Consider the following 57,671-nt stretch of genomic DNA (forward strand, 5'->3'; position numbering starts at 1 on the left):
CAGCCCATCCCCATTCATTTCTCGTTTGCCGAGCATGACCACATCGAGGGCAGCATGGGCGCCGACCGCCGCCTGCTGATGCGCGACGTGTTCGACCTGCCCAACCTGGCCGCGATGGACGACGGCATCGCCAACGGCACGCACGAGCCGCCGTTCGGCGAAGCGCAGCCGCTGTCGCTGTTCACGGCGCCGCGCGTCGATTACTCGCTGCAGCGCCTGCGCCACTATACCGGCACTTTGCCCGCCTATTTCCAGAAATTCGTGCTGTTCACGAACTACCAGTTCTACATCGACGAATTCATCAAGCTCGGACACGAGATCATGGGCCGCTCCGCGCAGGGCGACGACGACTACGTGGCCTTTGTCGAGCCGGGCAACCTGGTGCTGCGCCGCGCCGGCGCTCCGTCCGAGCCGGGCGACGAACTGGGATCGCCCTTGCCGCGCCTGCCGCAGATGCCGGGCTACCACCTGGTGCGCAGGGACGGCAGCGGCATCAGCATGGTCAACATCGGCGTCGGCCCGGCCAACGCCAAGACCATCACCGACCATATCGCCGTGCTGCGGCCGCACGCGTGGCTGATGCTGGGCCACTGCGCGGGCCTGCGTAACACGCAGGAGCTGGGCGACTATGTGCTGGCGCACGGCTACGTGCGTGAGGACCACGTGCTGGATGAAGATCTGCCGCTGTGGGTGCCGATCCCGCCGCTGGCCGAGGTGCAGGTGGCCATCGAGGCGGCCGTGGCCGAGGTGACGCAGCTGACCGGGCATGACCTGAAGCGCGTGATGCGCACCGGGACCGTGGCCAGCACCGACAACCGCAATTGGGAACTGTTGCCGCAGCGCACGCCGGAGCGGCGCTTCAGCCAGAGCCGCGCGATCGCGCTGGACATGGAAAGCGCGACGATAGCCGCCAACGGCTTCCGCTTCCGCGTGCCGTACGGGACGCTGCTGTGCGTCAGCGACAAGCCGATGCACGGCGAGATCAAGCTTCCCGGCATGGCGAACGCGTTCTACCGCGAGCGCGTGGACCAGCATTTGCGGATCGGCATACGCGCGGTCGAGCTGCTGCGCGAGCTGGGCGTGGACAAGCTGCACAGCCGCAAGCTGCGCAGCTTCACCGAGGTCGCGTTCCAGTGATGGCGGGTCAGGTGCCTGCCGTCACGAACCCGTAGGGCGGGTTGGCGCGAGGTGCGTAACCCGCCAGCGCACTAGTACAGCTGGTCCTTCAGCAGCGGCTGGATGATGCTGCTGAAGTCCATCGCGCCCGCGCCGGACAGGCTGTGCAAGCCGTACAGGTTGCGCGCCAGCTCGCCCAGCGGCACCGCGCAGCGGGCGGCAATAGCCGCTTCGGCCGCCAGCCCGAGGTCTTTGTGCATCAGGTCCACGCCGAAGCCGCCGGTGTAGCCGCGCGACGCGGGCGCGTTCTCCATCACGCCGGGGTAGGGGTTGTACACCTCCAGCGCCCAGTTGCGGCCCGAGCTTTTGCCCATGATGTCGGACAGCACTTTGGGATCCAGCCCGTGCGCCGCGCCTAGCGCCAGGGCTTCGGCGGTGCCAGCCATCAGTATCCCCAGCAGCATGTTGTTGCAGATTTTGGCCACCTGCCCGGCGCCGCTGCCGCCGGCGTGGAAGATGTTCGTGCCCATCGCCGACAAATAGGGGCGCGCCCGTTCCAGCGTTTCGGCTTCGCCGCCGACTATGAAGGTCAGCGTGCCGGCCGCCGCGCCTGCGGTGCCGCCCGAGACCGGCGCGTCCAGCGTCTGCAATCCCCGCGCGGACAGCGCCGCGGCGACCGCTTGCGCCGTGGCCGCGGAGATGGTGCTGCAATCGATCACCAGCGCACCGTCGGCGATGTGGGGAACGATGCCCTGCTGTCCGAGATAAAGCCCGTGCACATGGGTGCTGGCGGGCAGCATGGAGATCACCACCGAAGCGCCTTCGACCGCTGCGATGGCGGACGGCGCAGGGCGTGCGCCCGCGCCGGCCAAGCCCTGGACTGCGCTGTTGGACAGGTCGAACACGGCCAGCTCGTGGCCGGCCTTGAGCAGATTGTGCGCCATCGGCGCACCCATGTTGCCCAAGCCGATGAATGCGATATGGCTCATGCTGTTTTCCTTTCGAGTTTCAGTGGATGGTCCTGTTCGGTCCAGACCGGAGCGAAGAAGCCCCCACCCCAGGCGTCGCTGATGTCGGCCAGGCTGGCGGGCTGCCAGCGCGGCTGCATGTCCTTGTCGATGATGAGGGCGCGGATGCCTTCGGCGAAGTCGGGCCGCGCCGCGCACACCAGCGAGACGCCCAGTTCAAGGCGGAACACTTCGGCCAGCGACAGATGCTTGGCACGCTGCTGGATGGCGACAGCCAGCCAGGCCGCGCCGGGCGACCCTTTGCGCAGCGATGTCGCCGCCTTCTGCAGCCAGCGGTCTTCGCTCTCCAGCGACGCGATGCGCAGCACGATGTCGCCGAAGCTACCCTCGCACAAATCGTTGATCAAGTCGTAGTGCTCGCGCAGCGGACTGGCGGCAGCGGGCGGCGCGGATTTCTGCAACTTGGCGAGCAGGGCGCCCAGCAGCCGGTGATTGCTTGCGGACGCTTCATCGCCCGCTGCCGTGGTGGAGAGGGCCGTTCCACGCGCAGCCATGCCGCCCGCAGCCTTCCCGTTCAACGCCGCGCTGGCCGTGGCCGCGCCGCCTTCCCGCGCCCACTGCTGCGTTTGCAGCATGTCGAGCAGGCGCGCCTTGTCGCTGTGCGCGATCCGGTAGTCGGCCAGGCGCGCGAACTGCGCGTCGGCGGCGTTGAGCGCGGCGCCGGTGAGCGCCAGGAAGGGGCCGAGACGGCCGGGAGCGCGGTTCAGGAACCAGCTGCCGCCCACGTCGGGATACAGTCCGATGGCCACTTCCGGCATCGCCAGCCGCGAGCCTTCGGTGACGACGCGGTGGCTGGCGCCGGCCATCAGGCCGATGCCGCCGCCCATCACGATGCCGTGGCCCCAAACCAGCACCGGCTTGGCAAAGGTGTGGATGCGGTAGTCCAGCGCGTATTCGCGGCTGAAGAACTCCAGTGCATAGCGGTTGGCCAGGAGCTCGTCCGCCTGCGGCGACGCGTGGTGTTCGCGCATGGACCTGTATAGCTGCTGCAGGTCGCCGCCCGCGCAGAAGGCCTTGTCGCCCGCGCCTTCGAGCATCACCAGAGCGATGGACGGATCGGTTTCCCATGCAGCCAGTTGCGGTTCCAGCAGCGCGATCATGTCCAGCGACAGCGCATTGAGGGTCGCTTCCGAGTTCAGCGTGGCGATGCCGATGTCGCCGCCGCGTCCGCCGAGTCTGCGGAACCGGACGGGAGCGGCCTGGTCGCGCGGCGATGCGTCCTGCGATGCGTCTTGCAATGCATTCCCCGGCGGCCGTCCCGTTTCGGACGCCGTGGTTGGGGCGAGGCCGCTCATGCCGGCCTCCATTGCGGCGCGCGCTTCTCAAGGAATGCCTGCACGCCTTCCTTTTGGTTGGCGCTGCCGAACAGGCCGACGAAAGCTTCGCGCTCGGCGGGCAGCACATGCGCCATCGGTTGACGGCGGGCGCCCTGGATCAGCTGCTTGCAGGCCTGCACGCTGGTCGGGCTTTGTTTCGCCGCCTGCGCCGCCAGGGCCAGCGCGCGCGGCAGTGCGCCGCCGGTCTCCACCACTTCCTCCACCAGGCCGATGCGCAGCGCGGTGGCGGCGTCGATGCGCTCGCCGCACAAGATCATGCGCTTGGCCCAGCCTTCGCCGACCAGCCAGGCCAGGTTCTGCGTGCCGCCCGCGCAGGGCAGCAGGCCGACCGTGGCTTCCGGCAGCGCCATCTGCGCCTGCGTTTCGGCCACGCGCAGGTCGCAAGCCAGCGCGCATTCCAGGCCGCCGCCCATGGCATAGCCGTTGATGGCTGCGATCGAGACGCCCCGGAACGCGGACAGCGCCTCGAAGGCCGCGCCGAACAGGCGCGCCATCTCGCCTGCCACGGCCACGTCGCCGTCTGCGAACAGGCGCAGGTCGGCGCCGGCCGAGAAGAACTTGGCGCCGCTGCCGGTCACCACCAGGCTGTAGACCGCCGGGTTGGCGTTCAGGTCTTCCACCAGGCGGCGCAGGTCGCGCAGGCTGTCGGTAGTCCAGGTGTTGGCTGGCGGGTTGGCCAGCGTGAGCACGGCGGTGTGCTCCATGATCTGCAATTGCAGGTTGGTGTAACTGGTCACAGGTTTTCCTCCGATGGTGCAAGTTGCAATAGATGCCGCGCCACGATGACGCGCATGATTTCGTTCGTGCCCTCCAGAATCTGGTGCACGCGTACGTCGCGCAGGAAGCGCTCGAGCGGGTAATCGCGCAGATAGCCGTAGCCGCCGTGGATCTGCAAGGCCTCGTTGCAGACCGTGAAGCCGGTGTCGGTGGCCAGGCGCTTGGCCATGGCGCAGTAGATGGCGGCGTTGGCGGCGCCGGCATCGAGCTTGGTCGCGGCCAGGCGCACCATCTGGCGCGCGGCCACCAGGCCGGTCTGCATGTCGGCCAGCTTGAACTGCAAGGCCTGGAACTCGCCCAGCACGCGTTTGAACTGCACCCGCTCGCCCATGTGGCGTTGCGCACTGTTCAGCGCGGCCTGCGCCGCGCCTATTGAACAGGTGGCGATGTTGATGCGGCCGCCGTCCAGTCCCCGCATGGCGATCTTGAAGCCGTCGCCTTCGCCCCCCAGCAGGTGCGAGGCTGGCACGCGCACGCCGTCGAAGCTGATGGCGCGCGTGGGCTGGCTGTTCCAGCCCATCTTCTCCTCTTCGCGGCCGTAGGCGATGCCGGCACTGCCGGCCGGCACCAGGAAGGCCGAGATGCCGCCGGCGCCGGCGCCGCCGGTGCGCGCCATGACCACCAGCGCGTCGGTGGCGCCGGCGCCGGAGATGAAGGCTTTGCCGCCGGTGACCACATAATCGCCGCCGTCGCGTACGGCGGTAGTGGTCAGCGAGGCGGCGTCCGAGCCGGCGCCGGGTTCGGTCAGGCAGTAGGAGGCCAGCTTTCGGCCCGTCGCCAGGTCGGCGATCCATTCTTCGCGCACTTCGGGCTGCGCCCATTGCGCGATCATATTGCTGGCCATGTTGTGTATGGTCAGGTAGGCCGTGGTGGAAGGGCAGGCGCGCGCCAGCTCCTCGAACACCACGGTGGCGTCCAGCCGCGACAGGCCCAGCCCTCCCATGGCCTGCGGCACATACAGCCCGCAGAAGCCCAACTCGCCAGCGTGCGCTATCGTTTGCCTTGGGAAGATGCCCTCGGCGTCCCAGCGGGCCGCCTGCGCGGCCATTTCGCGCGCGGCGAACTGGCGCGCGGCGTCCTGGTAGGCACGCTGGTCCTCGTTCAGTTCGAAGTCCATGACGGCCTCCTTACTTGAGCGAGATGGTCGTATTCACTCCGCCGGTCACGGCTGCGTCGTCGAACCAGCGCGCGGTGATGGTCTTGGTCTGGGTGTAGAAGGCCACCACCTGCTTGCCGTACGGGCCCAGGTCGCCCAGCTTGGAGCCGCGCGAGCCGGTGAAGGAGAACAGCGGCACCGGCACCGGGATGGGCACGTTGATGCCGACCTGGCCGGCGTCCACGTCCTCTTCGAAGGTGCGCGCGGCCGCGCCGGACTGCGTGAACAGGGCGGTGCCGTTGCCGTTCGGGTTGGCGTTGATGATGGCGATGGCGTCCTTCAGCGAGTCGGCGTGCATCACGCACAGCACCGGGCCGAAGATCTCTTCCCGGTAGACCGCCATGTCCCGCGTCACGCCGGAGAACACGGTGGGGCCGACGAAATTGCCGCTCTCGTAGCCTGGCACCGTTGGGCCGCGTCCATCCAGCTCCAGCCTGGCTCCTTCTTCGATGCCCTGGCCGATCAGCTGCTGCACGCGGGCCTTGGCCCTGGGCGAGATCAGCGGTCCGATGTCGGTGCCCGGTTCGGCGCCGGCGTTGATCGACAGTGTCTGCGCTTTCTTCACCAGGTCCGGCAGCCATTGCTGCGCCTCGCCGACCAGGATCATCACCGACAGGGCCATGCAGCGCTGGCCCGCCGCGCCGAAGGCGGCGCCGGCCAGGTTGTTCAGGGTCTGCTCGCGGTGCGCGTCCGGCAGCACGATGGCGTGGTTCTTCGCGCCCATCATGCACTGCGCGCGCTTGCCCGCCAGCGTGGCGCGCCGGTACACATGGGTGCCCACCGTGGTCGAGCCGACGAAGGAAACCGCCTTGATGTCCGGATGGTCGCAGATGGCGTTCACCACGTCCGCGCCGCCGTGCACCACGTTCAGCACGCCCGCGGGAACGCCGGCCTGCAGCGCCAGTTCGGCCAGGCGCATGGTCACCATGGGGTCTTGCTCGGACGGCTTGAGGATGAAGGTGTTGCCGCAGGCGATGGCCATCGGGAACATCCACAGCGGGATCATGGCCGGGAAGTTGAACGGAGTGATGCCGGCGCACACGCCCAGCGGCTGTTGCACCGTATAGGTATCCACGCCGCCGGCCACGTTGCTGGCCAGTTCGCCCATCTGGAGCTGGCCGATGTTGGCGGCGTGCTCCACCACCTCCAGTCCCCGGAAGATGTCGCCCTCGGCGTCGGCCAGCGTTTTGCCTTGCTCGGCGGTGAGCAGGGCCGCCAGTTCGGCCATGTGCTCGCGGATCAGCGCCTGGTACTTGAGGAAGATGCGGGCGCGCGCGCCGATGGGCGTTTTGCGCCAGGCCTGGAAGGCGGCCTTGGCGGCGGCCACGGCTTGCGCCATTTCGTCCGGCGTGGCGTGCGGCACGCGGGCGATCACCTGCTGCGTGGCCGGATTGACGACCTCGCTCCAGTGTTCGGTGGCCGATTCGACGAGGGCGCCGCCGATCAGCAATTTGACGGTGGGGACGGCGGGGGGGATGGCGGTAGTGTCGGCGGTAGGGACGGCGGGGGCAAAGACGGCATTGGTCATATGAGCGTTCCTTGATGGGCGGCGCGTGCGCTTTCCCGCGCGTGCTGCGCCGCCAGTCTGCGAAGTAAGCCGGCGGCATGCTGCCGCGCGGCACCCGTTACGCACCTTCCGTACGTAACCAGACCCGGCGCCGCCGTGCAGCGGGCGGCGCTGAAGATCAACAGGCCGGTATCCGGGCTTGCAAGTCTTGCCGCTTCGCCTTCCCAGTCTTGCGGACCAGTGGCATGGATGAAGCGGCCGCACTTGCCTACCGTTGCGGAGGCAGCAGGGGCATGGGGCGCGGTGAGATTCCGACCGCGCCGACCACTTTCCCGTTTAACGCCGGACAAGAATTTGCCCGGCGCACCTGTTGCGTAAAGATTAGCACATCATTTGACGTTTACGTAAACGTAATCTCGATTTGTTACGAAAATTGCTCGAAACGCTCAGCCAGGAAGTCCACGAACGTGCGGATGCGCGCGGAAAGCTGGTGACGCTGCGGGTACACGGCGTAGATGTCCGCGTCCGGCGTGCGGTAGCCGGGCAGCACCTCCACCAGGCGCCCACTGTTGAGGTAGCGCTCAATATCCCACCCGGCCCGCATCAGGATGCCGTGGCCGTCGAGCGCCCAGTTGACGGCGATCTCGCCATCGTTCGTGGTCAGGTTGCCGCGCACCTTGACGGCTTCCGCGCTGTGTTCCGATTCCCTGCCGGTGAACATCCGCCACAGCCCGTACGCCTCGTCGCCTTGGCGGATGCTGATGCAGTTGTGCCGCCGCAGTTCGCCCGGCGTCTTCGGCTCCCCATGCTGGGCCAGGTATCTGGGCGAGGCGCACAGCAGGCGGCGGTTGGGCGCCAGCCGCTTGGCGATCACGCGCGCATCGGCCGGCGCGCCGAAGCGGATGCAGACGTCGAACTGGTCGTCCGTCAGGGCCGGCGGGTCGACCGACAGCTGCAGCTGCACGTCCACTTCGGGATAGCGCAGCACGTACTTCGAAATGGCCGGCGCGATATGCAGGCGGCCGAAGCCCAGCGTCGCGCTGACCCGGAGCTGGCCCTTGGGCGTACCCCTGGACTTGCTCAGCAGCTGGTCCAGGTCGTCGATTTCGCCGAGGATGCGCCGCGCGTGCTCCAGCAGGACGTCGCCCTCGGCGGTCAGGCTCATGCGCCGCGTGGTGCGGTTCACCAGCGGCACGCCGATGCGCGACTCGATGTGCGCCAGCCGTTTGCTGACCGCCGACGTCGTGATGCCCATCTCGCGCGCAGCCGCGCTCAGGCTGCCGCTGCTGGCGAGGGCGACGATAAAGCTCAACTCGACCGGTTGAATGCCGTTGCTCATGATTGTGGAGTTATGGGTTAACAATGGATTGAGTTTAGCCAGCTTATTCATCGTCGTCCACCCCTTACAGTGGCCTCGTTAATCAGCCACAACCCACTCAGGAGACTGTCATGAAGACCTATCACATCGCAACCATTCCAGGCGACGGCATCGGCAAGGAAGTCGTGCCGGCCGGCCGCGAAGTGCTCGCCGCGCTGGCCGCCGGCAGCAAGGACTTCGCTTTCGAGTTCGAGGATTTCGGCTGGGGCGGCGACTACTACCGCCGGCACGGCGCCATGATGCCGGCAGATGGCCTGGAAGCCCTGCGCGGAAAGGACGCCATCCTGTTCGGTTCGGCCGGCGACCCGGACATCGCCGACCACATCACGCTGTGGGGCCTGCGCCTGAAAATCTGCCAGGGCTTCGACCAGTACGCCAACGTCCGTCCGACCCGCATCCTGCCCGGCATCGACGGTCCGCTCAAGCGCTGCAGGCAGGAAGACCTGAACTGGGTCATCGTGCGCGAGAATTCTGAGGGCGAGTATTCCGGCGTGGGCGGGCGCGTGCACCAGGGCCACCCGATCGAAGCCGCCACCGACGTGTCGATGATGACGCGCGTCGGCGTCGAGCGCATCCTGCGCTTTGCCTTCAAGCTGGCGCAGTCGCGTCCGCGCAAGCTGCTGACCGTCATCACGAAGAGCAACGCCCAGCGCCACGCCATGGTGATGTGGGATGAGATCGCGCTGGAAGTGTCGCGCGATTTCCCGGACGTGGCATGGGACAAGGAACTGGTGGACGCCGCCACCGCGCGCATGGTCAACCGCCCGGCCACGCTGGACACCATCGTCGCCACCAATCTGCACGCCGACATCCTGAGCGACCTGGCGGCCGCGCTGGCCGGCAGCCTGGGTATCGCCCCGACCGGCAATATCGACCCCGAGCGCCGCTACCCGTCCATGTTCGAGCCTATCCATGGCTCGGCGTTCGACATCATGGGCAAGGGCCTGGCCAATCCGGTCGGCACTTTCTGGTCGGTCGTCATGCTGCTGGAGCACCTGGGCGAACACGCGGCGGCCGCGCGGGTGATGCAGGCGATTGAAAGCGTCACCGCCACGCCGTCGCTGCATACCCGCGACCTGGGCGGCACGGCGACCACCGCCGACGTCACGCGCGCCGTGTGCGCCCTGCTGGACGAGGGCAGGGCGCGCAAGATGGAAAGCATGAAGGAACTGGGCCGCGTCGGGGCGAGATGAATTGCGTGGGCGCCACCTGTCGGCCATCAAGGGCGGCTGGCTGCAGCCTGCCATCCGGCGCGCGCGGTGACGCTGGGGATCTCCGATGCGCCGGGCGACGATCCGCGCGACATCGCCTCCGGGCCGGCCATGACCAACGTTAAAGACTTCCGGGCCTTGCTGGTATCGTTTCATGGAAATGGCGGGGGATGATGCCAACTAATTGATTTAAATGACGTTTTGTGGAATTATTGTTTCATGAATCGTTTCGCTAATCGTTTCACGGACCAGGCAGCATTGGACCTGTTGTCCGTGCTGAGGCAGGCGCGCACGCTGGGCGCGGCCGACCTGCTGGCCCGCTTGCGACAATTCCGCCCGACGACGAGCCGCGCGACGATGATGCGGATGGTGAAGGCGCTGGGCGATCAGGTGGTTGTCCGGGGAGCGGCACGCAGCACGGCATATGCAGCCAGGCGGCCGATACGCGGCCGGACCGAGCCGATTCCGGTCTATCGTCTCGATCCAGCGGGGCGTGGCGACCAGATCGGGCAGCTCGATCCGCTTTACCCCGAGGGATGCGCCCTGCGCTACGACGTGCCGCTGGAGTGGCCCTTGGCGGACGAGATGCGCGACGGATGGTTTCCGGGCCTGCCATATCCGTTCGAGGATATGCGGCCGCAGGGCTTTCTGGGCCGGAATCTGGCGCATAGCTTGTCCGGCCCACTGCAAGTTCCGGAAGACCCGCGCCGCTGGCATGAGGACGACGTGCTTTATGTGTTGTCGAAGACAGGTTCCGATTGCAGCGGCAACTACATCCTGGGCGACGGGGCCTACCGGCGGCATCTGGAGACGGTTCAGCAGGGCTACCATCTGGTCGGCGACGATGCGCTGGCGCAGGCATACCCTGAGCAGGCGGATCACGCGATGGCGGCTGGCGTGGCGGGATCCTCGGCCGGTGGCGAATTTCCCAAGTTCACGCTGTGCCGCGAGGGCGCAGGGCGGCGTTTTCACGTGCTGGTCAAGTTTTCGGGAAACGACGGCTCGGCGGCCGCGCAGCGCTTGTCGGATTTGCTGGTATGCGAGCATTTGGCGCTGCAGGCGATTGCGGGGCATTTGCAACTGCCTGCGGCGCGCAGCAGCGTTTACCGCTACGCGGGGCGTACTTTTCTCGAGGTGGAGCGCTTCGACCGCCACGGCGAGTTTGGGCGCTCGCCGGTGTGCACGTGGTCTGCGCTGGAAGGGGCGCTGTTCGGCATGGCCGGGGAGTCCTGGCTGACGTACGCTCGCGCCGGTGTACGACATGTTGCCTATGCTGTACGCGCCGTTGCGCGGCGTTGAAATACCGCAGCGCAGCTTCACGCCTGCGCTGCCATTGCCATCCGAGCGTGATGCCTGGCTGCGCGCGGCGAATTGCGCGATGGCTTTTTGGGATGAGGCAGCGGTTGATGAGCGTATCAGCGATGCGTTTCGCAGGGTGTGCGCGGACAACGGCGCTCAAGTGAGGAGGCTGGCCGCGCTGGCCTAGCTTGCCGGCTTACGCACGTCGTACAACAGGGGCGAGGCCCGGCAACCCTCCTACGATCTGGGCGGGAACCAGGAGTCCCAGGTCTCCTTGATGGTGGCCTTGACGATGGCGATGGAGTCCGGATCGCCTTTGAGCATGGCGGACAGGTAGGCGCGCGCCTGCTTGAGCGAGACGTCCGGCGGCAGCGGCGGCACGTTCGGGTCGGTCAGCACTTCGAGCACGCAGGGACGTTCGCAGCGCAGCGCGACGTCCCACGCCGGGCCGATGTCCTCGGGCCTGGCGACCCGGATGCCTTTCAGGCCTATCAATTCCGCGTAGGCGGCGTAAGGGAAGTCGGGCAGACCCTGCGACGGCGCGTAGCGCGGATCGCCGCCGGTGGCGCGCTGTTCCCAGCTTACCAGGTTCAGGTCGCCGTTGTTGAGCACCATGACCACCAGGCGCGGGTCGGCCCACTGGCGCCATAGCCGCGCCACGGTGATCAGGCCGTTGATGCCGTTCATCTGCATGGCGCCGTCGCCGGCCAGCGCGATCACCGGCCGCTCCGGCCAGGCGAATTTGGCGGCGATGGCGTAGGGCACGGCGGGGCCCATCGTTGCCAGTCCGCCGGACAGGCTGGCCATCATGCCGCGCCGCAGCTTCACGTCGCGCGCATACCAGTTGGCCGAGGAGCCGGAATCGACGGTGATGATGGCGCCGTCCGGCAGGCGCGGCGACAGTTCCCAGAACACGCGCTGCGGGTTGACCGGTTCGGCCTCGTTCATCGCGCGCGCTTCCAGCACGTGCCACCAGCGCTGCACGTTTTCCTCGATCTGCTGCTGCCAGCCGCGGTTGGCCTTGCGCTCCAGCAGCGGGATCAGTGCGGCCAGCGTCGTCCTGGCGTCGCCGACCAGGTTGAGTTCCATCGGATAGCGCAAGCTGGTGCGGCGCGCGTCGATGTCGATCTGCACGCCTCGCGCCTGGCCTTCCTTGGGCAGGTATTCGGCGTAGGGAAAGGAGGAGCCGACCATCAGCAGCGTGTCGCAGCCGTTCATCATATCGTGGCTGGGTTTCGTGCCGAGCAGGCCGATGGAACCTGTCACGCAGGGCAGGTCGTCGGGCACGGCGGCCTTGCCCAGCAGGGCTTTGGCGATGCCCGCGCCCAGCAGGTCGGCCACGGCGATCAGTTCGTCCGTGGCGTTGAGCGCGCCGGCGCCGGCCAGGATGGCGACTTTCCCGCCCACGTTCAGGATGCCGGCCGCCCGCTGCAGCGCCTCGGCCGGCGGCTGCAGGCTGGTGCTCAGCGCGCCGATGCCGGTGTGGACCGAGCCATGCTCGCGCGGCGGCCTGGGCACGGCGGGCAGGTCTTGCACGTCGTTCGGGAAGATGACGCAGGTGACGGTGCGCTGCTCGCGCGCGATGCGCATGGCGCGGTCGACCAGGTGCCGCACTTGCGCCGGGTCGGTGGCCATGTGCACGTATTCGTGCGCCACGTCCTTGAACAGCGACAGCAGGTCGACTTCCTGCTGATAGTCGCCGCCCATGGCCATGCGCGCCTGCTGGCCGACGATGGCGACCACCGGCTGGTGGTCCATCTTGGCGTCGTACAGGCCGTTCAGCAGGTGGATGGCGCCGGGGCCGGACGTGGCGAGGCAGACCCCGGTCTCGCCGGTGAATTTGGCGTGGGCGGTGGCCATGAAGGCGGCCATCTCCTCATGGCGCGGCTGGATGAATTCGATCCGCTCCTGCCGCCCGAAGGCACCGACGATGCCATTGATGCCGTCGCCCGGATAGCCGAACACGCGCCGCACGCCCCATTCGCCGAGGCGCTGCAAGAGGAAATCGCCGACAGTCGCTGTCATGGCTGGCCTTCCGCATGGTGAGCTATGCAGCCATGTTAAAGAGCCGGGTGCTGCGGCGGCGCACGCTACCCCTTGGAAACTTGGACCCGGATGGCGAGCAGGTAGAAGCAGAGCGAGAGCAGCGCCACGGCCAGCAGCACCAGCAGCAGCGTGGCGGGCGCGTGCATTTGCACCAGTCCCGCCACGGCCAGCGGCCCTGCCGCGCGCGAGACCAGCGCGGGGCCGGCCAGCGCGCCCGAGATGGCGCCGTAGTTGCGGCGGCCGAACATGGTCTGCGGGATGGTGCCGCGCACGATGGTGAGGATGCCGTTGCTCATGCCGTACATGATGCAGAACAGCGCCGCCGCCCAGGCGTGCGAGCCGAACAGCAGCAGCGCGAGCAGGGCGGCGGGCAGGGCGCCGAAGGTGATCTTGCCGACGGTGCGCGGCAGGGCGTTGCGGCCCATCGTCATTTCGCCGATGCGGCCGGCCACCTGCATCGGGCCGACCAGCGCGGCCAGCCACACGGCCAGCGCGGCGGTGTGGCCGTATTGCTGCAGCAGCGGTATCAGGTGCACCGACATCGCGGAGAAGATGAAGCTGTTGGCGGAAAAGGCGAAGGCGAGCTTCCAGAAAGCGGGGTGGCGGATGGCCTCGGCCAGCGAATGTTCATGGGGCGCTTCCGGCGCGGGCTGCGCGGTGCTGGCCTGCGCCATGCCCTGTACGGCCGGCGCGGACGGCGGGCTTGCCATTGCCTGTAAAGCGGGGGGCGCCGCCATGACCGCTTCGCCGTGCGCAGGTCTGGTAGTGGATGCGGACGCTGGCGCGTGCGCGGCGGCGTCCGGCGTGCGCGGCGGCAGGCGCTTGCCGGCGGGGAGCAGCAGGTGCAGCGGCAGGCAGATGGCCAGATGCGCTGCGGCGTAGATCAAACAGGTGTCGCGCCAGCCGACCATGCTGTCCAGGTACTGGGTCAGCGGCCACGAGACGGTGCTGGCGAAGCCGCCGAACAGCGTCAGCGTGGAGATGGCCTGGCGGCTGCGCGTGCCGAATTCGCGGTTGATGGTGGCGAACGCCGCCTCGTACATCGTCATCGACATCGCCAGTCCCAGCACGGTCCAGGCCAGGAAGTAGCCGGGCAGCGTGTGCACCTGGCTCAGGGTCGCGAAGCCGACGCCGCACAGCAGCGAGCCGGCGCCCATCACCGAGCGCCCGCCATGCCGGTCCAGCTGCACACCGACCGGCGTGGCGGCCAGCCCGGACACCAGCAGGCTCCACGAAAACGCGCCCACCACCGCCGCGCCGGACCAGCCCAGCTCACGCTGGATCTCGGGCGCCAGGATGGCGATCGCGTAATACAAGGCGCCCCACGACATGATTTGCGTGCAGGCGAGGATGGCGAGGGTCTTCCAGCCGGTCGATATGCGCACTGGGTCCCTATGGCTCGATGATGCCGCGCCGGATGGCGATCGTGACCGCGTGGGTGCGGTCCCTGGCGCCCAGCTTGGCCAGCACGCCGCTCATGTGCGCCTTCACCGTCTCCTCGGCGATGCCCAGCCCCTGCGCGGCGCTCTTGTTCGAGTTGCCCAGCGCGACCAGGCGCAGCACGTCGATTTCGCGCGCGGTGAGCGCGTCGGATCCGAAATAGGCCGCCATCTCGGCCGCGATCTCGGGCGGAATGTGCTGCTGGCCCGCGTGCACCTTGCGTATGGTGTCCAGCAGTTCGGTGCGCAGCATGCTTTTCAGCAGATAGCCCGCCGCGCCCGCTTTCAGCGCGCGCAGCACCTGCACGTCGCCTTTATAAGTGGTCAGGACGATGATGCGCGCAGCAGGGTCGCCGGCGCGGATGGCGGTGATGGCTTCCAGGCCGCTCATGACCGGCATCTGCAAGTCCATCAGCGTCACGTCCGGCTGGTGGCGCGCGTACTGCATGACCGCTTGCGCGCCGTCGCCGGCTTCGGCCACCAGTTCCACGTCCGGACAATGTTCGAGCACCGCCGCCAGCCCCTCGCGCAGCAGAGGATGATCGTCGACAACAAGAATGCGGATGGGCGGAGGCTGATTCACGAGCGATAATTGTGTTAAAGGAAAATATTTTACACGAAACAAGCAATTTTCATTGTCCGTATACCCCGAACGGGGGTAGGTCATTGTGCAGTGCCGCGTTAGGCTTCCCCCCATGGACACATTGCGGGAACACGATACTGGCCGAATTGCCTTCGGCCGCCACACGCTGCTGCCGGAGCGGGGCGAACTGCAGGCGCACGACAGTGCGCCTGTTTCGCTGGGGCCGCGTGCGACGGCGGTGCTGATGGCGCTGATCGGCGCGCGCGGCAGTGTCATCAGCCAGGACTATCTGCTGAAACATGCCTGGCCCGGCCAGGACATCCACGCCAGCAACCTGAGGGTGCAAATTGCTGCGCTGCGCAAAGCGCTCGGCGAAGACCGCGATCTGATCGGTACGGTGGCCGGGCGGGGCTATGTCTTCGCGGGCCGGCTGTCGTCGGCGAGCGGCTGCGCGGCTGCGTTCTCCGCCGCTGGCGAGTCCGCGCGGCCCAAGGTACGCCCGTTGCCGCTGCCGATGGCCGAGATGATAGGCCGCGAGGCGCTGCTGCAGAACGCGCTGAAGCGGCTGGACGGCTGCCGCGTGCTTACGCTCGCCGGCACCGGCGGCATCGGCAAGACCTCGCTGGCAATGGCGATGGCGCACCGCGTCGCGGACGCAGCGGATGGCGTGAGGGACGGCATGAAAGACGGCGTGGCGTGGGCCGAACTGGCCGACCTCTGCGCGGCTGACGGCGTCGCCGGCGCCGTGGCTGGTGCGCTCGGCATGGAAGTGGATACCAGTCATGGGCCGAACACGCTGGCGGCGCTGGCAGAATGCATCGGGCAGCGGCCGCTGTTGCTGGTGCTGGACAACTGCGAGCACCTGGCGGACGCGGTGGCGCGGCTGGTGGAAATGCTGCTGCAGCGCTGTCCACGGCTGCGCATGCTGGCCACCAGCCGCCAGCCCTTGCTGGCGGCCGGCGAGACCGTGCTGCGCGTGCCGGCGCTGATGGTGCCGGACGAGACGGAGCCGGAGGGCGCGCATCTGCTGCAATACAGCGCGGTGCAGCTGTTCGTGACCCGTGTGCGCGCCGCCGACGGCGACTTCCATCCCTCGCCGCGCATGGCCGGGCTGATCGCCGCCATCTGCCGCCGCCTGGAAGGACTGCCGCTGGCGATAGAACTGGCGGCGGCATGCGTGCCCGCGCTGGGCGTGGAGCAGACTGCGGCCGGGCTGGGCGAGATGCTGCAATTGCTGCGCCGTGGCCGCCGCACCGCCCCGGCCCGGCACCAGACCATGCGCGCGGCGCTGGACTGGAGCTACGCTTTGCTGACCGATCCCATGCGCGGCGCCCTGCGGCATCTGGCGCAGTTGCCCGATGGCTTCACGATAGACGCGGCGGTGGCCGCGCTGGCGCCGCAGGGCTACACGGCGTTCGACGCGATCGACGCGCTGGCGGGCCTGGTGAGCCATTCGCTGGCGCTGGTGGACCATGCCGGCACGCCGGCGCGCTACCGCTTGCCGGCCACCACGCGGGCTTACGCACTGGAGCTGCGCGGCGACGTGGAACTGGCGACGCGAACCCCCGACGCTATGGCAACGGTGTGACGGCGGTCTATCTTGCGCTGCAGCTTGGCAGGTTGATGCCGTGACGGTCTGCGCTGGCCCGCCACTGCGGATCGCAGGGCAGGACGGCGAGCGCCGCGTTCAGCCTGGCCAGCAGCGCGGCGCGGTGCGGGCCGACAAACAGCCGCCGCGCGAACGGCGGCGCCCCCGGCTCCGGGACCGCGGCCAGCTTGCCGGCAAATTCGGGTTCGCCCATGATGGCGCCGTAGAGCAGGCGGTTCATCTGCGTGAAGTCGACCCGTCCGAGCGCCACCTTGCGCAGGTTCAGGCGCTCGGCGTTGGTGTCCTGGCGGCGCAGGCGCCCGGCGGCCAGCAACTGCTCCAGATAGAGATAGCGGTAGCCGATGATGGCGCCGAAACGCAGTCCCGCCAAGTCCGCCGCCGACGACAGGCGCGGCGCGTTGGGGCCGGCGAACACCAGCACGTTGTAGTCGTAGAACACCGGCTCGCTCCACAGGAAGCGCGGCTGGCGGTCCTCCTTGACGAAGGCGGGCGACAGCAGCAGCCCGACCCCTTCGAAGCTGGCCGGGTCGCGCATCCCCGCCAGCATCAGGCGCTGGCGCGGTATGTGGCGTAGCCGCAGGCGGTACTGGCCGGTCAGGTGCGCATTCAGCCGCTCGACCAGTTCGGCCGCGAGGCCGCCGCCGTCCGGCATCAGGAAGGGCGGGGAGAGATAGGTGTTGTAGGCGTCCACTTGCTGTTCGGCGGCGTGGGCGGGGCGTGCCGGGTTCGGCGTCAACGCCATCGCAAACATTGCGGCTAATATCACGGCCCACATCGGCAGGCGGACCTGCGCCAGGATAGGGACGGGGCCAGGCTCCGGGACGAACGCGGGTGCGAACGCGGGTGCGAACGCGGCCGCCAGCGCGGGAGCAATCGCGGATGCGAACGCAGGGACTGGCGGCGGGGCCAAGGGCAGCAGCGGAGTCTGCACCGGTCTTCCTTTCGCGTAAACGGCGGGGAAGCGCCAAGTATAGCTTGGCTGGCTAGTGGCCGGCGCAGGGTGCTAGCGCGATGCCGTGCCGGCCGGCGGTGGCGCGCCATCGCCGGTCGCAGGGCAGGGCGGCGAGCGCTTCGTTCAGCTTGGCCATCCATTCGGGATGGTGGGGGCCGACGAATATACGCCGGGAAAACGGCGGCATGCCCGGTTCGCTGATGGCCACCAGCTTGCCGGCGAACTCGGGCTCGGCCGACATGGCGCCATACAGCAGCCGGTTCATCTGTGTGAATTCGAGCCGCCCGTTCGCCACTTTGCGCAGGTTCAGGCGCTCGCCGTTGGTGTCGTGCCGCATGATGCTGCCGGCCGCGACCTGCTCCTCCATATAGAGATAGCGGTTGCCCACCACGGCGCCAAAGCGTTTGCCTTTCAAATCGGCCACCGAGGCGACCGCCGGCGCGGCCGCACCGGCGAAAATGAGTACATTGTAGTCCTGGAATATCGGATCGCTCCACAGGAAGCGCGGCTGCTTGTCTTCATTGACAAAGGCTGGGCTCAGCAGCAGTCCGACGCCCTCGAAGGCGGCTGCGTCGCGCATTTGCGCCAGCAGCAGGCGGCGGCGTGAGATGTTGTTTAAATGCAATTTCACGCCGGACATATGCGCGTTCAGGCAGGCGACCAGTTCGGCCGCGATGCCGCTGCCGTCTTCGTTGAGGAAGGGCGCATGCAGATAGGTGTTGTAAGCCTGCACCTCCTGCTGCGCTTCCTGTGGCGCCTGGGCGCAGGCCAGCCGGGCGCAGAGCAGCGCGGCCAGCACCAGCAGGCGCAGCGCCGGGAAGGGCGAAACCAGGCAGGACGGAAGGGGCATGGCGCCTCCTCATGGCAGGATATCTACATTATAGTGACACGGTTGCGGCTTTGCTCATATGCATCTTTGGCTGGCTTATATTGATACTTAAAACGATATCGGAAATGGCTAAAATATGATTGGATTGTAAGGACGCGAACTCATAAGATGGCTTCCGAAGCATACCGGGCTGACAGCATTGGCAGCCGGTACATAACTAAAATTACACGGAGAAACCCTTATGGAACGGACTATCGGCCCGATCGCGGCCTCGACTCGCACTTTTATCTTGAAAGCTTCCGTGGGCTCCCTGCTCGCGGCCGGCCTGCTGAGCAGCGCCTCGGTCTGGGCACAGGAGGCCGCGCAGGCCGCCGACGCAGCCCCCGTGGTCACCGTGACCGGCGTGCGCAAGGCCGCGCAGAGCGCGCAGACCATCAAGCGCAACGCCGACGAGGTGATCGATTCTATCGTCGCCGACGAAGCCGGCAAGTTCCCGGACAAGAACGTGGCCGAAGTGCTGGGCCGCGTGTCCGGCGTGCAGATCCGCCGCGAATCCGGCGAAGCCAGCTCCATCATCGTGCGCGGCCTGCCGGGCCTGGTCACGCTGCTGAACGGCCGCGAGATCTACACCTCGAACGGCCGCAGCCTGTTCCTGGCCGATATCCCCACCACCATGTTGCAACGCGTGGACGTCTACAAGACCCAGAGCGCGGACATGGTCGAAGGCGGCACCGCCGGCGTGATCGACGTGCGCACCTCGCGTCCGTTCGACTTCAAGGGCTTCACCGCCAACCTGGCCGGCCGCGTCGAGAACCGCGACAAGGCCAAGACCAACGACCCACAAGCGTCGGGCATGGTTTCGAACCGCTGGAAGACCGACTTCGGCGACGTCGGCGCACTGCTCGGGCTGTCCTACCAGAAGGGCAATTACCACGACGAGGTGACCTGGAGCGCGCCGCCGGCCCACCTGGTGCCGGGCGATCCCGCCGCCACCGGCCCGATCGACCTGGGCCACGTGAATGCGCTCGGCAAGCGGGTCCGCCTGTCCGCCAACTGGGCCCTGCAATGGCGCCCGTCGCGCACGCTCGAACTGTACGCCGAAGGCTGGTCGACCCGCATCGACCACGACATGGAGCGTCAGTTCTACCTGGGCGGCGTGGGCTGGAATGCGAACTCGACCTACACCCTTTTCCCCGGCACCAAGCAGGTCGCCACGGTCACCTCGAGCAATCCGGGCGGCCTGTTCGCGCTCAGCTCCAACCAGGCCCCGCAGGACGATTCGGAAAGCCACCAGGGCGCCATCGGCGCGCGCTGGGACGTCACCCCGGACCTGCGCCTGACGACCGAATTCTCGCGCGTCAACAGCCGCTGGAAACAGGAGTTCCCCATCGTGGAAATGACGGCCAGCCCCACCAAGATGGTCGGCAGCACCTATGTGAACGGCGGCGCCTATTTCGACTATCCGGGCTATGACATGACCAACCCGGCCAACTACCGTCTGGGCGCCTTCATCGACAACTGGCAGGCATCGGGCGGCCAGTCGAACGACTGGCGCGCCGACGCCGTCTACAACAACGGCGAAGAGCACTTCTTCCGCGAATTCAGCGGCGGCGTGCGCCTGGCCCAGCGCAAGGCCTCGTATATGCACGAGAGCATGAACTTCCTGCCGCCGATGGCCAATCCGCCTGCCGTGGCCTCGCTGCCGGGCCTGCTGTGCCCATCAATGCAACTGGCCAACGACTACGGCATGAACCAGTGGCTGGTGGCTTGCGCCGGCTATCAGCACGCCAATATCGACCAGATCCGCAAGATGTATGGCCGCGACGGCAAAACGGCGCCCGATCCATACTCGCTGTACCGCAACGGTGAAGACACCACCGCGTTCTACGGCAAGACCCGCTTCGGTTTCGACGCCTTCGGCGTGCAGTTCGACGGCACCGCCGGCGTGCGCGTGGTGCGCACCGAGCTGGACGTGAACGGTTTCAGCAACATCAACGGCAAGCCTGTCGCGGTCAACCGCGACGTGTCCTCGACCGACGTGCTGCCCAACCTGACCCTGAAGGCCACGCTGCGCCCGGACCTGATCGCCCGCCTGAACGCCGGCAAGGCCGTGCAGCGTCCGAACTTCGGCGACTTCAACCCGGGCGTCTCGCTGGGCGCCACGCCGGACGGGGCAGGCATCTACGGCGGCGGCGGCGGCAACCCGGACCTGAAACCCATCGTCGGCAAGAACGTGGACGCGGCACTGGAATGGTATTTCGCCCCGACCGGCAGTGTGACGGCCACCGTCTTCAAGCACAAGTTCGAAGACTACGTGATCCGCCGCCTGAGCCTGGAACAGATCGACGGCAAGACCTACCGCATGGACCGTCCGCGCAACGTGAACGATGGCCAGCTGGAAGGCATCGAGCTGGGCTACCGCCAGTTCTACGACTTCCTGCCCGGCTGGCTGGGAGGCTTCGGCCTGGAAGCGAACTACACCTACATGAAGGGTCACCTGATGGAGGATGGCAAGAAGAATCCTTTCCAGGGCATGTCGAAGAACGCTTACAATATCGTCGGCCTGTATGAGCGCGGTCCGGTTTCGGCCCGCCTGGCGTACAACTGGCGCAGCAGTTTCGTTGACACGTACAATTACCGCGCCCTGGGCCTGGACCTGATCGTCGATCCGATCAAGACCGCAGACGCGTCGATCTCGTACAAGATCAACGACAACATGGGCGTGACGCTGGACGTGGAAAACCTGCTGGACCGCACGTACAACGACTACCACGGCATCCCGACCAATCCGCGCGACGTGCGCCGCTACGACCGCACCGTGGGCCTGTCGCTGCGCTGGAAGCTGTAACCGGCACGTAATCCGCCGCGAGCCGCCGAGCCCTGAGGCCGGCGGCTTTTTGCAGTTGATGTGTATTTGTATCGGACGAATCATGCATACCCAAAAATTATCGACGCTGGAAAAAATCGGCTTCGGCGCCGGCGACATGGCGCTGAACGTGGTGATCTCCTCGATGATGCTCATCATCACCTTCTTCTACACCGACATCTACGGCCTGCACACGGCCGACCTGGCCATGCTGTTCCTGGTCGTGAAATTCGTCGGCGGCGCCGCCGACCTGGTGATGGGCCAGATCACCGACCGCTACACCAGCCGCTGGGGACGCTACCGCCCTTACTTCCTGCTGCTGGCCGTCCCCTACGGCATCAGCGTGTTTTTCGTCTTTTCCACGCCGGCCTGGGGCTACGACGCCAAGCTGCTGTGGGCTTATTCGACCTATATCCTGATGACGGTGATGACGGCTGGCGTCGGCATCCCCTACATCTCCCTGCCCAGCAGCCTGACCAGCGATCCGCAGGAACGCCTGTCGGCCAACGGCTACCGCCTGTTCTTTGCCAAGATCGCGGGCTTCCTGGTCACCATCGTGGTGCCGGTGCTGGCCGAGCGCTGGGGCAGCGGCAGCGCTGCGGTGGGCTACCAGGCGGCGATGGCCGTCATGGCCGTGATGGGCGTGGCGCTGTTCCTGTTCTGCTTCTTCACCACCACCGAGCGCGTGACCCACGTGGTCGAACGCCAGCCGCTGTGGGCGCAGCTGAAACTGCTGCTGCGCAATGACCAATGGCTGATTTTGTGCGGCGTCTGTGTTACCGGTACCATCGGCTACGTGCTGCGCGGCTCGGTGGCCATCTACTACGCCAAGTACTACCTCGGCGGCAATACCGTGGTGGTGTCCACCTTCATGTCGATCGGTGTCGGCGCGGCGATATTGTCGATGATCGCCTCCACCTGGATCACCAAGTTCTACTGCAAGGTCAAGCTGTTCCGCTACACGCAGATCGGCGTCGCCATCATCAGCGTGCTGATCTACGCGCTGGTGAAGCCGGGCGACATCATGCTGGCATTCGTGCTGTACTTCCTGCTCTCCTTCGTGGTGGACTTGCACGCGCCGGTGTTCTGGTCGGCCATTGCCGAAACCATCGACTACGGCCAGGTCAAGACCGGCAAGCGCGTGTCCGGCTTCGCCTTCGGCGGCATTTCGGTCTGCCAGAAAGCGGGCATGGGAATCGCGGGAGCGCTGGTGGGCGTACTGCTGACTTACTTTAACTACCAGCCCAACCAGGAGCAGACGCAATTCGCGCTCACTGGCATTGCGCTGATGCTGTCCGTCATACCGGGCTTCTTCCACTTCATCATGGGTCTGCTGATGTTCAAGTACCGCATCAGCGACGCGTACTACACCGGCGTGAAGGCGGAAATGAAGTCGCATGGTTATGTGGCAGGTTGATCATTGAAACTGGAGAACGTTTTGCCTGAACCCCTCAAGCCGCTGATCGAGCAGCGCGCCGATCCCTACATCTACAAGCACACCGACGGCTATTACTACTTCACCGCTTCGGTGCCGCAGTACGACCGCATCGAGCTGCGCCGCGCGGCCAGCATCGCCGGCCTGGCCGACGCCGGCAAGGTCGACGTCTGGTTCAAGCCGGACAGCGGCGCCTGGAGCGAGCTGGTATGGGCGCCCGAACTGCATTACAACCAGGGTGCCTGGTATGTCTACTTCGCCGCCGCGCCCAGCCGCGAGATCAAACACAAGCTGTTCCAGCACCGCATGTACGCCATCCGCAACGTGCATGCGAATCCGCTCGAAGGCGAGTGGGAATTCATGGGCCAGGTGGACACCGGCATCGACACCTTCTGCCTGGATGCCACCACCTTCACGCATAAGGACCAGCTGTACTACCTGTGGGCGCAGAAGGATGTGGCGATCGAAGGCAATTCCAACCTCTACATTGCGCCGATGACGACGCCGTGGCAGCTGGGCGGCCCGCCGGTCATGCTGAGCAAGCCTGAATTCCATTGGGAGATCCGCGGCTTCTGGGTCAACGAAGGCCCGTCCGTCCTGAAGCGCAACGGCAAGATCTTCATCAGTTACTCGGCCAGCGCCACCGACGAGAACTACGCCATGGGCCTGCTGTGGGCCGACGAGAACGCGAACCTGCTGGATCCGGCTGCGTGGACCAAGCTGGAACAGCCCGTGCTGCAGACCTGCTACGAAGGCAAGGTCTACGGCCCCGGCCACAACAGCTTCACCTACGGCGACAACGATGAAGTGCTGCTGGTCTATCATGCGCGCACCTACACTGAAATCGTCGGCGATCCGCTGTGGAATCCGGACCGCCATACTTACGTCAAAGCGCTGCGCTGGGATGCGCAGGGCATGCCGGTATTCGGCAAAGCATCGGAGGCATGATGGAACTGCGCATAAGGGAATCGGAATTCGGCGTCACGCCGGACGGCCGGGCGGTCAAGCTGTACACGCTGAGCAACCGCAACGGCATCACCGCCAAGATCACCAACTACGGCGGCATCGTCACGGAGCTGCACGTGCCTGACCGCGAGGGCCGCCTGGCCGACGTCACCCATGGCTTCGACAGCGTGCTGCCGTACTGCGGCGACGTGCCTTACTTCGGCGCGCTGATCGGCCGCTACGGCAACCGCATCAAACTGGGCCGCTTCGAGCTCGATGGCCGCACGGTGCAGCTGGACGTGAACAACGGCGCCAACCATCTGCACGGCGGCGCGCTGGGCTTCCACAAGCAGCTGTGGGACGCCACGCCTTTTGTCGCGCCGGACGCGGTCGGCATCACGCTGAAGTATTTGAGCGTGGACGGCGAGCAGGGCTACCCCGGCAACCTGTCGGTCGAAGTGGTGTATGAGCTCAACGACGCCAACGAACTGCGCGTGCGCTACACGGCCGTGACCGACCAGGCCACGCCGGTCAACCTGACGCAGCACGCCTACTTCAACCTGGCCGGGCAGGGCGACATCCTCGGCCACGAGCTGACCATACAGGCCGACCGCTACACGCCTATCGACGCCGAATCGATCCCGCTGGGCGAGCTGCCTCCGGTGGCCGGCACGCCGTTCGACTTCCGCACGCCGCACGCCATCGGCGCGCGCATCAACGCGGACGACGCACAGTTGAAGAACGGTCTGGGCTACGACCATAACTGGGTGCTGAACAATCAGAGCGGCGAGTTGGGCCTGGCCGCCACGCTGCGCGACCCGCTGTCCGGCCGCGTGCTGGAACTGTTCACGCGCGAACCGGGGCTGCAATTCTACAGCGGGAATTTCCTGGACGGGAGCTTGAAAGGGAAGGGCCGCAGCTACGAATACCGCAGCGGCATCTGCCTGGAGCCGCAGCACTACCCGGACTCGCCCAACCATCCGGAGTGGCCGAGCACGATACTGCGGCCCGGTGAGACCTACTTCACCGAGTCGCTGTACCGCTTCAGCGCGGAGTAAGCTGGTCCAGCACCTCGTCGATGGCCAGCACCGCGGCCATCGGCCTGTCCGTGGCCGCGGAGGCGCACGCGATCGGGTGCAGCCAGGGGCTTAAAGCCGTCAAGTTAAGCGTAGTCGCTCCCATCGGCGGACCGCCGTGCTAGGATGGGATTGTTGAAAAATCAATTCTGGCACCGGACTATGAAGACATACCATGGCAGTTGCCACTGCGGCGCGGTCCGGTTTGAGGCGGATATCGATTTAAGACTAGGCACGCTGCGCTGCAACTGCACTATCTGTAAAAAGCTGCGTTTCTGGCCGGCCATCGTGCAGCCGTCCGCGTTCCGCTTGCAGGCGGCGCAGGAGGACGTCGGCAATTATCAGTTCCTCAGCAAGCGCGACCACCACAAGTTCTGCCGCCATTGCGGCGTGCACGTCTTCGGGACCGGCACTTCCCCGCGCTGGGGGGAGTTCTGCGCAGTCAACCTTGCCTGTCTCGACGATGCCAGCGCCGAAGAACTCATCGCCGCGCCCATCACCTACCTGGACGGCTGGAACGACAACTGGGACACCCCGCCGCCGGAAGTGCGGCATTTATAGCTTTTGGCATGCAAATGAAATTCAACATTTACGGCCGTTTTCAAGTTGAAGTGCGGCGGGAGGGCGAGGCGTGGGAGTTGTATCGCATCGAGGTCGGAAAACGCGCCAGGATGAACGATGTCGTGATTCCCTCCACGCTGGAATCCGATGAAATCATCGTCTACCTGGACGACATTTTCCACGAGCTTGCCGGCTATGGCCAGTGCATCGAACACCTTGCGTAGGGCCTATCGACGGGACTAACGGTCCGCCGGGTGGTGCACGCCATCGTGGGTCGGCACCTCGCAGAGGTCGCCATGCGCAATAAACGCCGTTTGTGATCCCGTTTGTGAGCCCGTTTTTGAGCCGCGCGAGGCAGGACGGACATGCCCGTCTCAGTTGAGCAGCAGCACCGAGCACAGGCTGGCGTTGTAGGCCGCGTGCAGCAGCATGCCGTGCAGCAGGCCGTGGCGGATGCGGATGTAGCCGAATACCAGGCCGCAGAATAGCTGCGGCAGCAGCACCAGCGGCATCAGCACGGCGGCCTTGGTCGAATAGTCGAAATTATTGAGGTGGGTCAGCGCGAACGCCATCGCGTAGCCCCAGTACACCAGGGGGTAGCAGGCCAGGAAGGCGCGCCCGCGCCGCATGGTCAGCCCTGGGCGCGCGCCATGGCGGCGGTACAGCCAGTCCAGCAGCAGGATCAGCGCGAATGCGGCGGCGCCGCCCAGTGCGAGCGTGAGGGAATTGGCGCGCGCGAGTATCAGCAGCGCCGGGCCGAAGAACAGCGTGTAGCGCGCGTTGCGCAGCCCGGCGCGAAAGGCCAGTTCCTCGACTACCGGGGCGATCAGCACGGCCATGAATATGAAGCGGGCGTCGGTGGCGAGATTGAACCTGATCGACGGGGCAAACTGCTCGAAACCCATCTCCAGCGGAATCTGCAAGGCGGCGAAGGCCACGCACAGGCCCCACAGCAGCAGGAAGCGGCTGCCCCACCGTTCGGCGCCGCGCACGGTGCGGCGCGGTTTGCGCACGAAGGCGAGCAGCAGCTCGATCTCGTGCCGGATCGCCAGCAGCGTGCGCGCCGGTTCCGGCGGTCGCGGATGGCGCGCGGCGGGCGCCTTGTTCAGGCCTGCTGGCACACGTCCACCCACTGGCCGTCCGTCAGGACCGCGATCTGCGATGGGCTGATGCGCACCGCGCTGTGGATGGCGCCGGCGGCCGGCAGTACTTCGTCGTATTTTTGCAGCGAGGAGTCCAGATAGACCGGCAGCGGTTCGGCCAGGCCGAAGGGGCAGACGCCGCCGACCGGATGGCCCGTCATGCGCACCACGTCGTCCGCCGCCATCATCTTGCCCTTGCCGAAGGCGTCCTTGAACTTGCGGTTGTCGATGCGCGCGTCGCCGCTGGCCACCAGCAGGATGGCGCGGCCGTCGCCCAGCCGGAACGACAGCGTTTTGGCGATGCGGCCCGGCTCCACGCCGTGCGCCTCGGCCGCCAGCGCCACCGTGGCGGTGCTGACCTCCAGCTCAATGATGGGGATATCGAGCTGCTTTGCAGCGAAAAATTCACGGACGGATTGCAGGCTCATCGGAGTTTAATCGGGGTGTAATTGTTATATCGATTATAAGCCGAAGGCAACATTTTAAGGCGATACCCGTTTTGATATCGATATGGAATTTTAATTCATTGGAAAGACATCGCTACCTTCTTTAGTATTCCAGCATTGCGTGACGAAAAATTACAGGAGAATTTGCATGTCGGAGACGAAGAAAAAAGTGGCGCTGCGCTCGGCGCAGTGGTTCGGTACGCAGGACAAGAACGGCTTCATGTACCGCAGCTGGATGAAGAACCAGGGCATCCCCGACCACGAATTCCAGGGCAAGCCCATCATCGGCATTTGCAACACCTGGTCCGAACTGACGCCGTGCAACGCGCACTTCCGCAAGCTGGCTGAACATGTCAAGCGCGGCATCCTGGAGGCGGGCGGCTTCCCGGTCGAATTCCCGGTGTTCTCGAACGGCGAATCGAACCTGCGTCCGACCGCCATGCTGACCCGCAACCTGGCCTCGATGGACGTCGAGGAATCGATCCGCGGCAATCCGATGGACGCCGTGGTGCTGCTGGTCGGCTGCGACAAGACCACCCCGGCGCTGCTGATGGGCGCGGCCAGCGTGGACGTGCCGACCATCGTCGTCTCCGGCGGCCCTATGCTGAACGGTAAGCTGGACGGCAAGAGCATCGGTTCCGGCACCGCCGTATGGCAGCTGCACGAGCAGGTGAAAGCCGGCGAAATCTCCATGCACAAATTCCTGGCCGCCGAAGCGGGCCACTCGCGTTCGGCCGGCACCTGCAACACCATGGGCACCGCGTCGACCATGGCCTGCATGGCCGAAGCGCTGGGCACCACCTTGCCGCACAACGCCGCGATTCCCGCCGTCGACGCGCGCCGCTACGTGCTGGCCCATATGTCCGGCATGCGCATCGTCGACATGGTGTGGGAAGACCTGCGCCTGTCCAAGGTGCTGACCAAGGAAGCGTTCGAGAACGCGATCCGCGTTAACGCCGCCATCGGCGGTTCCACTAACGCCGTGATCCACCTGAAGGCCATCGCCGGCCGCATCGGCGTGGACCTGGAGCTGGAAGACTGGACCCGCATCGGCCGTGGCCAGCCCACCGTGGTGGACCTGCTGCCGTCGGGCCGCTTCCTGATGGAAGAGTTCTACTACGCCGGCGGCCTGCCTGGCGTGATCCGCCGCATGGGCGAGGGCGGCATGCTGCCGCACAAGGATGCGCTGACCGTCAACGGCCAGACCCTGTGGGCCAACAATGTCGACGCGCCGATCTACGATGACGAAGTGATCCGTCCGCTGGACAAGCCGCTGCTGAAAGACGGCGGCATCTGCATCCTGCGCGGCAACCTGGCGCCGCGCGGCGCGGTGCTCAAGCCGTCGGCCGCAACCCCGGCGCTGATGCAGCACACCGGCAAGGCCATCGTGTTCGAAAACTTCGAACACTACAAGGAACGCATCATGGACCCGGACCTGGAATGCGATGCGAACTCCGTGCTGGTGATGAAGAACTGCGGCCCGAAAGGCTACCCCGGCATGGCGGAAGTGGGCAATATGGGCCTGCCGCCGAAACTGCTGGCGCAAGGCGTGAAAGACATGGTCCGTATTTCGGACGCCCGTATGAGCGGCACGGCGTACGGCACCGTGGTGCTGCACGTGGCGCCGGAAGCGATGGCCGGCGGCCCGCTGGGCATCGTGCGCGACGGTGACGTCATCACCCTGGACTGCGCGGGCGGCCTGCTGAACCTGGACATCAGCGACGAAGAAATGAAGCAGCGCCTGGCGGCGCGCGCCGAGCAGAAGGTGGAAGGCGCCAAGTCCGGCTACCAGCAGCTCTACATCGACCACGTGCTGCAAGCGGACGAAGGCTGCGACTTCGACTTCCTGGTCGGCAGCCGCGGCTCGGCCGTACCGAAACATTCGCACTAACCACCGCCATGTCATTCCCGCGCAGGCGGGAATCCATGCGGCGCCCCGCCCGCGCGGGGACGACAGATGAAATTGGAGATATACATGTTGCTCGTACAATTCAAGAATCAAAACGGAGAGCGCCGCGTCGGCCTGCTGGAGCAGGACACCATCCGCGAACTCGAAGGCTACACCACCACCTACGCGCTGGCGCAAACCGCCATCCGCCAAAAGACCGGCCTGGCCGAGCTGGCGCAAGCCGCAGCCGGCAGCCAGACCCACGCCTACGCCGACGTGGCCGCAGCCGGCCGCCTGCTCGCGCCGCTGGATCATGAGGATGCCGCCCACGCCTACGTCACCGGCACCGGCCTGACCCACCTGGGCAGCGCCGACACGCGCGACGCCATGCACAAGAAAATCGGCGGCGACGTCGAGAACCTGAGCGACTCCATGAAGATGTTCCGCATGGGCGTCGAAGGCGGCAAGCCGGCCGCCGGCACCGCTGGCGTGCAGCCGGAATGGTTCTACAAGGGCGACGGCTCCATCGTGGCCGCCACCGGCCAGGCGCTGACCATGCCGGACTTCGCGCTGGACGGCGGCGAAGAGCCGGAAATCGCCGGCTTGTATGTCATCGGCGACGACGGCCAGCCATACCGCCTGGGCTACGCCATCGGCAACGAGTTCTCCGACCACGTCACCGAACGCCAGAACTACCTTTACCTGGCCCATTCCAAACTGCGCGTGTGCGGCCTCGGCCCGGCGCTGCTGGTGGGCGAACTGCCGCAGCACGTCACCGGCACCTCGACCATCCTGGACAAGGAAGGCAAGGTCCGCTGGCAGAAAGCCTTCGTCAGCGGCGAACAGAATATGTCGCACACCATCGCCAACCTGGAGTACCACCACTTCAAGTACGGCCTGTTCAAGCGCGCCGGCGACGTCCATATCCACTTCTTCGGCACCGCCACCCTGAGCGTTGCCGACAATATCAGTGTGCAGCCAGGCGAGAGCTTTGAAATCGAGTCGCCGACCTTCGGCCCAGCGCTGCGCAACCGCCTTGAAGTTGCCGCAACCAGCTACACGAAAGTAAACACCTTATGATCATCACCGGCGAAGCACTCATCGGCGGCGTAGCCGTCAAAGGCAATGGCGGCTCCTTCCAGGCCATGAACCCGTCGCTGCGCGCAGCGATGGAACCGGCATTCCACATGGTCGACGTGGCGCAGATCGACCAGGCCTGCAGCCTGGCCGGCGCCGCCTTCGATACCTTCCGCGCCACCAGCGACGAGGACCGCGCTGCCTTCCTCGAAGCCATCGGCGCGCAAATCATGGCGCTGGGCGACACGCTGATCGAGCGCGCCATGGCCGAAAGCGGCCTGCCGCGTGCACGCCTCGAAGGCGAGCGTGGCCGCACCGTCAACCAGCTCAAGCTGTTCGCCGACCTGCTGCGTGAAGGCTCCTGGCGCGATGCCCGCATCGACAGCGCGCTGCCGGACCGCACGCCGCCGCGCCCGGACCTGCGCATGCGTCTGATCCCGGTCGGCCCGGTTGCCGTTTTCGCAGCCAGCAATTTCCCGCTCGCGTTCTCCGTGGCTGGCGGCGATACCGCCTCCGCACTGGCGGCAGGCTGCCCGGTCGTATTGAAAGCCCACTCCGGCCACCCCGGCACCTCCGAACTGGTGGCACGCGCTGTCGTCAAAGCGGTGGAGCAGTGCGGCCTGCCGGCCGGCGTGTTCGCGCTGCTGACCGGCACCGGCAACGGCATCGGCCAGACGCTGGTCGCGCATCCCGCGATCCAGGCGGTAGGCTTCACCGGTTCGCGTTCCGGCGGCACCGCGCTGATGGCGGTGGCGGCGGCGCGTCCGCAGCCGATTCCGGTGTATGCGGAAATGAGCAGCATCAACCCGGTCTACCTGCTGCCGCAGGCGCTGGCAGCGCGCGGCGACGAGATCGCGAAGAACTTCGCGGCCTCGCTGGTGATGGGCGTGGGCCAGTTCTGCACCAATCCCGGCCTGGTGCTGGGCATGGAAGGCGCAGCGCTGGACCGCTTCGCCGCGGCCGCCGCCGAGGCGCTGCTGCCGACGCCGGCCGCCACCATGCTCACCGCAGGTATCGCGGGCAGCTACCAGCGCGGCATCGCCAACCTGGAAAGCCAGGATTGCGTGACCACCCTGGCCAAGGGCGAGCAGCAGGAAGGCAAGGGCGCACCGGCGTTCTTCCGTACCAGCGCCGAGTCCTTCCTGGCCAAGCACGCCCTGCACGAAGAAGTGTTCGGCCCGGCTTCGCTGCTGGTCGCCTGCAAGAACGTGGACGAAATGCGCGCCATCACCGAGAAGCTTGAAGGGCAGCTGACCGCCACGTTGCAGCTGGACGAGGGCGACTTCGACGCGGCCTGCGCGCTGCTGCCTGTGCTGGAACGCAAAGTCGGCCGCATCCTGGCCAACGGCTTCCCTACCGGCGTTGAAGTGTCGACCGCCATGGTGCACGGCGGCCCGTTCCCGGCCACCGCCGACGGCCGCAGCACCTCCGTGGGCACCGGCGCGATCAGCCGCTTCCTGCGCCCGGTGTGCTACCAGAACCTGGCGCAAGCGCTGCTGCCGCAAGAGCTGCGCGAAGAAAATCCGCTCGCCATCTGGCGACGCCGCGACGGCGCGCTGGGTAAAGCGTAAGCCAAACGCCCCTGCCAAGAGCAGGGGCGTTGCATAATAAAATAAGCTTGGGACAAGCAGGAGACAACATGACAGAACTCGCCAAATTCGGCAGCTTGCGCGGCAAACGCGTATTCATCACCGGCGGCGGCAGCGGCATAGGCGAATCGCTGGTGACGGCCTTCGCCGAGCAGGGCGCGCTGGTCGGCTTCGTCGACATCGCCAAGGACGCCAGCGAAGCGCTGGTCGAACGCATAGCGGCAGCCGGCCATACCGCGCCGCTGTTCCGCCACTGCGACATCACCGATATCGCCGCACTGCAAAACACCGTCGCCGAACTGGCCGACAAGCTGGGCGACTTCGATGTCCTGGTCAACAACGCCGCCAACGACCAGCGCCACGACGCCGAAAACGTCACGCTGGAGTACTGGAACGAGCGCATCGCCATCAACCAGCGCCCGATGTTCTTCACCTGCCAGTCCGTGCTGGCAGGGATGAAGCGCAAAGGCGGCGGCTCCATCATCAACGTCAGCTCCATTTCGTGGCACGCCAAGGGCGCGGGCTATCCGGTTTACGCCACCACCAAGGCGGCTGTCGTCGGCCTGACGCGCAGCCTCGCGCGCGACCTCGGCCCGCACGGCATCCGCGTCAATACCGTCACGCCAGGCTGGGTCATGACCCAGCGCCAGGTCGAGCTGTGGGTGGACGACGCCGCCGAAGCCGAGATCAAGCGCATGCAATGCCTGCCGGGCAAGCTGATGCCGGCCCACGTCGCCTCCATGATCCTGTTCCTGGCCGCGGACGACAGCGCCATGTGCACGTCCCAGGAATTCATCGTCGACGCCGGCTGGGTCTGATTTACCGCTGAGCTCGTGTCGCATTTTCCCAGTCTGGGGCCAGACCCTATCTGGGGAAATGCGGCACGAACCCGGCCGTAGTTGGCCGTAAAACACTTACCGAGGCGGCGCCGCCATATTATGAAAAACTTGTACCTGTATCCAGTATTGGGGCTGGCGCTGGCCGCTTCTGCATCCGCTTCCTCGGCTGCGCCTTTGAGCAGTCCGGATGGCCATCTGTCCGTTTCCGTGCGCATCGTGCAGGGCGCCGTCATGTACTCCGTCGCGCGCGACGGCAAGCCGGTGGTCCTGCCGTCGACGCTGGGCCTGCGCCTCGAGGGCGCGGACTTCACGCGCGACCTGGTGCTGGCAGGCTTGACCGCCACCCAACCGGTCAAGGACCAGTACCAGATGGCTGTCGGCAAGCGCCGCAGCATCAGCTACGCCGCCAACGAGCAGGTCTACACGCTGCGCAATCCCGGCAAGCAGACCATGGACGTGGCGTTCCGCGTCTCCAACGACGGCGTGGCCTTCCGCTACATCGTCGCCGAACCGTCGGTGCCGCTGAAGAAGTTCGTCAGCGAGAGCACCACCTTCGCCTTCGCCAAGTCGGCGCAGGGATGGCTGCAGCCGATGTCGGTTGCGCAGACGGGCTGGGCGAACACGAATCCCTCGTACGAGGAGCACTACAAGATGGCCGTCACGGTCGGCACGCCGTCGCCATCGGCTGCTGGCTGGGTGTTCCCGGCGCTGTTCAAGACCGGCAATACCTGGGTCGCGCTGACCGAGGCGAATATGGACGGCAGCTTCCATGCTTCGCGCCTGCAGGCCGAATCGCCGAACGGCGTGTACCGCATCGGCGGACCGGCGGAGCCCGAAGTGTTCACCGGCGGCGCGCTGCTGGCGGAAGCCAAGGGCACGCTGACCACGCCATGGCGGGTGCTGGCCATCGGCGCCTTGCCGACCATCGTCGACTCCACGCTGGGCACCGACCTGGCCGCCGCTGCCGCGCCGCGCCCCGCCAGTGCACCGACGCTGTCGTCGCCGGGCCACGCGTCCTGGAGCTGGGCGCTGATGAAGGACGACGCCACTGTCTATGGCGTGCAGAAAAAATTCATCGATTACGCGGCCGACATGCATTGGGACTACGCCCTGATCGACGCCGACTGGGACCGCAAGATCGGCTACGAGAAGGTGCAGGAGCTGGCTGCCTACGCGGCCACCAAAAACGTCGGCGTGCTGGTCTGGTACAACTCGTCCGGCGCCTGGAACAAGACCGAGTACTCGCCGAAGGGCCAGCTGCTCACGCAGGCGGCGCGCCGCAAGGAGTTCGCGCGCCTGCAGGCCATGGGCGTCAAGGGCGTCAAGGTGGACTTCTTCGCCGGCGACGGCAAGTCCATGATCGCCTACTATATCGACATCCTGAATGACGCCGCCGACTACGGCCTGCTGGTGAACTTCCACGGCGCCACCTTGCCGCGGGGCTGGGCGCGCACCTATCCCAACCTGATGACGGCGGAAGCCATCCGGGGCCTGGAGTTCACCACCTTCGAGCAGCGCGACCAGGACGCGGTCGTCACCCACATGGCCATGCTGCCGTTCGCGCGCAACCTGTTCGACCCGATGGATTTTACGCCCATGGTGTTCGGGGATATTCCGAAGATCAAGCGCGCCACGCGCAACGGCTTCGAGCTGGCCGAGTCCGTCCTGCTGCTGTCCGGCATCCAGCATTTCGCGGAAGTCCCGGAAGGCATGGCCACGGTGCCGCCTTACGTGAAAGCCTTCCTGCAGGAACTGCCGCGCAGCTGGGACGATTCCAAATTCGTCGACGGCTTCCCCGGCAAGTTCGCCGTCATCGCGCGCAAGGCGGGCAATGCCTGGTACGTGGCGGGCATCAATTCGGAAGAGTCGGACAAGACGCTGGAACTTGACCTTTCGTTCATGGACGCGCGTGGCGCCCGCGAAGGCACGCTGATGACCGACGGCGCGGGCGAGCGCGAGTTCGCGCAGTCCGCCATCTCGGCGGGCAAGCGCACCAGGATCACCATCAAGCCGCGCGGCGGCTTCGTTGCAGTATTCAAGTAGTTCGCATTTTGAGCAGTCGCATTTTATAAATATAAATATGGAGAGCGTATGAACATCATCAAGAAGACCATTATCGCCATGAGTTTGGCGAGCGGCGCGGCATTCGCTGCCGGCGAAGTGAGTGTCACTATCGACGCGGCCAAGCCTGGCCCGGTCATCAACAAGAATGTGTACGGCCAGTTCGCCGAGCACCTGGGCACCGGTATCTACGAAGGCATGTGGGTGGGTCCGAATTCGACGCAGCCGAACACCAAGGGCTGGCGCAACGATGTGCTGGGCGCGCTGAAGGAACTGAAAGTACCGCTGATCCGCTGGCCGGGCGGCTGCTTCGCCGATGAATACCACTGGCGGGAGGGCATCGGCCCGCGCGGCGAGCGTCCGGTGAAGGTCAATACGACCTGGGGCGGCGTGGAAGAGAGCAACGCCGTTGGCACGCACGAATTCTTCGACCTGGCCGAACTGCTGGGCGCCGACACCTACGTGAACGGCAACCTGGGCACCGGCACCAACCAGGAAATGGCCGAATGGATGGAGTACATGACCTCGCCCAGCAAGTCCACGCTGGCCGAATTGCGCCGCAAGAACGGCCGCGACAAGCCGTTCAAGGTGGACTTCTTTGCCATCGGCAACGAGGCCTGGGGCTGCGGCGGCAACATGACGCCGGCCCACTACACGAATCTGTACAAGACTGCCGCCAGCTTCGTCAAGGCGCCGAACGACAACAAGCCGAAGTTCGTCGCCAGCGGCGGCACCGGCGACGACACGAAATGGACCGAAACGCTGTCCAAGGAAGTGAAGGGCGATATGATGGACGCCATCAGCTTCCACTACTACACCATTCCGACCGGGAACTGGGAAGTGAAGGGCGCGGCGACCGGCTTCGGCGAAGACCAGTGGATCGCGACCATGAAGCAGACGATGGCGATCGACGGGATGATACGCAAGAACGAAGCGGTGCTGGACAAGAACGACCCAAGCAAGAAAGTCGGCTTCTATGTCGACGAATGGGGCACGTGGTACGACGTGGAGAAGGGCACCAACGCCGGCTTCCTGTATCAGCAGAACTCGCTGCGCGACGCGGTGGTGGCGGCTTTGAACTTCAACATCTTCCACGCCCACGCGAACCGCGTGCGCATGACGAACATCGCGCAGATGGTCAACGTGCTGCAGGCCATGATCCTGACGGACAAGGACAAGATGCTGCTGACGCCTACCTACCACGCCTACCGCATGTACGTGCCGTTCCAGGATGCGACCTCGCTGCCGGTGGCGCTGAAGGGCAACGCCAACTACAGCCTGGGCAAGGTCAGCGTGCCTGAAGTGAGCGCCTCCGCCGCGCGCGGCAAGGACGGCAAGGTATACCTGGCTCTGGTGAACACCAATCCGAAGAAGGCGGTGGACGTATCGATCAACGTGGCTGGCACCAAGGCCGGCACCGTGCGCGGCCAGGTATTGACCGCCGACGCGATGGACGCCCACAACACCTTCGCCGCACCGCAGGCCGTGAAACCGGCGCCGTTCGAAGCGCAAGCGAGCGGCGGCAAGCTGTCGGTCAAGCTGCCGGCGAAGTCGGTGGTCGTCGTCGCGGTGGAGTAATCCTTGAGGACCTCGACCATTTGCCAGGGCCTGGCATTGGCGGGGGCGGTCACGCTAACGGCGTGCGGCGGCGGTGGCGGGGGCACTGCTTCCATCACCGCGTCCGCGCCGGTGACGCCACCTGTCACCGCGCCGGTGCTTCCTCCCGTGACGCCGCCGGAAACGACCCCTGTCACTCCGCCGGCCGCGTCTGTGCAGGCGCCCATCTCCTTCGCCAACGTTTCGGTCCACGACCCTGCAGTAATCAACGCCGGTGGCGTCTTCTACGTATTCGGATCGCACCTGGCCGCCGCCAAATCCACGGACCTGATGAACTGGACCAAGGTGGCGGACGGCGCGAATGCCGCCAACCCGCTGTTCGCCGACGTGACCAAGGTCCTGGCGGAGACATTCGCCTGGGCACAGACGACCACCTTGTGGGCGCCGGATGTGATCCAGCTGGACGACGGCAAATTCTATATGTACTACAACGCCTGCAAAGGCGACTCGCCGCGCTCCGCGCTGGGCGTGGCCGTTGCGGACAAGATCGAAGGCCCTTATGTTGACAAGGGCATCATCCTCAAGTCCGGCATGTGGGGTCTGATCAGCGAAGACGGAACCAGCGTCTACGACGCAACCAGGCACCCCAACGTGGTGGACCCCAATGTCTTCCGCGACAAGGACCGCAATCTGTGGATGATCTACGGCTCCTACTCGGGCGGCATCTTCATCCTGGCGCTGGACGGCGCAACCGGCAAGCCGAAAGCGGGGCAGGGCTACGGCAAGCATCTGATGGGCGGCAACCACGCGCGCATCGAAGGTGCGAACGTGCTGTACCAGCCGCAGACGGGCTACTACTACCTGTTCACGTCCTTCGGCGGCTTGGATGCGAACGGCGCCTACAATATGCGCGTGGCGCGTTCCCGCAATCCGGACGGTCCGTACGTGGATGCAAAGGGCACCGACATGGCCACGGTCAAGGCCAATCCGGCGCTGCCGCTATTCGACGACGCCAGCATCGCGCCGCACGGCCAGAAGCTGATGGGCAATCACCGCTTCGAGCTGGCAGCGGGTGAAACCGGCACGGCGCTGGGCTATGTGTCGGCCGGCCACAACTCGGTTTATTATGATGCTGCCGCCAAGCAGAGCTTCATCGTCTTCCATACGCGCTTCCCCGGCCAGGGCGAGGCGCACGAACTCCGGGTGCATGAGATGTTCGTCAACGAGGACGGCTGGCCGGTCGTGGCGCCGTTCCGCTACGCGCCGCTGAGCAAGGCGACCCCGGCGCAGACGGCGTCGGTCAGCGCCGCCGAGGCGGCGGGCAGCTACAAGATGATCAACCACGGCAAGGATATATCCGTGACGCTGAAAACGTCGCAGAATATCAAGCTGAACGCCGACGGCACGGTGAGCGGCGCGGTCGCCGGCAAGTGGGCGCACAAGGGATCGAATAATATGTCGCTTACGCTCGACTCGGGCGCAGCAATATACAGCGGCGTCCTGTCGCGCCAGTGGAATACCAACGCTGGCGCCTATGTGGTGACGTTCACGGCGCAATCGGCCGATGGCGTGTCGCTGTGGGGCGCCAGGACAGGCAATTGATGGGAATGACGATGAAATATGCGATGGCGGCAGGGGTGGCAATGGCGTTCAGCCTTGCTGCTTCCGCCCAGGCCGGGCAAGTGGGCGTGCACGACCCGGTGATGGCGAAGGAGGGCAACACCTACTACGTCTTCAGCACCGGTCCGGGCATCACCTTCTACAGCTCGACCAATATGACGGACTGGAAGCCGGAAGGCCGCGTGTTCGCAGGCCAGCCGGCGTGGGCCAAGAGCGTGGCGCCCAGCTTCGACGGCCATATCTGGGCGCCGGACGTGCAGCACTACAAGGGCAAGTACTACCTGTACTACTCCGTGTCCGGCTTCGGCAAGCTGACCTCGGGCATCGGTGTCACCGTCAACAAGACGCTGAACCCGCGTTCGCCGGATTACAAATGGGAAGACCAGGGGCTGGTGCTGCAATCGGTCCCTGGCCGCGACCTGTGGAACGCCATCGATCCCAACATCGTCGAAGACAGCAAGGGCGCAGGCTGGATGGCCTTCGGTTCCTTCTGGTCCGGCCTGAAGCTGGCGAAGCTGAACGACGACCGCACCAAACTCGCCGAGCCGCAGGAATGGCGCACCATCGCCGCGCGCGAGCGGCCCGCATTCACCCCCGACCTGTCCGGCGGCCCGGCGGAGATCGAAGCGCCGCACGTGTTCAAGAAGGACGGCTATTATTACCTGTTCGCTTCCTGGGGCCTGTGCTGCCAGAAGGAGAAGAGCACCTACCACGTGGTGGTGGGCCGCGCGCGCGAAGTGACCGGGCCATATCTCGACAAGAGTGGCAAGGACATGGCGCAGGGCGGCGGCTCGCTCGTCATCGCCGGCGACAAGGACTGGAAGGGCGTGGGCCACAACAGCGCCTACACCTTCGACGGCAAGGATTACATCGTCATGCACGCCTACGAAACAGCCGACAAATACCAGCAAAAGCTCAAGGTGCTCGAGATGAAGTGGGACAAGGACGGCTGGCCGTTGGTGGACCAGAAAGACCTGAACCGTTACAAAAGCAAGCTCCTCTAATTCGCGCCCCATGAAAATGCCCATCTCCCGTCTAGCCCTATCTCTGCAACTTGCCATCGCGGCCATGGCGATCCCCGCCCAGGCCGTCGACCTGTTCCCGCTGTCCGACGTCCGCCTGTCGCCCAGTCCCTTCCTTGAGGCGCAGAACACGGACCTGAAATACATCCTCGCGCTGGAGCCGGACAAACTGCTTGCCCCCTTCCTGCGCGAAGCGGGCCTGCCGCAGAAGAACGCCAGCTACGGCAACTGGGAATCGACCGGGCTCGATGGCCACCTCGGCGGACACTACCTGTCCGCCATGGCACTGATGTACGCATCCTCGGGCGACGCCGAAGTGCTGAAGCGCCTGAACTACTTCGTCGCTGAGTTGAAGCGCTGCCAGGAGCGCAACGCCAACGGCTACATCGGCGGCATCCCCGGCGGTAAGGACGTATGGGACGCCATCGCGCAGGGCAAGCTGCAGGCCGATAACTTCTCGGTCAACGGCAAATGGGTGCCGTGGTACAACCTGCACAAGGTCTACGCGGGCCTGTACGACGCCTACCGCCTTGCAGGCAACCAGGACGCGCGCACCGTGCTGATCGCCTTGTCGGATTGGGCGCTCAAGCTGAGCGAGCACCTGACGGCCGAGCAGATGCAAACCATGCTGCGCAGCGAACATGGCGGCATGAACGAAGTGTTCGCGCAAGTGTCCGAAATGACGGGCGACAAGAAGTACCTGGACCTCGCCATCAAGTTCTCGCACCAGGCGATACTGAAGCCGCTGGAAGAGCAGCGCGACCAGCTGACCGGCCTGCACGCGAACACGCAGATACCCAAGGTGATCGGCTTCAAGCGCATCGGCGACATGACGGGCGATCCGAAATGGCAGCAGGCCGCCCAGTTCTTCTGGCAGACCGTGCACGACAAGCGCACCGTGGCCATCGGCGGCAACAGCGTCAAGGAGCACTTCCACGACGACAAGGATTACAGCCCCATGGTGCAGGAGGCCGAAGGGCCGGAAACCTGCAATACCTACAATATGCTCAAGCTCACCGAACTGCTGTTCCAGGGCGACCAGAAAGGCAGCTACGGCGACTACTACGAGCGCGCGCTGTACAACCACATCCTCTCGTCGCAGCGGCCGGACACCGGCGGCTTCGTCTACTTCACGCCGATGCGGCCGAACCACTACCGCGTGTATTCCGACGTGGACAAGGGCATGTGGTGCTGCGTCGGTTCCGGCATCGAAAGCCACGCCAAGTACGGCGAATTCATCTACGCGCACGAAGGCGACGCGCTGTTCGTCAACCTGTTCATTCCGTCCACGCTGAACTGGAAAGCGAAAGGCATCCAGCTGCGCCAGGAAACGCGCTTCCCGGACGAGGACCGCACCAGCATCACGCTGGAATCGGACGGCAAGTTCACGATGAAGGTGCGCTACCCGCAGTGGGTGGCAGCCGGCAAGCTGAAGATCCGCGTCAACGGCAAGGCGGTGAAAGTGGATGCGCAGCCTGGCGGCTACGCGGCCATAGCCCGTGCCTGGCGCAAGGGCGACAAGGTGGACATCCAGCTGCCGATGAGGACCAGCCTGGAGCAGATGCCGGACAAGTCCAACTACTACGCGGTGCTGCACGGCCCCATCGTGCTGGCCGCGAAGACGCAGCCCTTCGCCAACGAAAAGCTGAACTACATCGCCGACGACTCGCGCATGGGCCACATCGCGCAAGGACCGGTGTGCCCGCTGGAGGCGGCGCCGCTGTTCGTCAGCGACAGCAAGGCCTTCCTGGACAAGTTCAAGCCCGTCCCCGGCCAGCCGCTGACCTTCCGCGCACCGGGGCTGGTGCAGGGGCCGGGATCGGAGCACATCCGCTTCATACCATTCTTTCGCCTGCACGACTCGCGCTACATGATTTACTGGCAGCAGACCACGCCCGCCAACATGAGCGTGATGCGCGCGGCCACCGCAAAAGCCGAATCCGAGCGCCTGGCGCTGGACGCGATCACCGTTGACCAGGTGGCGCCCGGCGAGCAGCAGCCCGAATCCGACCACTTCTTCAAAGGCGAAGGCGCGGACGCCGGCATCAACAAGGGCCGCCACTGGCGCCAAGCGAGCGGCTGGTTCAGCTACGAGTTGAACGACCGCGAAGGCAAGGCCCGCACGCTGCGCCTGACGTTCTCGAAAGCCGACGCCGGGCGCAAGTTCGACATCGTGGTCAATGGCGAATTGCTGGAGACGGTGACGCTGGGTGCCGATGCGGCGGACGAGATCTATACGCGCGACTTCGCCGTGCCCGCCGGCCAGAGCGGCCAGTCGCGCAAGCTAATTGTGAAGTTTGTGGCGCAAGCCGGCTCCAGGGCGGGTAATTTGTATGGGTTGCGGCTGTTGCGTTAGGGCTGGCTTGGTAGCACACTGGAAGTGCCGGGTGATCAGGGATTAACTTCGTCCACCAGAAGCTATTGTCCGGCACGTTTTCGCGCACCATGCGCATGGGCGAACTCTATCACTGCGCGAGCTGCTGCCGACGTACGGGAGCGCGCTGTCGCCGATTGATTTCTTGCGCATGGGTAATATCATGGCGCTGGAGGCGAAGTTTCTTTGCCGGATCAAGGCGTAAGCCGAGATGCCGGTGAAGAACGTTACGATTTCCAATCCAGGTCAAAACCGGCCCGGAAGCGCCGATCCGGGCGGAGAATGTGCGGAATTTGGCCAACCAGGCATGAGGTATATCGAAAACGATATCGATATCGATAAAAAATGTATTGGATGGCTATGGCACTTTCTCCTACTATTGGCGGCATAGATAAACTAAGGAGACGGGCATGACTTTCACTCGCAGGACTATTTTGGCCACCGCGCTGGCCGCCGCCGTTACGGCCGCCGCCCCGGCGTTCGCTCAAAAGCCCCTCGTCATCGGTTTCTCGCAAGTGGGCGCCGAGAGCGAATGGCGCACCGCGAACACCGCTTCGGTCAAGGACGCCGCCAAGAAGGCGGGCGTGACCCTGAAATTCGCAGACGCGCAGCAGCGCCAGGAAAACCAGGTGAAGGCGCTGCGCTCCTTCATCGCACAGCGCGTGGACATCATCGCGTTTTCGCCGGTGGTGGAGTCGGGCTGGGATACGGTGCTGCGTGAAGCAAAAGCCGCCAAGATCCCGGTCATCCTGACCGACCGCTCCGTCAACGTCAGCGACCCGTCGCTGTTCGTCTCGCTGATCGGTTCCGATTTCGTCGAAGAGGGCCGTAAGGCCGGCCGCTGGCTGACGGAGTACGCGAAGAAGTCGCCCGCCACCACCCTGAACATCGTGGAACTGCAGGGCACCGTGGGCTCGGCCCCGGCACTGGACCGCAAGGCCGGCTTCGAAGAGATCATCAAGGGCAATCCAAAGCTGAAAGTGATCCGCACCCAGACCGGCGACTTCACCCGCGCCAAGGGCAAGGAAGTGATGGAAGCCTTCCTGAAGGCGCAGGGCAAGAACATCAACGTGCTGTACGCACATAACGATGACATGGCGATCGGCGCGATCCAGGCTATCGAGGAAGCGGGCCTGAAACCGGGCAAGGACATCATCATCATCTCGATCGACGGCGTGAAGGGTGCGTTCGAGGCGATGATCGCCGGTAAGCTGAACGTGACCGTGGAATGCAGCCCGCTGCTGGGCCCTCAGCTGATGGAAGCCGCCGCCGCCGTCAAGGCCGGTAAGGCGATACCCAAGCGTATCGTCGTGAACGAAGGCGTGTTCCCCGCTGAAGTGGCGGCCAAGGAATTCCCTAACCGGAAATACTAATGGCTGCTGCGGACGTTGCGCCGGTCCTGGAGTTGACCGGCATTCATAAGGAATTCCCCGGCGTGAAAGCGCTTAGCGAAGCTGGCTTGCGCTTGTATCCGGGGGAAGTACATACACTGATGGGGCAGAACGGCGCGGGTAAATCCACGCTGATCAAAGTGCTGACCGGCGTCTACACGCCGGAGCGCGGCACCATGCTGCTGGACGGGAAGCCGATACGGCCCGCGTCCACGCTGGAGGCGCAGGAGCTGGGTATCAGCACTGTGTACCAGGAAGTCAACCTGTGCCCGAACCTGTCGGTCGCGGAGAATATCTTCATCGGCCGTTACCCGCGCAAGTGGGGAAGGATCGACTGGAAAGGCATGCAGCGCGATGCGGCGCGCATGCTGGAGGCGATGCAGATCGATATCGATGTGTCGGCGCCTCTGTCGAATTATTCGCTGGCAGTGCAGCAGATGGTGGCCATTTCGCGCGCGCTGAACGTCAATGCGCGCGTCCTCATTCTCGATGAGCCCACGTCCAGCCTGGACGAGGCGGAAGTGCAATTGCTGTTCGCGGTGCTGCGCCGGCTGCGGGACCAGGGCATTGCGATCCTGTTCGTGACGCACTTCCTGGACCAGACCTACGCGATCTCGGACCGCATCACCGTGATGCGCAACGGCGAACGGGAAGGGGAGTACGCTTGCAGCGAACTGTCCCGTCTCGCGCTGGTGAACAAGATGATCGGTGCGCCGGTCGATGCGCCGATGCCGGGCGCAGTGGCCGGGCAGGCCGCCGCAGGCGGGGAAACGCAAGCAGCGGACCATGCGGATGCCGCAGAAGCTGGCGCTGGCGCCGGCGTGCAGAACGCTCCGCGCGCCACCGCGCCGGCTGAAGTCCTGCTGCAAGCGCGCGGCCTTGGCCGCCGTGGCGCGCTGATGCCGACCGATATCGCCATCAACAAGGGCGAGGTGCTGGGCCTTTGCGGTCTGCTGGGCTCCGGCCGTACCGAGCTGGCGCGCCTGCTGTTCGGCGCGGACAAGGCGGACGGCGGCGCCATCATGGTCGATGGGCGCGACAACGCCGCGTCCTTCGCCACGCCGCGCGACGCCATCGCCGCCGGCATCGGCTTCTGCTCGGAAGACCGCAAGCACGAAGGCGCGATCCTGTCGCTGTCGGTGCGCGAGAACCTGATACTGGCGCTGCAGGCGCAGGCTGGCATGCTGCGCGCGATTCCCTTGAAACGCCAGCAGGAGCTGGCTAACGATTACGTGAAGTGGCTGGGCATTAAAACGGCCAGCATTGAGACGCCTATCGGCACGCTGTCCGGCGGCAACCAGCAGAAAGTACTGCTGGCGCGCTGGCTGGCGACGGAACCGAAGCTGATGATCCTGGACGAGCCGACCCGAGGCATCGATGTGCGCGCCAAGGAAGAGATCATGAGCTATGTGACTTCCTTGTGCAGTAAAGGCATGTCCATCCTGTTCATTTCGTCCGAGCTGCCCGAAGTGCTGCGTTGCAGCGACCGTATGATCGTCATGCGCGACCGCAAAGCCTGTGGCGAGTACCAGCGCGGCGACCTCGATGACACCAGCGTGCTGCAAGCCATCGCGGGGGAGGCAGCATGACGCCGCCCACCGCCAATGCCGCCAATACGGCCAATACGGCCATCTCGGACGCATCCGCGCCGCCGGCCGGCCGGCCAGCCGCCGCGGCCCAGCTTGCGCAGGCCGCCGCCTCGGGGGCTGCAAGCGCGCCACGCCATCACTCTGAAAGTCTTGCCATGTTGTTGCAACACCCCCTGGTCAAGCCGCTTGCCGCGCTCGCGGCACTGCTGCTCATCGATCTGTTCTTCATCCCCGGCTTCTTCCGGCTTGAATGGAAGGACGGCCACCTGTACGGCAGCGTGGTCGATATCGTGAACCGCGCCGCGCCGCTGATGCTGGCGGCGCTCGGCATGACGCTGGTGATCGCCACGCGCGGCATCGACATCTCGGTCGGCGCGGTGGTTGCGCTGTCCGGCACCGTCGCCGCGATGCTCATCGGCGGCGGCGCCACGCCGGAAACGTCGATGACGCTGGCGCTGGGCGCGGCACTGCTTGCCGCCATCCTGTGCGGCGCCTGGAACGGCCTGCTGGTCTCGACGCTCGGCCTGCAGCCCATCGTCGCCACGCTGATCCTGATGGTGGCGGGGCGCGGTCTCGCGCAACTGCTGACGGACGGCCAGATCATCACGGTCTACTACCAGCCTTACTTCTTCCTTGGCAGCGGCTATCTGTTCGGCCTGCCGTTCTCGCTGTACGTGGTGGCCGCCGTGGTGCTGGCGGTGTCCCTGCTGATGCGCAAAACCGCGCTCGGCCTGTTCATCCAGGCCGTCGGTATCAACCCCGTGGCGGCGCGCCTTGCCGGCCTGAAGACGGCCGCGCTGATCTTCTTCGTCTACGTGTTCTGTTCCGCCTGCGCCGGCATGGCCGGGCTGATGATCAGCTCCAACATCAAATCCGCCGACGCCAACAACGCCGGCCTGCTGCTGGAACTGGACGCCATCCTCGCCGTCACGCTCGGCGGCACCTCGCTCGCCGGCGGCAAATTCAGCCTGGCGGGCAGCATGATCGGCGCCCTCATCATCCAGACCCTGACCTACACCATCTACTCGCTCGGCGTGCCGCCGGAAGTGAACATGGTGGTCAAAGCGGTGGTGGTGTTCCTGGTCTGCCTGTCGCAGTCGCCGGAATTCAAGCAGATCTGGAAAAGGAAAGCAGCATGATGGCGCAAGTTCGCGGCTTTACCGCCGCACCGTATTTCACGTCCCTGGTCACGGTCTTCCTGCTGGTGGCGATGTTCGCCGCCGGATCGGTCGCCTACACGGGCTTCTTCTCGCTGCAGGTCATACTCAACCTGTTGATCGACAATGCCTTCCTGCTGGTGATCGCCATCGGCATGAGCTTCGTCATCCTGTCCGGCGGCATCGACCTGTCTGTGGGCTCGGTGCTGGCGCTGGCCACGATGATTTCGGCCTGGCTGCTGCACAGCGCCCACTGGCCGCCGGCCGCCGTCATCGCCGCGGTGCTGCTGCTGGGCGCCTTGTTCGGCGCGGCGCAGGGCGCCTTGATCCATTACTTCAAGCTGCAGGCCTTCATCGTCACGCTGGCGGGCATGTTCCTGGCGCGCGGCCTGTGCTATCTGATCAGCATCAATTCGATCACCATCGAAGACCCGCTGTTCGTCTCCCTGTCGCAAACGCAGCTGGAATTGTTCGGCGGCTTCGTCTCGCCGGGCGCCGTCATCGCGCTGGGGTTGCTGGGCGTGGCCATCTACGCGGCGCACTACACGGCGTTCGGCCGCGCGGTGTACGCCATCGGCGGCAACGAGCAGTCGGCGCATATGATGGGCCTGGCGGTCGGCCGCACCAAGGTGCTGATCTACGCGCTGAGCGGTTTCTGCGCGGCGCTGGCCGGCCTGCTGTTCTCCTTCTACATGTTGTCCGGCTATGGCCTGCACGCGCAGGGCACGGAACTGGACGCGATCGCGGCGGTCGTCATCGGCGGTACGCTGCTCAGCGGCGGCTACGGCTATATCGCGGGCGCCTTGTCCGGCGTGCTGATACTGGGCACCATCCAGACCCTGATCGCCTTCGACGGCACGCTCAGCTCCTGGTGGACCAAGATCGTCATTGGCGGCCTGCTGTTCGTGTTCTGCGTGGTGCAGCGCCTGATGTCCATCGGCGCCAAGAATAACTAATGGGAGACACCATGTTCAAGAAACCCCTGGCCGTTGCGGCCATCGCGCTGCTCGCCGGCGCCGCGCAGGCCGGCAATCCGCTGTTCAAGGATAAATTCACAGCCGACCCTGCCGCGTTGAGCGACAACGGCCGTGTCTATCTGTACGTGGGCCGTGACGAAGCCCCGGTCGACGGCAAGGACTATGTGATGAAAGAGTGGCTGGTCTATTCCAGCTGCGACATGAAGAACTGGAAGGCGCACGGTTCGCCGCTGAACGCGCTGACCTTTGGCTGGGCCAAGAAGGATGCCTGGGCCGCCGATATCACCAAGCGCAACGGCAAGTACTACTTCTATTCCACCGTCGAACACAATAGCATCCCGGGCAAGGCGATCGGCGTGGCGGTGTCGGACAGCCCGACCGGCCCGTTCAAGGACGCGCGCGGCAGCGCCATCATCACCAACGACATGACCAGGGAGACGGACATCTCCTGGGACGACATCGACCCGACCGTCTTCATCGACGACAATGGCCAGGCTTATCTGTACTGGGGCAACCAGGTGCTGAAGTACATCAAGCTGAAGCCGAACATGATCGAAGCGGACGGCCCTATCCACACGGTGGCCGTGCCGCACTTCACCGAGGCGGCTTATCTGCACAAGCGCAAGGACACCTACTACCTGTCCTGGTCGCGCGAGTTCCCGGAGGAGACCGCGTACTCCACCGGTCCCAGCGCCACCGGTCCGTGGACTTACCGCGGCGTCATCATGTCCAAGAACGCGGTCGTGAAGACCATCCACCACGCCATCATCGAGCACAATGGCAAGTCGTATATCTTCTACCACAACGACAAGCTGCCGACCGGCGGGGAATACCGCCGTTCGGCCGCCGTGGAGGAGCTGCACTACAACCCGGACGGCACCATCCGTTTCATCCCGCAGACCGCTGAAGGTCCCGCCGCGAATGCTAGCCCCGGCTGTCAAGATTGATATCAGTATTGCCGATATTGCGCCGGACCGATATCGGCAATGATATTATTTAAGGATGGATACCCTCAACCCGAACTGGTTTTTACGCGCCCGACTCAAAACCCGCCAGCTGCTGCTGTTGATCGCGCTGGACGAGCACCGCAACATCCACCGCGCCGCCGAGGCGCTGCACATGACACAGCCCGCCGCGTCCAAGCAGATCAAGGACCTGGAGGAGATGCTGGACGTACGCCTGTTCGACCGGCTGCCGCGCGGCATGGAGCCGACCATCTACGGCGAAACGATGATACGGCACGCGCGCATGGCGCTCACCAGCCTGTCGCTGGCGCACGACGACGTGGTCGCGCTGAAGGCGGGCCTGGTGGGGCAGGTGGAAGTGGGCGTCATCATGACGCCGGCCATGTCCCTGCTGCCGAAAGCGATCGCGCGCGTGAAGGAGCATGCGCCGCTGCTGCGCATCGGCGTCAAGCTCGAGCCCAGCAACGTGCTGCTCGACATGCTCCAGCATGGCAACCTCGATTTCATGATAGGCCGCATCCTGGAGACGGACGGCAGCACGGGCCTGATCTACGAAGAGCTGACCGAGGAGCCGGCGTGCGCCGTGGTGCGGCCCGGCCACCCCCTGCTGTCGCACGATAACCTGCAGTTGGCCGACATTGCCAGGCAGCCATGGATATTGCCGCCGCCGGGCAGCATCCTGCGCCACCGCTTCGATATGATGTTCCGCCGCGCGGGCCTCGAACCGCCGTCCAACGTGGTCGACACCACCGCCATGCTGCTGGTCGCGCCGCTGCTGCAGCAGACCGATTTCCTGCACGTGCTGCCGCAGGCGGTCGCCCGTTATTACGCGGACCTGAACATCCTCAGCCTGCTGCCGATCGATCTCCCATGTAAAATGGACGCATTCGGCATCATCCGCCAGCAGGACCATTTGCTTTCGCCCGGCGCAGACTTGCTGTTGCGCGCCGTCCGTACCGCCGCCAAGGAAGTTCCAGTATGAGCATTGTTTATTCAAGCCTGAACCACGCGCTGCGCGTGCCGCTCGCGGCCGAGATCCATTCGCGTCCTTTCCTGAAGCTCGACGCGCCGGAGCTGATTTCGCATTTCGCCGTCTACCGCATTGCCGATTCCGGCGCCGGCGTGCCCACTGGCCACAGCCACCACGCCACGCTGGGCGCCTTGTGCAAGCACTTCGGCGTATCTTCCCCGGCCAGCGACGCCAAATATTTCTTCCATGACTTCGGCCGCTTCCGCCTGAAGTGGGAATGCCACACCGAGTTCTCGACCTATACCTTCGCCGGCCGGCCGTCCGAAGTGCTGCCGTCCGAGCAGGCTTTCGAACAGATGCCCGTCACGCACCTGCCGCAGGAATGGCTGCTGACATTGCAGGGCCGCCTGATGGTGGCGGCGCACGTGGTGCTGGAGCGCGGCGCGGCGTCGCAGGAATCGCAGGAGTCGCTGCAGCGTGTTTTCGAAGGCAACACCCTGGCGGGCAGCCAGGTGATGCAGGGGGGCGAACTGTACACCGATTTCGCCATCCAGTCCGATGGCTTCAGCCGCTTCGTCATCCGCGACGTGGGCATGCGCGCGCAGCAGGCCGGGCGCCTGGTGCAGCGCGTGCTGGAGATCGAGACTTACCGCATGATGGCGCTGCTGGGCCTTCCTCAGGCGCAGCATGCGGCGCCCACGCTGAACGCGATTGAATCCGAGCTGGTGAAACTGGCCGGCGCCATGGTGCAGACCGACGCCGCGCAGGCCGACGGCGGCAGCGTCGACGGCGCCACCGAGCAGGCGCTGCTCGGCGAGATCACGCGCCTGGCAGCGCGCATCGAGAAGCTGTCGCTGGAAACGAGCTACCGCTTCTCCGCTTCGAAGGCCTATTTCAGGCTGGTGAACGCGCGCATAGAAGAACTGCGCGAAGTGCGTATCGAGGGCATACCGACGGTGGGCGAATTCATGGACCGCCGTTTGACGCCGGCCATGAACACCTGCGAAGCGCTTGCCGGGCGCCAGGAAGCGCTGGCGCGGCGCGTGGCCAACACCAATGACTTGCTGCGCACGCGGGTCGGCATCATCCAGGAACAGCAGAACCGCAAGATCCTGCAATCGATGAACGCGCGCGCGGCGCAGCAGCTGCGCCTGCAGCAGGCCGTGGAAGGCCTGTCGGTGGCGGCGATCTCGTATTACGTGGTTGGCCTGGTCGGTTATTCGACCAAGGCGGCCAAGGTACTGGGACTGGTCGGCAATCCGGAGGTGGTGGTCGGCCTGCTGGTGCCGGTGGTGGTGGCAGGCGTGTGGCTGTCGCTGCGAAGTATGCACAGGAAGCTGCATACGGCATAATGGCGTGTTTTTTCGCCATCTATCCGCCTAAATGAATCGAATTGTCGCCGCCGCGCTGTGCACGGCCAGTATCTTGTTCAGCCTGCCGGCGGCGTCGGCCGAGGCGCCGGCGCAGCTTGGCGAACGTACTGTCGCCAGCCTGCGTTTCATCGGAGAGCAGCGCATTCCGCATAAGCACGGCTTCCGTGGTACGACGGCGGGAGGGTTGTCCGGCGTCGACTACGACGCGGCCAGCGGCAACTGGCTGTTTGCCAGTGACGACCGCAGCGTCATCGATCCCGCCCGTTTCTACACGGCTCGTCTCGATTTCGACGGCGCCGCCTTCCGCAGCGCCGTCTTGCTCGGCATCGATAATTTCAAGCAGGCCGACGGCAGCAACTACCCCAGCATGAAGGAGTATGACGCCGGCAAGCGCGGCGAGGTGCCGGACATCGAATCGGTCCGGGTCGACCCCATGGACGGCAGCATCTGGTACAGCAGCGAAGGGGACCGCAAGCGCGGCTTCGATCCCTTTGTGCGCCACGCGCGGCGCGACGGCGCTTATCTGGCCGCCATCCAGCTTCCCGAATTGTTCCGCATGTCGAAGGATGAGCAGGGGCCGCGTGACAACATGGGCTTTGAAGGCCTGAGCTTCGCGGCGGACGGCAAGTCATTATGGGTATCGCTGGAGTCGCCCTTGTACCAGGACGGCCCTTTGCCGACGGAAGACAGCGGCGCCGTCTCGCGCATTACACGCATGGACCGCGACGGCCGCATGCTGGCGCAATACGCCTATCCGCTTGATCCGCTGCCTGCGGCGCCGGCACCCGAGAAAGTGGCCGACAACGGCATTTCCGAAATCCTGGCGGTGAACGGCCACGCCGTGCTGGTGCTGGAACGCTCCGCCGTGCAGGACGCTGCGGGCAACTACCGCAATTACGTGCGCCTCTACGAGATGGACACCGCCGGCGCCAGCGATGTGCGCGGCATAGGCGCCCTGGCCGGCGCGAGCTACCGCGCCGCCGCCAAGCGGCTGGTGCTAAACCTGAACGATCTTGGCATCCGTCTGGACAATCTCGAGGGCCTCAGCTTCGGCCCCAAACTCGTCAACGGCCACGACACACTGCTCTTCGTTTCGGACGACAATTTCAGCAAGACCCAGGTCACGCAGCTCCTGCTGTTCGAGGTCCTGCCCGCCGTTCCGAAAACTGGAATGGTGAATTAGATCTGGCGGCTATTCTCCGTTTTGGGGGAATGATCCACACTGCAGGTGTTGTACTTCAATCACCAACAAGAGGAAGCCACCATGAAATTGTATTCCCACCCCATTTCCGGCCACGTCCACCGCGCGCGCTTGTTCCTGTCGCTGCTCGGACTGGAGCACGAAGTGATCAATGTCGATCTGATGAAGGGCGAGCACAAATCGCCGGAATTCCTGCGCCTGAACCGCTTCGGACAATTGCCGGTGCTGGACGACGGCGGCGTCGTCGTCAGCGATTCGAACGCCATCCTGGTCTACCTGGCCAAGCGGGAAGGGCGCACCGACTGGCTGCCGGAAGACGCGGCATCGGCGGCAGCCGTGCAGCGCTGGCTGTCTGTGGCGGCGGGCGAGATCGCGTTCGGCCCGGCCGCCGCGCGCGTGGTCGTCCTGTTCGGGCGGGACGTGGATACGGCGGACATGGTGGCGCGGGCGCACCGCATCCTGGCGCTGATCGAGGCGCAATTGGCGGACCAGCAGTGGGTGGCGACGCCGTCCGCCGCGCCCACCATCGCGGACGTGGCGCTGTACGCCTACATTGCCCGCGCGCCGGAAGGCAACGTCGACCTGTCGGGCTATCCGAACGTAAAGGCATGGCTGCGCCGCGTGGAGGCATTGCCGGGCTTTGTGCCGATGGTGTCGACGCCAGTCGGCCTGGCCGCGTAAGGAGCGGGCCATGGACGGCGCACCTGACGACGCAGCGAACGCATCCCCGTGGCACGCGGGCGAACTGGCCATGCAGCGCACTGTGGGCATGGCGGAACGGATGGACAGCGTGGGCCGCAAGGTGCTGCGCGCTTTCATGCCGGACCAGCACCGCGAGTTCTTCGCGCAGCTGCCTTTCGTGGTGCTCGGCGCGGTTGACGCGGCGGGCGATGCGTGGGCCACGCTGCGGGCCGGCCGTCCAGGCTTTCTTCACTCCCCGGATCCGCAGCGCCTGCGCGTGGCGCTGCCGCGCGAGCCGCTGGACCCGGCCGATGCTGGCATGGAGCAGGGCGACGCCATCGGCATGCTGGGCATCGAACTGCACACGCGCCGACGCAACCGCATGAACGGCACGGTGCGGCGCGGCGCCGGGCCCGGCTTCGAGGTCGAGGTGCGGCAATCCTTCGGCAACTGCCCGCAGTACATCCAGCTGCGCGATGCCGAGTTCGTCGAGCAGGCGCCGGCGCTGCCGCAAGAGCTCTCGCGGCTGGACGACGCGGCGCGCGCGCTGATCGCGGGCGCCGATTCATTCTACGTGGCGACCTACGTCGACCTGGCCGACAGTCCGCGCCAGGTGGACGTGTCGCACCGGGGCGGCAAGCCGGGCTTCGTGCGCCTGGACGCGGACGGCACGTTGACCGTGCCTGATTTCATGGGCAATATGTTCTTCAACACGCTGGGCAATATCGCGCTCAATCCGCGCGCCGGGCTGGTGTTCGTCGACTTTGCGAGCGGCAGCCTGTTGCAAATGAGCGGCACCGCCGAACTGCTGCTTGACACGCAAGCCGCCCCGGAACTGGCGGCGTTCGTGGGCGCCGAGCGCATGTGGCGCTTCACGCCGCGGCGCATCGTACGCAGGAATGCGGCTTTGCCGCTGCGCTGGCGCGCCGAGGCGAATGGCGCGTCGCCAAGTTCCTTGCGTACCGGTAGCTGGCCGGTCTCCCGCGTTACAAAATAGTCACCCCGCTGGCATTCCACTTCTGGCAATATTCCCATGAGACTAACATGGAAGACAGGCTGGGGATCATATGCAAAGAGTGGGACTGGGGCGATGGCTTAAACGCATACTGCTGGGACTATTCCTGTTGCTGGGTTTTGTCATCCTGGGCGTTTGGTTCTTTTTGCGCGGCAGCCTGGCGCAGCTGGACGGCCGCCGCACGGTGCCCGGCCTGGGTGCGGATGTCAGCATCGCGCGCGACGACAGCGGCGTGCCGACCATCATTGGCGCGCAGCGCAACGACGTTGCCTACGCCACCGGCTTCGCGCACGCGCAGGACCGCTACTTCCAGATGGACTTGCTGCGCCGGGTCGCGTCCGGCGAACTGGCCGAGCTGTTTGGCGCCCGCGCGCTGCCGGTGGACCGCGAGCACCGTCTGCATCGCTTCCGCGCGCGCGCCGAGCTGGCCATACAGGCCATGTCCACCACCGACCGCCAGTTGCTGGAGCGCTATGCCGCCGGCGTGAACGACGGCCTGACCAATCTGGGCACCCGGCCATTTGAATACGCGCTGGTGGGCGTCGGACCGCGGGCCTGGAGCATGGCCGACTCGCTGCTGGTGTTCTGGGCCATGTATTTCGATTTGCAGGGCAACCAGGAAGCGCGCGAACTGGCGCGCGGCTGGTTGAAGGAGCATGACACGCCGGAGCAACTGGCCGTGCTGCTGCCCGAGGCCACGCAATGGGACGCGCCGCTGGACGCGGCCTCGGCGCCCGCACCGTCCGCGCCTTTCCCGGATCGGGCGCCCGACTGGTGGGGCAAGGCCGGTGCACCGGCTTCCAAGCGCATCGCAGACGCAGGTGCAGGCGCAAGCGCAAGCGCCGAGTTGCGCGGCATGGTCGGCAGTAACAACTGGGCGCTTGCCGGCGGGCGTAGCCACAACGGCGGCGCCATCGTGGCCGACGATATGCACCTGGGCTTGCAACTGCCGCACATCTGGTACCGCGCGGTGCTGATGGTGCCGGACGGCCATGGCGCAACGCGCCGCGTCGCAGGCGTGACGCTGCCGGGCGTACCGCTCGTGGTCGCCGGAAGCAACGGGCACGTGGCATGGGGCTTCACCAACAGCTACGGCGACTACACCGACCTGGTGCTGCTGGAAACCGACAGCGCGAGGCCGGGCAAGCTGCGCACGCCCGCCGGCTGGGAGAGCCCTGCCGTACATGAAGAAACCATCCTTGTGAAAGGCGCGCCAGCCGACAAATTCGTCGTGCGAGAAACTTCGCTGGGGCCAGTGCGTGAAGTGGCAGGCCGCAGCTACGCCGTGCATTGGGTGGCGCACAGCAAAGAAGCCGTCAATATGCGCGCGGCCAAGCTGGAGCTGGCCAGCACGCTGGACGAGGCGATGGCCGTGGCGAACCGCGCCGGCCTGCCGGCGCAAAATTTCGTGGCCGGCGACAGCAAGGGCGACATCGGCTGGACTATCGCCGGTCCGTTGCCGCGCCGCGCGCAGCCCAGCCTGGCCTCGACGTTCCCGCTGACGCCGGAAACCCAGTCGGCTGGCTGGCAGGGCATATTGGCGCCGGAAGCCTATCCGGTGGTGCGCAATCCGGCCAACGGCCAGCTCTCCACCGCGAACAGCCGGCAATTGCTGGGCGCTGGATCCGAAAAGCTGGGCGACGGCGGCTTCGACCTGGGCGCGCGTGCGCACCAGGTGCGCGACAGTGTGGCCGCGCTGGGCGCCAAGACGGACGAGAAGGGCGTGTACAGCGTGGCCCTGGACGACCGCGCCGTCTTTATGAGCACATGGCGCGACCGCGCGCTCGGCGTGCTCGACGAGCAGGCGCTGGCGGGCAAGCCGCAGCGCGCGGCGGCGCTGGAACTGCTGCGCAAGAGCTGGACCGGCCACGCCAGCGTGGACTCGGTCGGCTACCGCATCGCGCGCGCCTACATGTGGTCGCTGTACGAATTGCTGTACGGCGCAGCCGATGCCGAGATGGGCAAGCTGATGGAAAAAGCCGACATGGCCTCGGCCAGCGCGCGCTGGCCGGCCGTGGTGGCGCGCATGCTGGATGAGCAGCCGGCCGGCTGGCTGCCGCCGCAATACGCCAGCTGGAAAGACTTGCAGCTGGCCGCCATCGACCGTGCTGTGGCGGACCTGGGCAAGGACGGCAAGCCGCTGTCGGCCGCCACCTGGGGCGAGCGCAACACGCAGGACATCGCGCATCCGATAGCGGCGGCGGTGCCGGCGCTGCGGCGCTGGCTGTCGGCGCCGGCCGACCGCCTGCCGGGCGACAGCCACATGCCGCGCGTGGCGGGCCGCAAGTTCGGCCAGTCCGAACGCATGGTGGTCTCGCCGGGCAAGGAAGAGCAAGGCATCTTCAATATGCCGGGCGGGCAAAGCGGCCATCCGCTGTCGCCATATTTCCTGGCCGGGCACGCGGACTGGGTCAGCGGCAAGCCCACGCCGTTCCTGCCGGGGCCCGCGCAGCACATGCTCACATTCGTTAAGTAGCGTGGTGCATAATGGGGGTATAAGAAGCGCATTCTGGAGACCCGCATGATCAACGATTTCGCCTCCGCGTCGCAGGCCTGCCTGGCTTTTCTGCGCGAGCGGCTGGGATTCCGCTCGTGGATGGTAACGCGCACCGAGGGCGAAGACTGGATCGTGCTCTCGGCCGATGATGAAGGCTACGGCATCAAGGCTGGCCAGGTGTTTCGCTGGAGCGACACCTGTTGCTCGCGCATGGTGCTGGGCCAGGGACCGAACGTGGCGCCGGATGCGCGCGAGGTGCCAGTTTATGCGCGCTCACCCTTCGGGCGGCAGTTCGATATCGGCGCCTATATCGGCGTGCCGCTGCGCCGCGCCGACGGTTCGCTGTTCGGCACGCTGTGCGCGATCGATCCACGGCCGCAGCCGTCCGGGATAGTCGAGGAACAGCCCATGCTCGAGCTGATGGCCGGGCTGCTGGGCAGCCTGCTGAGCGCCGAGTTGGCCGGTGCCGGCGCGCTGCGCCGCGCCGAACGCGCAGAAACGGAAGCCATGCGCGACCCGCTCACCCATCTGTACAACCGGCGCGGCTGGACCATGCTGCTCAACCGGGAGGAAGAGCGCTGCCAGCGTTACGGCCATCCGGCGTGCGTGGTGTCGATCGATGTGGATGACATCCAATGGATCAACGAGACTGAAGGCGACGCCGCGGGTGACATGCTGCTCGAGCGCGCCGGCGTCGCCCTGACATCGCTGGCGCGCGGCTCCGACGTGGTGGCGCGGCTGGACGGCGACGAGTTCGCCATGCTGCTGATGGAGTGTGACATTTACGACGGCCGCGCCATGCTGCAGCGCGTCGAGGCTACGCTGGCGCACTACGGCGTGAAAGCGTCGCTGGGTGTGGCGGTGCGCCAGCCGGGCTACGACCTGAACGAAACCTTCGCGCTGGCGGATGCGGAAATGGCCGCCGCCAAGCGCAGCCGGAAAACGTTGAACTAAGCCGACACCGCTTGTGCCGCCGGCGCCGCCGCGGCAGCGTGGGGCTCGGCTTTTCCGCTGAATTTGCCACTGAATTTTCCACTGATACCGAAGCAGGCACGCAGCAGCGGCACCCGCCGCACCGCCTCGAAGATGCCGAAGCTGAAGGTCAGCGTCAGCACCACCAGGATCAAGCCCTCGGTGACCGGCGGCATGCGCGCCGGCTGCATCACATGGGCGAAGATGATGATCAGCGTCTGATGCACGATGTAGACCGGGAACACGGCCTGCGTCAGGTAGCGGCGCTTGGCGCTGTCAAAGCACAGGTGACGGTGGCCGAAGCCGAGCACCGCCAGCATCGAACTCCATTGCAGCAGGGCGTAGACCGCGCGCTGGATTTCCGTCAGCACGACGATGTCGTCCGGATGCAAATGCTCCGTCAGCGCGTAATACGCCATCAGCGTGGACCAGCATCCCAGTGCGATGCCGAGCGAGGCGAAGCGCATCGCATCCATGCGCTGCCAGACGGCGGACTGCCTGGCCAGCAGGGCGCCCAGCAGGAACAGCGGAATGTACTGCGCATGGTTGTACCAGTCGACGACCAGGTTGTGGGTGGACGGATAGCGGCTGTACAGCGTCACACGTGCGATGGCGAGGATGGCGACCGGCAGCGCGAGCAGCTTCCAGCCGGTGAGCGTGCGGCCCAGCCAGCCGGACAGGCGCTGCCAGTTTGCGCCCAGCGTTGCGGCCAATGCTGCCAACAGCAAGGTATAGACCCACAAGTAGGTGACGAACCACAAGTGGTTCCAGGTAGGCAGGTCCAGGCAGGCGCTGTTTTTGCAGAAACCGCCGTAGTTGTTCAGGTAGAGTTTCATGAAGTCCAGGTAATTGCCCTGGTAGCCCAGCTTTTCCACGACCTCCAGATAGGGCTGGGGCGGAACCACGACCAGCATGCCGAAGAGCAGCGGCAGCAGCAGACGCGCCGAGCGCTGGCGCACGAAGCGTGCGGAGCCCAGCTTCGCCAGCAGGAAAGCGGCTGCCGCGCCGGAAACCATGAACAGCAGACCGAGGCGCCAGGGCGACGACAACATCATCAGCGGCTCGATGGCGTCGCTGGCGTAAGGGCTCTTGATATGGAAGTCCCAGCTTACGTAATACATACCGGTGTGGTAAAGGATCAGCACGAAGAAGGCGCAGATGCGTATCCAGTCCAGGAAATAGAGGCGGGTGTTGCGGTCGTCCATGGCGGCTCCAAAGATGAGGGGGCGGTGACGAAAGCATATGGCCGCGTGGCCCCGCGATCCAGCGAAATGGGGCAAGCCGGGGGCTCGGTGGGGCAAGCCGGGGCTCTGTGGGACGAGCGGAAGCTACTGTCCGCGCCTTTTGGGGGCAGACCCCGGCGGTGACCTGTCATTCCCGCGAATGCGGGAATCCATACGTCGCCTGCTCAGAGGCATAGCATTGATTCCTGCGGGGGCGCCGAGCCCTTCGCGGCGGTCCGCCGATGCGGAATGACAGATTGGCGGTTATTCGAGGTGCCCGTTTGTTCCTGCTGCTTGCATCGCCAAGCGACTTGGCGTCCGCGTCTGATTCCGGCTAGGATCTCGTCGGGTCAGCGAGCTGGGCCAAGAGGGCGGGACGGTATTGGCGGCTGAGGGGGACGCGGGCGCCGGTTTGCAGCTGGACGTGGCCGTCGCCTTTGTCGTCCACTTCGATGCTGGCGACGCGCGCCAGCCGAACGGCGGCGCGCCTGTGGCAGCGCCGGAAGGCGGGGCCGAGCTTGTCCAGCAGGGCGGCCAGCGTTTGACGCAGCAGCGGCTGCGCCGCGGCCGTGTGCAGGATGACGTAGTTGTCCGCCGTTTCGATCCAGTCGATGTCGTCCACCTTGACGATGCGCGTGGTGCCTCGCTCGGTGACCAGCAACTGGCGGAGCGGTGGCATCGGCGCAGCCTGGAGCGCCGGCTGGCCGGCTGGTAGCGCCGCCAGGCGTTCGCGGACGCGCTGGACGGCGCGCTTTAGCCGCGCCTGATCGTAGGGCTTGAGCAGGTAGTCGATGGCGTTGGCGTCGAAGGCGCGGATGGCGTATTCGTCGTAGGCTGTGACGAAGACGATCAGCGGCGCGGGCATGGGCAGAGAGGCGGCGACATCGAAACCGCC

The 57,671-nt window shown here is 65.7% G+C and carries 47 protein-coding genes, 1 pseudogene and 1 riboswitch (2 of these 49 only partly in view); of the genes and pseudogenes, 33 read left to right on the forward strand and 15 right to left on the reverse strand.

The window, feature by feature from the left end; genetic code table 11:
• Positions 1-1,137, forward strand: the 3' portion of a protein-coding gene (locus ACSQ8Y_RS05910) for an AMP nucleosidase (protein ID WP_436265525.1). It extends 363 nt beyond the left edge of the window; only the last 1,137 of its 1,500 coding nucleotides appear in the window; the start codon falls outside the window, past its left edge; the stop codon is at positions 1,135-1,137.
• A 71-nt stretch (positions 1,138-1,208) separates the two neighbouring features.
• On the opposite strand, the gene mmsB is transcribed toward ACSQ8Y_RS05910, so the two are convergent.
• The 6 genes from mmsB to ACSQ8Y_RS05940 all read right to left on the reverse strand — a co-directional run bounded on the left by mmsB (position 1,209) and on the right by ACSQ8Y_RS05940 (position 8,260).
• The gene (mmsB, locus tag ACSQ8Y_RS05915; protein ID WP_436265526.1) at positions 1,209-2,105 is read right to left on the reverse strand and encodes a 3-hydroxyisobutyrate dehydrogenase; all 897 of its coding nucleotides are present in this window, start codon (positions 2,103-2,105) and stop codon (positions 1,209-1,211) included.
• Positions 2,102-3,439: an enoyl-CoA hydratase/isomerase family protein gene (locus ACSQ8Y_RS05920; RefSeq protein WP_436265527.1), complete on the reverse strand. Its 1,338-nt coding sequence runs from the start codon at positions 3,437-3,439 to the stop codon at positions 2,102-2,104. Before ACSQ8Y_RS05920 ends, mmsB begins: the two co-directional genes overlap by 4 nt.
• Entirely contained in the window at positions 3,436-4,218 is a 783-nt protein-coding gene (locus ACSQ8Y_RS05925; protein ID WP_436265528.1) for an enoyl-CoA hydratase, read from the reverse strand. Before ACSQ8Y_RS05925 ends, ACSQ8Y_RS05920 begins: the two co-directional genes overlap by 4 nt.
• Entirely contained in the window at positions 4,215-5,375 is a 1,161-nt protein-coding gene (locus tag ACSQ8Y_RS05930; protein WP_436265529.1) for an acyl-CoA dehydrogenase family protein, read from the reverse strand. The genes ACSQ8Y_RS05925 and ACSQ8Y_RS05930 overlap by 4 nt, the downstream gene beginning before the upstream one ends.
• Before the next feature lie 10 nt (positions 5,376-5,385).
• Positions 5,386-6,942: a CoA-acylating methylmalonate-semialdehyde dehydrogenase gene (locus tag ACSQ8Y_RS05935; protein WP_436265530.1), complete on the reverse strand. Its 1,557-nt coding sequence runs from the start codon at positions 6,940-6,942 to the stop codon at positions 5,386-5,388.
• Between the two features lie 146 nt (positions 6,943-7,088).
• A riboswitch (cobalamin riboswitch) is annotated at positions 7,089-7,307 on the reverse strand.
• Between the two features lie 38 nt (positions 7,308-7,345).
• Positions 7,346-8,260, reverse strand: a complete 915-nt coding sequence (locus tag ACSQ8Y_RS05940) for a LysR substrate-binding domain-containing protein (RefSeq protein WP_436265531.1) — start codon at positions 8,258-8,260, stop codon at positions 7,346-7,348.
• 110 nt (positions 8,261-8,370) lie between these two features.
• Here ACSQ8Y_RS05940 and ACSQ8Y_RS05945 point away from each other — a divergent pair, with 110 nt between their 5' ends.
• From ACSQ8Y_RS05945 to ACSQ8Y_RS05960, 4 genes are all read left to right on the forward strand, one after another.
• Entirely contained in the window at positions 8,371-9,492 is a 1,122-nt protein-coding gene (locus tag ACSQ8Y_RS05945) for a tartrate dehydrogenase (protein WP_436265532.1), read from the forward strand.
• Between the two features lie 66 nt (positions 9,493-9,558).
• Positions 9,559-9,684, forward strand: coding sequence for a DUF4147 domain-containing protein (locus tag ACSQ8Y_RS05950; RefSeq protein ID WP_436265533.1), 126 nt, complete (start codon positions 9,559-9,561; stop codon positions 9,682-9,684).
• A 45-nt stretch (positions 9,685-9,729) separates the two neighbouring features.
• On the forward strand, positions 9,730-10,809 hold the full coding sequence (locus tag ACSQ8Y_RS05955) for a type II toxin-antitoxin system HipA family toxin YjjJ (RefSeq protein WP_436265534.1): 1,080 nt from the start codon (positions 9,730-9,732) through the stop codon (positions 10,807-10,809).
• Positions 10,772-10,996, forward strand: coding sequence for a hypothetical protein (locus tag ACSQ8Y_RS05960; RefSeq protein ID WP_436265535.1), 225 nt, complete (start codon positions 10,772-10,774; stop codon positions 10,994-10,996). The genes ACSQ8Y_RS05955 and ACSQ8Y_RS05960 overlap by 38 nt, the downstream gene beginning before the upstream one ends.
• A gap of 50 nt (positions 10,997-11,046) precedes the next feature.
• Here the strand turns inward: ACSQ8Y_RS05960 and ACSQ8Y_RS05965 are convergent, their stop codons facing one another.
• The 3 genes from ACSQ8Y_RS05965 to ACSQ8Y_RS05975 form a co-directional block, all read right to left on the reverse strand.
• Entirely contained in the window at positions 11,047-12,834 is a 1,788-nt protein-coding gene (locus tag ACSQ8Y_RS05965; RefSeq protein WP_436265536.1) for a thiamine pyrophosphate-requiring protein, read from the reverse strand.
• 65 nt (positions 12,835-12,899) lie between these two features.
• Positions 12,900-14,240: an MFS transporter gene (locus tag ACSQ8Y_RS05970; protein ID WP_436265537.1), complete on the reverse strand. Its 1,341-nt coding sequence runs from the start codon at positions 14,238-14,240 to the stop codon at positions 12,900-12,902.
• A 7-nt stretch (positions 14,241-14,247) separates the two neighbouring features.
• Positions 14,248-14,877, reverse strand: coding sequence for a response regulator (locus ACSQ8Y_RS05975; RefSeq protein ID WP_436265538.1), 630 nt, complete (start codon positions 14,875-14,877; stop codon positions 14,248-14,250).
• A gap of 112 nt (positions 14,878-14,989) precedes the next feature.
• On the opposite strand from ACSQ8Y_RS05975, the gene ACSQ8Y_RS05980 reads away from it, so the two are divergent.
• Positions 14,990-16,465 carry an ATP-binding protein gene (locus tag ACSQ8Y_RS05980; protein WP_436265539.1) on the forward strand — a complete coding sequence of 492 codons (1,476 nt, stop codon included), beginning with the start codon at positions 14,990-14,992 and terminating at the stop codon, positions 16,463-16,465.
• 7 nt (positions 16,466-16,472) lie between these two features.
• Here ACSQ8Y_RS05980 and ACSQ8Y_RS05985 read toward each other — a convergent pair whose 3' ends face one another.
• Both ACSQ8Y_RS05985 and ACSQ8Y_RS05990 read right to left on the reverse strand, forming a co-directional pair.
• Entirely contained in the window at positions 16,473-17,417 is a 945-nt protein-coding gene (locus tag ACSQ8Y_RS05985) for a substrate-binding periplasmic protein (RefSeq protein ID WP_436265540.1), read from the reverse strand.
• Positions 17,418-17,469: 52 nt separating this feature from the next.
• Positions 17,470-18,288, reverse strand: a complete 819-nt coding sequence (locus ACSQ8Y_RS05990; RefSeq protein ID WP_436265541.1) for a substrate-binding periplasmic protein — start codon at positions 18,286-18,288, stop codon at positions 17,470-17,472.
• 220 nt (positions 18,289-18,508) lie between these two features.
• On the opposite strand from ACSQ8Y_RS05990, the gene ACSQ8Y_RS05995 reads away from it, so the two are divergent.
• The 6 genes from ACSQ8Y_RS05995 (at position 18,509) to ACSQ8Y_RS06020 (ending at position 25,374) form a co-directional block, all read left to right on the forward strand.
• Positions 18,509-21,115 carry a TonB-dependent receptor gene (locus ACSQ8Y_RS05995; protein WP_436265542.1) on the forward strand — a complete coding sequence of 869 codons (2,607 nt, stop codon included), beginning with the start codon at positions 18,509-18,511 and terminating at the stop codon, positions 21,113-21,115.
• An 82-nt stretch (positions 21,116-21,197) separates the two neighbouring features.
• Positions 21,198-22,550, forward strand: a complete 1,353-nt coding sequence (locus ACSQ8Y_RS06000; RefSeq protein ID WP_436265543.1) for an MFS transporter — start codon at positions 21,198-21,200, stop codon at positions 22,548-22,550.
• Positions 22,551-22,571: 21 nt separating this feature from the next.
• Positions 22,572-23,516, forward strand: coding sequence for a glycoside hydrolase family 43 protein (locus tag ACSQ8Y_RS06005; protein ID WP_436265544.1), 945 nt, complete (start codon positions 22,572-22,574; stop codon positions 23,514-23,516).
• Positions 23,516-24,571 (forward strand): aldose epimerase family protein, encoded by a 1,056-nt coding sequence (locus ACSQ8Y_RS06010; RefSeq protein WP_436269763.1) that lies wholly within the window; start codon positions 23,516-23,518, stop codon positions 24,569-24,571. The genes ACSQ8Y_RS06005 and ACSQ8Y_RS06010 overlap by 1 nt, the downstream gene beginning before the upstream one ends.
• Before the next feature lie 180 nt (positions 24,572-24,751).
• The gene (locus ACSQ8Y_RS06015) at positions 24,752-25,150 is read left to right on the forward strand and encodes a GFA family protein (protein ID WP_436265545.1); all 399 of its coding nucleotides are present in this window, start codon (positions 24,752-24,754) and stop codon (positions 25,148-25,150) included.
• A gap of 14 nt (positions 25,151-25,164) precedes the next feature.
• Positions 25,165-25,374: a DUF7661 family protein gene (locus tag ACSQ8Y_RS06020; RefSeq protein WP_436265546.1), complete on the forward strand. Its 210-nt coding sequence runs from the start codon at positions 25,165-25,167 to the stop codon at positions 25,372-25,374.
• A 150-nt stretch (positions 25,375-25,524) separates the two neighbouring features.
• On the opposite strand, the gene ACSQ8Y_RS06025 is transcribed toward ACSQ8Y_RS06020, so the two are convergent.
• Both ACSQ8Y_RS06025 and ACSQ8Y_RS06030 read right to left on the reverse strand, forming a co-directional pair.
• A complete protein-coding gene (locus tag ACSQ8Y_RS06025) occupies positions 25,525-26,271 on the reverse strand; it encodes a CPBP family glutamic-type intramembrane protease (RefSeq protein WP_436265547.1) in 747 nt (248 codons plus the stop codon).
• Positions 26,256-26,720 carry a YbaK/EbsC family protein gene (locus ACSQ8Y_RS06030; protein ID WP_436265548.1) on the reverse strand — a complete coding sequence of 155 codons (465 nt, stop codon included), beginning with the start codon at positions 26,718-26,720 and terminating at the stop codon, positions 26,256-26,258. The genes ACSQ8Y_RS06025 and ACSQ8Y_RS06030 overlap by 16 nt, the downstream gene beginning before the upstream one ends.
• A gap of 166 nt (positions 26,721-26,886) precedes the next feature.
• Between ACSQ8Y_RS06030 and ACSQ8Y_RS06035 the strand changes: the two genes are divergently transcribed.
• From ACSQ8Y_RS06035 to ACSQ8Y_RS06135, 21 genes and pseudogenes are all read left to right on the forward strand, one after another.
• Positions 26,887-28,629, forward strand: a complete 1,743-nt coding sequence (locus ACSQ8Y_RS06035; protein WP_436265549.1) for an IlvD/Edd family dehydratase — start codon at positions 26,887-26,889, stop codon at positions 28,627-28,629.
• An 84-nt stretch (positions 28,630-28,713) separates the two neighbouring features.
• Complete coding sequence (araD1, locus tag ACSQ8Y_RS06040) at positions 28,714-29,706, forward strand: AraD1 family protein (RefSeq protein ID WP_436265550.1); 993 nt, start codon at positions 28,714-28,716, stop codon at positions 29,704-29,706.
• Positions 29,703-31,274, forward strand: a complete 1,572-nt coding sequence (locus ACSQ8Y_RS06045) for an aldehyde dehydrogenase (NADP(+)) (protein ID WP_436265551.1) — start codon at positions 29,703-29,705, stop codon at positions 31,272-31,274. The genes araD1 and ACSQ8Y_RS06045 overlap by 4 nt, the downstream gene beginning before the upstream one ends.
• 68 nt (positions 31,275-31,342) lie before the next feature.
• Positions 31,343-32,110, forward strand: a complete 768-nt coding sequence (locus ACSQ8Y_RS06050; RefSeq protein WP_436265552.1) for an SDR family NAD(P)-dependent oxidoreductase — start codon at positions 31,343-31,345, stop codon at positions 32,108-32,110.
• Positions 32,111-32,230: 120 nt separating this feature from the next.
• Positions 32,231-34,174, forward strand: coding sequence for a glycoside hydrolase family 97 catalytic domain-containing protein (locus ACSQ8Y_RS06055; protein ID WP_436265553.1), 1,944 nt, complete (start codon positions 32,231-32,233; stop codon positions 34,172-34,174).
• A 48-nt stretch (positions 34,175-34,222) separates the two neighbouring features.
• Positions 34,223-35,770, forward strand: coding sequence for an alpha-N-arabinofuranosidase (locus ACSQ8Y_RS06060; protein WP_436265554.1), 1,548 nt, complete (start codon positions 34,223-34,225; stop codon positions 35,768-35,770).
• Positions 35,771-35,773: 3 nt separating this feature from the next.
• A complete protein-coding gene (locus tag ACSQ8Y_RS06065) occupies positions 35,774-37,351 on the forward strand; it encodes a glycoside hydrolase family 43 protein (protein WP_436265555.1) in 1,578 nt (525 codons plus the stop codon).
• 5 nt (positions 37,352-37,356) lie between these two features.
• Positions 37,357-38,373 (forward strand): arabinan endo-1,5-alpha-L-arabinosidase, encoded by a 1,017-nt coding sequence (locus ACSQ8Y_RS06070; protein ID WP_436265556.1) that lies wholly within the window; start codon positions 37,357-37,359, stop codon positions 38,371-38,373.
• A 64-nt stretch (positions 38,374-38,437) separates the two neighbouring features.
• Complete coding sequence (locus tag ACSQ8Y_RS06075) at positions 38,438-40,747, forward strand: beta-L-arabinofuranosidase domain-containing protein (RefSeq protein WP_436265557.1); 2,310 nt, start codon at positions 38,438-38,440, stop codon at positions 40,745-40,747.
• A 428-nt stretch (positions 40,748-41,175) separates the two neighbouring features.
• Complete coding sequence (locus ACSQ8Y_RS06080) at positions 41,176-42,138, forward strand: ABC transporter substrate-binding protein (RefSeq protein WP_436265558.1); 963 nt, start codon at positions 41,176-41,178, stop codon at positions 42,136-42,138.
• Complete coding sequence (locus ACSQ8Y_RS06085) at positions 42,138-43,745, forward strand: sugar ABC transporter ATP-binding protein (RefSeq protein ID WP_436265559.1); 1,608 nt, start codon at positions 42,138-42,140, stop codon at positions 43,743-43,745. Before ACSQ8Y_RS06080 ends, ACSQ8Y_RS06085 begins: the two co-directional genes overlap by 1 nt.
• 155 nt (positions 43,746-43,900) lie before the next feature.
• On the forward strand, positions 43,901-44,884 hold the full coding sequence (locus ACSQ8Y_RS06090) for an ABC transporter permease (protein ID WP_436269764.1): 984 nt from the start codon (positions 43,901-43,903) through the stop codon (positions 44,882-44,884).
• Positions 44,881-45,858: a galactofuranose ABC transporter, permease protein YjfF gene (gene yjfF / locus ACSQ8Y_RS06095; protein WP_436265560.1), complete on the forward strand. Its 978-nt coding sequence runs from the start codon at positions 44,881-44,883 to the stop codon at positions 45,856-45,858. The genes ACSQ8Y_RS06090 and yjfF overlap by 4 nt, the downstream gene beginning before the upstream one ends.
• A gap of 11 nt (positions 45,859-45,869) precedes the next feature.
• Positions 45,870-46,826, forward strand: a complete 957-nt coding sequence (locus ACSQ8Y_RS06100) for a glycoside hydrolase family 43 protein (protein ID WP_436265561.1) — start codon at positions 45,870-45,872, stop codon at positions 46,824-46,826.
• A 55-nt stretch (positions 46,827-46,881) separates the two neighbouring features.
• Positions 46,882-47,826 (forward strand): LysR family transcriptional regulator, encoded by a 945-nt coding sequence (locus ACSQ8Y_RS06105; protein WP_436265563.1) that lies wholly within the window; start codon positions 46,882-46,884, stop codon positions 47,824-47,826.
• On the forward strand, positions 47,823-49,166 hold the full coding sequence (locus tag ACSQ8Y_RS06110; protein WP_436265564.1) for a DUF3422 family protein: 1,344 nt from the start codon (positions 47,823-47,825) through the stop codon (positions 49,164-49,166). Before ACSQ8Y_RS06105 ends, ACSQ8Y_RS06110 begins: the two co-directional genes overlap by 4 nt.
• A gap of 31 nt (positions 49,167-49,197) precedes the next feature.
• Positions 49,198-50,370, forward strand: a complete 1,173-nt coding sequence (locus tag ACSQ8Y_RS06115; RefSeq protein ID WP_436265565.1) for an esterase-like activity of phytase family protein — start codon at positions 49,198-49,200, stop codon at positions 50,368-50,370.
• A gap of 81 nt (positions 50,371-50,451) precedes the next feature.
• The gene (locus ACSQ8Y_RS06120) at positions 50,452-51,069 is read left to right on the forward strand and encodes a glutathione S-transferase family protein (protein WP_436265566.1); all 618 of its coding nucleotides are present in this window, start codon (positions 50,452-50,454) and stop codon (positions 51,067-51,069) included.
• Between the two features lie 10 nt (positions 51,070-51,079).
• A pseudogene (locus ACSQ8Y_RS06125) lies at positions 51,080-52,042 on the forward strand (FAD-binding oxidoreductase); the annotation flags it as partial.
• A 94-nt stretch (positions 52,043-52,136) separates the two neighbouring features.
• Positions 52,137-54,560: a penicillin acylase family protein gene (locus tag ACSQ8Y_RS06130; RefSeq protein WP_436265567.1), complete on the forward strand. Its 2,424-nt coding sequence runs from the start codon at positions 52,137-52,139 to the stop codon at positions 54,558-54,560.
• A 45-nt stretch (positions 54,561-54,605) separates the two neighbouring features.
• Positions 54,606-55,535, forward strand: a complete 930-nt coding sequence (locus ACSQ8Y_RS06135; protein ID WP_436265568.1) for a GGDEF domain-containing protein — start codon at positions 54,606-54,608, stop codon at positions 55,533-55,535.
• On the opposite strand, the gene ACSQ8Y_RS06140 is transcribed toward ACSQ8Y_RS06135, so the two are convergent.
• Together ACSQ8Y_RS06140 and ACSQ8Y_RS06145 are read right to left on the reverse strand one after the other, a co-directional pair.
• Positions 55,532-56,758, reverse strand: a complete 1,227-nt coding sequence (locus ACSQ8Y_RS06140; RefSeq protein WP_436265569.1) for an acyltransferase family protein — start codon at positions 56,756-56,758, stop codon at positions 55,532-55,534. The two genes, ACSQ8Y_RS06135 and ACSQ8Y_RS06140, sit on opposite strands and share 4 nt — an antisense overlap.
• A gap of 352 nt (positions 56,759-57,110) precedes the next feature.
• Positions 57,111-57,671 carry the 3' portion of a LytR/AlgR family response regulator transcription factor gene (locus ACSQ8Y_RS06145; RefSeq protein WP_436265570.1) on the reverse strand. 177 nt of this gene lie beyond the right edge of the window, so only the last 561 of its 738 coding nucleotides appear in the window; its start codon lies off the right edge, out of view; its stop codon occupies positions 57,111-57,113.

The organism is Pseudoduganella sp. LjRoot289 (assembly GCF_964252925.1).
In the GTDB taxonomy this organism is placed as follows: domain Bacteria; phylum Pseudomonadota; class Gammaproteobacteria; order Burkholderiales; family Burkholderiaceae_D; genus Rugamonas.

Excerpts from the sequence above, each read along its gene's own strand:
- ACSQ8Y_RS06085 (WP_436265559.1), top strand. The coding sequence starts at position 42,138 with ATGGCTGCTGCGGACGTTGCGCCGGTCCTGGAGTTGACCGGCATTCAT.
- mmsB (WP_436265526.1), bottom strand. The coding sequence starts at position 2,105 with ATGAGCCATATCGCATTCATCGGCTTGGGCAACATGGGTGCGCCGATG.
- ACSQ8Y_RS05920 (WP_436265527.1), bottom strand. The coding sequence starts at position 3,439 with ATGAGCGGCCTCGCCCCAACCACGGCGTCCGAAACGGGACGGCCGCCG.
- ACSQ8Y_RS06055 (WP_436265553.1), top strand. The coding sequence starts at position 32,231 with ATGAAAAACTTGTACCTGTATCCAGTATTGGGGCTGGCGCTGGCCGCT.
- ACSQ8Y_RS06060 (WP_436265554.1), top strand. The coding sequence starts at position 34,223 with ATGAACATCATCAAGAAGACCATTATCGCCATGAGTTTGGCGAGCGGC.
- yjfF (WP_436265560.1), top strand. The coding sequence starts at position 44,881 with ATGATGGCGCAAGTTCGCGGCTTTACCGCCGCACCGTATTTCACGTCC.
- ACSQ8Y_RS05965 (WP_436265536.1), bottom strand. The coding sequence starts at position 12,834 with ATGACAGCGACTGTCGGCGATTTCCTCTTGCAGCGCCTCGGCGAATGG.
- ACSQ8Y_RS06045 (WP_436265551.1), top strand. The coding sequence starts at position 29,703 with ATGATCATCACCGGCGAAGCACTCATCGGCGGCGTAGCCGTCAAAGGC.
- ACSQ8Y_RS05935 (WP_436265530.1), bottom strand. The coding sequence starts at position 6,942 with ATGACCAATGCCGTCTTTGCCCCCGCCGTCCCTACCGCCGACACTACC.
- ACSQ8Y_RS06120 (WP_436265566.1), top strand. The coding sequence starts at position 50,452 with ATGAAATTGTATTCCCACCCCATTTCCGGCCACGTCCACCGCGCGCGC.
- ACSQ8Y_RS05955 (WP_436265534.1), top strand. The coding sequence starts at position 9,730 with ATGAATCGTTTCGCTAATCGTTTCACGGACCAGGCAGCATTGGACCTG.
- ACSQ8Y_RS05980 (WP_436265539.1), top strand. The coding sequence starts at position 14,990 with ATGGACACATTGCGGGAACACGATACTGGCCGAATTGCCTTCGGCCGC.
- ACSQ8Y_RS06080 (WP_436265558.1), top strand. The coding sequence starts at position 41,176 with ATGACTTTCACTCGCAGGACTATTTTGGCCACCGCGCTGGCCGCCGCC.
- ACSQ8Y_RS06105 (WP_436265563.1), top strand. The coding sequence starts at position 46,882 with ATGGATACCCTCAACCCGAACTGGTTTTTACGCGCCCGACTCAAAACC.
- ACSQ8Y_RS06020 (WP_436265546.1), top strand. The coding sequence starts at position 25,165 with ATGAAATTCAACATTTACGGCCGTTTTCAAGTTGAAGTGCGGCGGGAG.
- ACSQ8Y_RS06110 (WP_436265564.1), top strand. The coding sequence starts at position 47,823 with ATGAGCATTGTTTATTCAAGCCTGAACCACGCGCTGCGCGTGCCGCTC.
- ACSQ8Y_RS06135 (WP_436265568.1), top strand. The coding sequence starts at position 54,606 with ATGATCAACGATTTCGCCTCCGCGTCGCAGGCCTGCCTGGCTTTTCTG.
- ACSQ8Y_RS06010 (WP_436269763.1), top strand. The coding sequence starts at position 23,516 with ATGGAACTGCGCATAAGGGAATCGGAATTCGGCGTCACGCCGGACGGC.
- ACSQ8Y_RS06100 (WP_436265561.1), top strand. The coding sequence starts at position 45,870 with ATGTTCAAGAAACCCCTGGCCGTTGCGGCCATCGCGCTGCTCGCCGGC.
- ACSQ8Y_RS06075 (WP_436265557.1), top strand. The coding sequence starts at position 38,438 with ATGGCGATCCCCGCCCAGGCCGTCGACCTGTTCCCGCTGTCCGACGTC.
- ACSQ8Y_RS06035 (WP_436265549.1), top strand. The coding sequence starts at position 26,887 with ATGTCGGAGACGAAGAAAAAAGTGGCGCTGCGCTCGGCGCAGTGGTTC.
- ACSQ8Y_RS05930 (WP_436265529.1), bottom strand. The coding sequence starts at position 5,375 with ATGGACTTCGAACTGAACGAGGACCAGCGTGCCTACCAGGACGCCGCG.
- ACSQ8Y_RS06070 (WP_436265556.1), top strand. The coding sequence starts at position 37,357 with ATGACGATGAAATATGCGATGGCGGCAGGGGTGGCAATGGCGTTCAGC.
- ACSQ8Y_RS05945 (WP_436265532.1), top strand. The coding sequence starts at position 8,371 with ATGAAGACCTATCACATCGCAACCATTCCAGGCGACGGCATCGGCAAG.
- ACSQ8Y_RS06090 (WP_436269764.1), top strand. The coding sequence starts at position 43,901 with ATGTTGTTGCAACACCCCCTGGTCAAGCCGCTTGCCGCGCTCGCGGCA.
- ACSQ8Y_RS06115 (WP_436265565.1), top strand. The coding sequence starts at position 49,198 with ATGAATCGAATTGTCGCCGCCGCGCTGTGCACGGCCAGTATCTTGTTC.
- ACSQ8Y_RS06130 (WP_436265567.1), top strand. The coding sequence starts at position 52,137 with ATGCAAAGAGTGGGACTGGGGCGATGGCTTAAACGCATACTGCTGGGA.
- ACSQ8Y_RS05960 (WP_436265535.1), top strand. The coding sequence starts at position 10,772 with ATGTTGCCTATGCTGTACGCGCCGTTGCGCGGCGTTGAAATACCGCAG.
- ACSQ8Y_RS06030 (WP_436265548.1), bottom strand. The coding sequence starts at position 26,720 with ATGAGCCTGCAATCCGTCCGTGAATTTTTCGCTGCAAAGCAGCTCGAT.
- ACSQ8Y_RS05990 (WP_436265541.1), bottom strand. The coding sequence starts at position 18,288 with ATGCCCCTTCCGTCCTGCCTGGTTTCGCCCTTCCCGGCGCTGCGCCTG.
- ACSQ8Y_RS05940 (WP_436265531.1), bottom strand. The coding sequence starts at position 8,260 with ATGAGCAACGGCATTCAACCGGTCGAGTTGAGCTTTATCGTCGCCCTC.
- ACSQ8Y_RS06050 (WP_436265552.1), top strand. The coding sequence starts at position 31,343 with ATGACAGAACTCGCCAAATTCGGCAGCTTGCGCGGCAAACGCGTATTC.
- ACSQ8Y_RS06015 (WP_436265545.1), top strand. The coding sequence starts at position 24,752 with ATGAAGACATACCATGGCAGTTGCCACTGCGGCGCGGTCCGGTTTGAG.
- ACSQ8Y_RS06000 (WP_436265543.1), top strand. The coding sequence starts at position 21,198 with ATGCATACCCAAAAATTATCGACGCTGGAAAAAATCGGCTTCGGCGCC.
- ACSQ8Y_RS05995 (WP_436265542.1), top strand. The coding sequence starts at position 18,509 with ATGGAACGGACTATCGGCCCGATCGCGGCCTCGACTCGCACTTTTATC.
- ACSQ8Y_RS06140 (WP_436265569.1), bottom strand. The coding sequence starts at position 56,758 with ATGGACGACCGCAACACCCGCCTCTATTTCCTGGACTGGATACGCATC.
- araD1 (WP_436265550.1), top strand. The coding sequence starts at position 28,714 with ATGTTGCTCGTACAATTCAAGAATCAAAACGGAGAGCGCCGCGTCGGC.